Source organism: Microseira wollei NIES-4236 (assembly GCF_020521235.1).
Taxonomy (GTDB): Bacteria; Cyanobacteriota; Cyanobacteriia; order Cyanobacteriales; family Aerosakkonemataceae; genus Microseira; species Microseira wollei.
In genome coordinates this window covers 1-47129 of record NZ_BLAY01000073.1, presented here as the reverse complement: position 1 = coordinate 47129, position 47129 = coordinate 1, and the positions used below count along the sequence as shown (strand labels likewise).

At 46.4% G+C, this 47129-nt stretch carries 32 protein-coding genes and 3 pseudogenes; 18 read left to right on the top strand and 17 right to left on the bottom strand.

Annotation, left to right across the window (positions count from 1 at the left end; all coding sequences use genetic code 11):
• From MiSe_RS23205 to MiSe_RS23195, 3 genes are all read left to right on the top strand, one after another.
• On the top strand, window positions 1-205 hold a 205-nt coding region (locus MiSe_RS23205; protein WP_226585304.1), incomplete at its 5' end, for a hypothetical protein.
• Between the two features lie 35 nt (window positions 206-240).
• Complete coding sequence (locus tag MiSe_RS23200; RefSeq protein ID WP_226585303.1) at window positions 241-2031, top strand: S8 family peptidase; 1791 nt, start codon at window positions 241-243, stop codon at window positions 2029-2031.
• A 273-nt stretch (window positions 2032-2304) separates the two neighbouring features.
• Window positions 2305-2532 carry a hypothetical protein gene (locus tag MiSe_RS23195; protein ID WP_226585301.1) on the top strand — a complete coding sequence of 76 codons (228 nt, stop codon included), beginning with the start codon at window positions 2305-2307 and terminating at the stop codon, window positions 2530-2532.
• Window positions 2533-2662: 130 nt separating this feature from the next.
• Here the strand turns inward: MiSe_RS23195 and MiSe_RS23190 are convergent, their stop codons facing one another.
• The 3 genes from MiSe_RS23190 to MiSe_RS23180 form a co-directional block, all read right to left on the bottom strand.
• On the bottom strand, window positions 2663-2980 hold the full coding sequence (locus MiSe_RS23190; RefSeq protein WP_226585299.1) for a thioredoxin domain-containing protein: 318 nt from the start codon (window positions 2978-2980) through the stop codon (window positions 2663-2665).
• A gap of 273 nt (window positions 2981-3253) precedes the next feature.
• Complete coding sequence (locus MiSe_RS23185; RefSeq protein ID WP_226585296.1) at window positions 3254-3811, bottom strand: hypothetical protein; 558 nt, start codon at window positions 3809-3811, stop codon at window positions 3254-3256.
• Window positions 3812-3898: 87 nt separating this feature from the next.
• A complete protein-coding gene (locus MiSe_RS23180) occupies window positions 3899-8332 on the bottom strand; it encodes a PAS domain S-box protein (RefSeq protein WP_226585294.1) in 4434 nt (1477 codons plus the stop codon).
• 947 nt (window positions 8333-9279) lie between these two features.
• On the opposite strand from MiSe_RS23180, the gene MiSe_RS23175 reads away from it, so the two are divergent.
• The 4 genes from MiSe_RS23175 to MiSe_RS23160 all read left to right on the top strand — a co-directional run bounded on the left by MiSe_RS23175 (window position 9280) and on the right by MiSe_RS23160 (window position 18128).
• On the top strand, window positions 9280-11610 hold the full coding sequence (locus MiSe_RS23175; protein ID WP_226585292.1) for a response regulator: 2331 nt from the start codon (window positions 9280-9282) through the stop codon (window positions 11608-11610).
• A 322-nt stretch (window positions 11611-11932) separates the two neighbouring features.
• Window positions 11933-17404, top strand: coding sequence for a PAS domain S-box protein (locus tag MiSe_RS23170; protein WP_226585289.1), 5472 nt, complete (start codon window positions 11933-11935; stop codon window positions 17402-17404).
• A complete protein-coding gene (locus MiSe_RS23165; protein WP_226585287.1) occupies window positions 17401-17781 on the top strand; it encodes a response regulator in 381 nt (126 codons plus the stop codon). The genes MiSe_RS23170 and MiSe_RS23165 overlap by 4 nt, the downstream gene beginning before the upstream one ends.
• 122 nt (window positions 17782-17903) lie before the next feature.
• A complete protein-coding gene (locus tag MiSe_RS23160) occupies window positions 17904-18128 on the top strand; it encodes a hypothetical protein (RefSeq protein ID WP_226585285.1) in 225 nt (74 codons plus the stop codon).
• On the opposite strand, the gene MiSe_RS23155 is transcribed toward MiSe_RS23160, so the two are convergent.
• Window positions 18114-18314, bottom strand: coding sequence for a hypothetical protein (locus MiSe_RS23155; protein WP_226585283.1), 201 nt, complete (start codon window positions 18312-18314; stop codon window positions 18114-18116). The genes MiSe_RS23160 and MiSe_RS23155 overlap by 15 nt on opposite strands.
• Before the next feature lie 859 nt (window positions 18315-19173).
• Here MiSe_RS23155 and MiSe_RS23150 point away from each other — a divergent pair.
• Window positions 19174-19752, top strand: a complete 579-nt coding sequence (locus MiSe_RS23150; RefSeq protein ID WP_226585310.1) for a LabA-like NYN domain-containing protein — start codon at window positions 19174-19176, stop codon at window positions 19750-19752.
• A 387-nt stretch (window positions 19753-20139) separates the two neighbouring features.
• Window positions 20140-20538 carry a hypothetical protein gene (locus MiSe_RS23145; RefSeq protein WP_226585281.1) on the top strand — a complete coding sequence of 133 codons (399 nt, stop codon included), beginning with the start codon at window positions 20140-20142 and terminating at the stop codon, window positions 20536-20538.
• 234 nt (window positions 20539-20772) lie between these two features.
• Here MiSe_RS23145 and MiSe_RS23140 read toward each other — a convergent pair whose 3' ends face one another.
• The 8 genes and pseudogenes from MiSe_RS23140 to MiSe_RS23110 form a co-directional block, all read right to left on the bottom strand.
• Complete coding sequence (locus MiSe_RS23140; protein ID WP_226585279.1) at window positions 20773-22197, bottom strand: SagB family peptide dehydrogenase; 1425 nt, start codon at window positions 22195-22197, stop codon at window positions 20773-20775.
• A gap of 12 nt (window positions 22198-22209) precedes the next feature.
• A complete protein-coding gene (locus MiSe_RS23135; RefSeq protein WP_226585277.1) occupies window positions 22210-24426 on the bottom strand; it encodes a TOMM precursor leader peptide-binding protein in 2217 nt (738 codons plus the stop codon).
• A 419-nt stretch (window positions 24427-24845) separates the two neighbouring features.
• Window positions 24846-25139, bottom strand: coding sequence for a hypothetical protein (locus MiSe_RS23130; protein ID WP_226585275.1), 294 nt, complete (start codon window positions 25137-25139; stop codon window positions 24846-24848).
• Window positions 25140-25241: 102 nt separating this feature from the next.
• The gene (locus MiSe_RS23125) at window positions 25242-25568 is read right to left on the bottom strand and encodes a hypothetical protein (protein WP_226585273.1); all 327 of its coding nucleotides are present in this window, start codon (window positions 25566-25568) and stop codon (window positions 25242-25244) included.
• A 1142-nt stretch (window positions 25569-26710) separates the two neighbouring features.
• Window positions 26711-32092, bottom strand: coding sequence for an AAA family ATPase (locus tag MiSe_RS23120; RefSeq protein ID WP_226585271.1), 5382 nt, complete (start codon window positions 32090-32092; stop codon window positions 26711-26713).
• A gap of 172 nt (window positions 32093-32264) precedes the next feature.
• Entirely contained in the window at window positions 32265-32462 is a 198-nt protein-coding gene (locus MiSe_RS23115) for a hypothetical protein (RefSeq protein ID WP_226585269.1), read from the bottom strand.
• 498 nt (window positions 32463-32960) lie between these two features.
• A pseudogene (locus tag MiSe_RS53965) lies at window positions 32961-33720 on the bottom strand (IS200/IS605 family accessory protein TnpB-related protein); the annotation flags it as partial.
• A 417-nt stretch (window positions 33721-34137) separates the two neighbouring features.
• Window positions 34138-34380: a hypothetical protein gene (locus tag MiSe_RS23110; RefSeq protein WP_226585267.1), complete on the bottom strand. Its 243-nt coding sequence runs from the start codon at window positions 34378-34380 to the stop codon at window positions 34138-34140.
• 233 nt (window positions 34381-34613) lie between these two features.
• Between MiSe_RS23110 and MiSe_RS52880 the strand changes: the two genes are divergently transcribed.
• Entirely contained in the window at window positions 34614-36389 is a 1776-nt protein-coding gene (locus MiSe_RS52880) for an MASE1 domain-containing protein (RefSeq protein WP_373872849.1), read from the top strand.
• A gap of 35 nt (window positions 36390-36424) precedes the next feature.
• Here the strand turns inward: MiSe_RS52880 and MiSe_RS23095 are convergent, their stop codons facing one another.
• A complete protein-coding gene (locus MiSe_RS23095; protein WP_226585264.1) occupies window positions 36425-36571 on the bottom strand; it encodes a hypothetical protein in 147 nt (48 codons plus the stop codon).
• Window positions 36572-36711: 140 nt separating this feature from the next.
• On the opposite strand from MiSe_RS23095, the pseudogene MiSe_RS23090 reads away from it, so the two are divergent.
• The 6 genes and pseudogenes from MiSe_RS23090 (at window position 36712) to MiSe_RS23060 (ending at window position 42366) form a co-directional block, all read left to right on the top strand.
• Window positions 36712-37554: pseudogene (locus tag MiSe_RS23090) on the top strand (PP2C family protein-serine/threonine phosphatase).
• 67 nt (window positions 37555-37621) lie between these two features.
• Window positions 37622-38191 carry a slr1658 family protein gene (locus MiSe_RS23080; protein WP_507770163.1) on the top strand — a complete coding sequence of 190 codons (570 nt, stop codon included), beginning with the start codon at window positions 37622-37624 and terminating at the stop codon, window positions 38189-38191.
• A gap of 193 nt (window positions 38192-38384) precedes the next feature.
• Window positions 38385-38729: a slr1659 superfamily regulator gene (locus tag MiSe_RS23075; protein WP_226585255.1), complete on the top strand. Its 345-nt coding sequence runs from the start codon at window positions 38385-38387 to the stop codon at window positions 38727-38729.
• A gap of 210 nt (window positions 38730-38939) precedes the next feature.
• Window positions 38940-39857: a GGDEF domain-containing protein gene (locus tag MiSe_RS23070; RefSeq protein ID WP_226585253.1), complete on the top strand. Its 918-nt coding sequence runs from the start codon at window positions 38940-38942 to the stop codon at window positions 39855-39857.
• A gap of 335 nt (window positions 39858-40192) precedes the next feature.
• On the top strand, window positions 40193-40498 hold the full coding sequence (locus tag MiSe_RS23065; protein WP_226585308.1) for a hypothetical protein: 306 nt from the start codon (window positions 40193-40195) through the stop codon (window positions 40496-40498).
• Between the two features lie 140 nt (window positions 40499-40638).
• Window positions 40639-42366, top strand: a complete 1728-nt coding sequence (locus tag MiSe_RS23060; RefSeq protein ID WP_226585251.1) for a succinate dehydrogenase/fumarate reductase flavoprotein subunit — start codon at window positions 40639-40641, stop codon at window positions 42364-42366.
• Between the two features lie 96 nt (window positions 42367-42462).
• Here the strand turns inward: MiSe_RS23060 and MiSe_RS23055 are convergent.
• A pseudogene (locus tag MiSe_RS23055) lies at window positions 42463-43226 on the bottom strand (Uma2 family endonuclease).
• Window positions 43227-43819: 593 nt separating this feature from the next.
• Between MiSe_RS23055 and MiSe_RS23050 the strand changes: the two are divergent.
• The gene (locus tag MiSe_RS23050) at window positions 43820-44431 is read left to right on the top strand and encodes a PEP-CTERM sorting domain-containing protein (protein ID WP_226585249.1); all 612 of its coding nucleotides are present in this window, start codon (window positions 43820-43822) and stop codon (window positions 44429-44431) included.
• 360 nt (window positions 44432-44791) lie between these two features.
• Window positions 44792-45544, top strand: a complete 753-nt coding sequence (locus MiSe_RS23045) for a hypothetical protein (protein ID WP_226585247.1) — start codon at window positions 44792-44794, stop codon at window positions 45542-45544.
• On the opposite strand, the gene MiSe_RS23040 is transcribed toward MiSe_RS23045, so the two are convergent.
• The 3 genes from MiSe_RS23040 to MiSe_RS23030 are packed head-to-tail and all read right to left on the bottom strand — an operon-like array spanning window position 45524 to window position 46579.
• The gene (locus MiSe_RS23040; RefSeq protein WP_226585245.1) at window positions 45524-45700 is read right to left on the bottom strand and encodes a hypothetical protein; all 177 of its coding nucleotides are present in this window, start codon (window positions 45698-45700) and stop codon (window positions 45524-45526) included. The two genes, MiSe_RS23045 and MiSe_RS23040, sit on opposite strands and share 21 nt — an antisense overlap.
• Entirely contained in the window at window positions 45697-45834 is a 138-nt protein-coding gene (locus MiSe_RS23035; RefSeq protein WP_226585244.1) for a hypothetical protein, read from the bottom strand. Before MiSe_RS23035 ends, MiSe_RS23040 begins: the two co-directional genes overlap by 4 nt.
• A gap of 28 nt (window positions 45835-45862) precedes the next feature.
• Window positions 45863-46579, bottom strand: a complete 717-nt coding sequence (locus tag MiSe_RS23030) for a Uma2 family endonuclease (protein ID WP_226585306.1) — start codon at window positions 46577-46579, stop codon at window positions 45863-45865.
• Window positions 46580-47129 lie beyond the last annotated feature (550 nt).

The following is a 47129-nucleotide window of genomic DNA, read 5'->3' as shown; positions in this document are numbered from 1 at the left end:
GGGAAAATCTTCTCTTATGCCACAGATTTTGGCTGCTGTGCCCCTACAGGTTAATCAATGTTTGGTGGTCGGGGCACGGCGAGGGGAAAATCTTCTCTTATGCCACAGATTTTGGCTGCTGTGCCCCAACATATCCATAACCTATGCCGGGAATGTAACGAGCGCACAATATCTCAACGATGGGCAGGCGCTTGAGCTATTGTAGAGAGCATCACGCTTCGCTCTACTGAGTAGGTAGTTATGAGAAAGCTTTTCATAACGTGCTTGTTTTTAATCGGGCTAGGCTTTGCCCTGTTTAATTTTAAGGGTTTGGCAGCTAGCGGCACGTATAATTCGATTGTGCTGGATTTTCGCGAAGATATTCCACCAGCGCAGATAGCAGCAGATATTAAAGCGATCGCTTCCCAATATAAAGTCACGCCTCGCCTCAATAGCGCTTTCTCCCAACAGGATAATGTCTATGTGGTCGAGGGCGATCGCACTCTCCTACAAGCTTTGCAAAAATCCAACCTGGCAAAGCAAACTGAATATATCGAACCCAACTTTATCTATAAAGCTTACGAAGTTCCCAATGACCCCGACTACAGCAAACAGTGGAACTTGCGTAGCATCAACGTCGAAGCAGCTTGGAATGACAGCAAAGGCGGTGGCGCTACCGTTGCGGTAATAGATACCGGCGTCAGTCAAGTTCCCGACTTGCAGCAGACAACCTTTGTCAAAGGCTACGACTTCGTTAACGATAAAGCTGAAGCCAACGATGACAACGGTCACGGCACCCACGTTGCTGGTACAATTGCCCAATCTACCAATAACGGCTACGGCGTTGCGGGCGTCGCCTACGAAGCCAATATCATGCCCATTAAGGTATTGAGTGCTAGCGGTGGCGGTACGGTTTCCGATATTGCGGAAGCGATTAAATTCGCCGCCGATAACGGCGCCGATGTAATTAACATGAGCTTGGGCGGTGGCGGATCTAGCAACATTATGGAAGAAGCCGTTAACTACGCCTACCAAAAAGGCGTGACCATCGTCGCCGCAGCGGGAAATGAAAATAGCAGTTCGGTTTCCTTCCCCGCCCGTTATAACCACGTTATCGCCGTTTCCGCTTTGAATGCAGCAGGCGAGTTAGCCTTCTACTCAAACTATGGTGCTGGCGTCGATATCTCCGCCCCCGGTGGCGATACCAGGCAAGGCAACGTCGGCGGTATCCTGCAAAATACCATCGACCCGGAAACCGGCCTAGACGTGTTTGAAAGCTATCAAGGCACTAGCATGGCGTCCCCCCACGTCGCGGGCGTTGCAGCCCTGGTAAAAGCCAGCGGAGTGGAAAATCCGGACGAAATTGAAGCAGTCCTCAAACAGTCGGCGCGAGTTATCCAAGAAGACGAATTAAATTACTTTGGTGCCGGTCAATTAGATGCGGCGGCGGCGGTTAAACTCGCTACCAAAGGACAACTCAACTTCCGCGACTTCTTCCGCTGGTTGCGCGATAACGGTTATCTCAACCTGCGCTTCTGGTTTGATGGTGGCGTCGTCGCCCTGTTACCGAAGATTTTAATGGTGATTGGTTCTTATTTGTTGGCTTGGTTTTTGCGGAATTACTTGCCGTTTGTTTGGGGTTGGTCCCTGTCAAGCGGTTTAATTTTGGGCAGTTCCGGGTTATTTTTCCTGCGGGGACTGTACATTTACGACCTGCCACAATGGCCTTTACGGGTGATGGGCAGTTCGATTCCGGAATTGGGCGGTGCAATACAAGGTAGTACCGTACTGAATCCGATTTTTGCCAGCGTGCTAATCCCGCTAGGTTTGATAGCATTGCTGTTGGGACACCGCAGTTGGAAATGGTTTGCGATTGGGTCTTGTTTGGGCGTCGCCTCCTGTTTAGCAGTGAGTGCGGTGATGTCACCCGGTTTATTGTGGTTGGGAGATGGAGTTCTGGCTCGCACCTACCTAATTATCAACGCTTTACTCTGCTTCGGACTCGCTCGCCTATCTAGCAAAGGAGAAGATCGTACTAACGTAAGTTGCTAGTTAACTCAAGTTGCTAGTTATCTCTCTCACAGCGGCTAATGGCTAATGGCTAATGGCGAGATTGGTAAAAATCCTATATTAGCAATTAGCAAGCTTGCAAGCTGGCAACGCCCTTGTTTATAACTAGCAACTTGCGTTAGTTACCTTTTTAGGGCTTTTAATGGCTAATGGCTAATTGCTAATGGTAGAGCTGGAAAATATTCCCACGACCAATTAGCAATTAGCCATTAGCTATTTTTAAACCCATTACGAACTACCAACTGAGGTTACTACATGAGTATCACCGTTACCGGCACCATCGAACGTAAAGGCTTTGGCAAAGGCACTTGGGCGCTAGTCGCAGAAAACGGCGACCAGTACGAAATCTACGCTGGCGCCCCCAAAGAATTGCTCCAACAAGGCCAGAAAGTCACCGTTAAAGCTGAAATTCGCCAAGATATCATGACCATAGCCATGATCGGCCCCGTCCTGGAAGTGCAATCCTTTGATGCGAATGAGTAGGACATAGGTTCGTAGTAGGCGCTTTAGCGCTAAAGCGCTTACTACGAACAAATGTGCAATCCTTTGATGCGAATGAGTAGGTTTATAGTCAGCGCTTTAGCGCTAAAGCGCTTACTACGAACAAATAGTCTTAACTACTCGCTGCATTTAAAACAGCTTGCAGCTTGCTTCTAAACTCGCCTTTGGGATGACCGCCTTTCACCTCGCCCACAATCTGAAATTCTCCTTCAGGATTGTCGCAGATGAGGTAGGTAGGCCATCCCATTTCCGATTTATCGGGATACTGAGTTAATAGAATCTTGCGATACTTGCGATAAGTTGCCGTATCCTGCATTTTGACATCGATAAATTTTAAACCGAGTTCCTCTGAGACTTTCTGGTCGTAAAACGACATTTTATGACAAATGCCGCAGTCTTCAGAAGAAAACTTGATTACACTCCGCTCCATGATTCAATTCTCCTGGCTGTTTCTCAGAAACGCTTTCCTCCAGTCAAGTTAACCAGTACGTGCTTATTGGTCAACCAGGTTGCAACATAAATTTGATGTTCGTTTCTCACCTGCACCTCTGCTCACCTGCATGAGTGGGAAAAAAAAATCCCCCGTGCCAGTGAGCCGGGGGAGAATGTCTTATCAGGGTGCATCTACCACTCCACTCTTCATTAGGGGGCGATCGCCATCCGGAAAATCTGCTGTAAATTCGCCAAAAAAAATATGACCGTCCTATTCATCGGGTTCATCGGGTACGAGTGGCTGAATCGGCGAGGGTTTGCGGGGCATCTGTCGTTGCTGGGTTCCCCAAGCGGATATGTCTCGGCGGGGTAAGGTCGGAAGTTGTCGCTCTTGGTCGGTAGAGGACATTTGTGGCGAATTAGGGCGGGGTCTGGGTCTTGGGCGGCGAACTAGGCGGCGCGGTTTTGGATCGTGTAGCTGTTGTAAAATCATCCAAGATCCGGCTACACAGGTGAGGGCGATCGCACCAAACAACAAAACCGGCAACTTCCCCGAATTCTGGATGTTTACGGCTTCATTTTGGGATTTTGCCCGCGTTGATGCCGATTCTACTTCTACATCCGAGTAAATCAGCACCTTCCCAGCCGAAACCGCAACGCCTAACAACCCTGCCCACACCGCCACAAAAAGTAACAGCGCGTGTTTCTGAAGTAGATTTACTACCGGATTACCGCTAGGTGGGGGGGCTGGTTTTTTTGCTTGCCGATCGCGATTCATTGGCTTCAAGCGTGATAATAGTTGCGTCCGTTGGGGTTTCGCTCTAGACATTTTTTCAGGTTTGCACCAAATACTTAAACAATAGCTTGGCAGCTAGTGCAGTGAAGCCAGTCCGTACCAATTTTAGGAGACGACCTGCTAGTTTGTCAGTTTTTCTGCATCGTTAACAACTCGATGTACGGTAGCGGCTAATTCCTCGCTGGTGAACGGTTTGGGCAAAAACCCTTGGATACCGCATCTGGTGACATTGCCGAGGTCTTCGCTAGACAAAAGTCCGCTCATGACAATAATTTTCACCTGGGGGTTAATTGCTTGCAAGGTGCGGATGCAAGTGAGTCCATCCATCGAAGGCATCATCATATCGATCAACACGGCGCTAATTTCTTGCTGTTCGTGGGTGTAAAGCGCGATCGCATCGATTCCGTCGGTGGCGGTTAGCACCCGGTAATCGCAGGTTTCCAGGACGGTTTTAGCCACTTCGCAAATTGCCGCTTCGTCATCCACCACCAGAATTAATTCTCCTTTACCCCGCGGCAGTTTAAAACTCGACGCCGCTAACTCGGTTGCTTTTGTGCCGCCATAAGCTTGCAAAAACACCTGAAATTCGCTACCAGACCCCACCTTGCTGCTGACTGCGATCCAACCCCCGTGGTTTTTGACAATCCCCAGGGCAGTAGAAAGACCCAATCCCGTACCGGAACCGACTTCTTTGGTAGTAAAAAACGGGTCAAAAATCCGATCGATAATTTCCGACCCAATGCCAACTCCCGTATCTGCAACCTTTATGACGACGTAATCGCCAGCTTTCGCTTCAATATTCCTTCTCGCTTCGCTTTCCTCAACGATGCGGTTTTCTGCGACGATGGTTAAAGTGCCGCCATCGGGCATGGCATCGCGAGCGTTAATGCACAAGTTCATCAACACTTGATGCATTTGGGTGTTATCTGCTAAAACCGTCCACAGCGGTTCATTAGCAATCTGGGTGTAAATTTGAATCGACTTGGGGAACGTGCGTTCGATCACCTGCTCAATTTCCCGCAGCACGTCTTTGATTTGCACCAGATAGCGCTTACCTTCCATTCCCCTAGCAAAGGTGAGGACTTGCTTGATTAGCGCCGCGCCCCGTTTAGCGTTGGTTTCGATTAGCTTTAGTCGTTGCTGGGTTTTTTGATCGGAAAACTGCATCGCCAGCAGTTGCGCTGACATCAGGATCGGCGTCAATATATTGTTGAGGTCGTGAGCCATGCCCCCCGCCAAGGTGCCGATGCTCTCCAAGCGCTGAGCGCGGAATAACTGTTGCTCGAGTTGTTTTTTATCGGTAATGTCGCTATTGACCGTGAGGATCCATTTGGGTTGGTTTTGTTCGTCCCGCACCAGCGTCCAGCAGCTGGCGACGATAATTTCCCTGCCGTCTTTGGTGACTTGATGCAATTCACCTTTCCAACAACCGCTTTTGATCGCTGTTGGCAACGCTTCTGCACATTGAGGCGAAGCTTGTTTATACAACAGTTGGGAGGCTTTCTGTCCCAGAGCTTCTTGTGCCCGAAAGCCGTACAAACGCTCTGCACCTTTATTCCAATATAAAATTTGGTTGTCTAAATCGCGAACGAGAATCGCCTCAGTTGCCACATCGAGTAAAGCTGCTTGGGCGCGGATTTGCTCTTCGGCAAGCTTGCGCTCGCTTATATCAATAATCACCCCTACCATGCGTACTGCTTGCCCCCAAGCATCGTACATCCCCCGACCTCGGTCTACAACCCAGTGGATACTGCCATCGGGATAAATTACCCGGTATTCGGCGTCGTAGTCGGTATGGTTTTGCAGGGCATCGGTAAGCGCTTGCTCAACTTGGTCGATGTCTTCAGGGTGGACGCATTCGCGCCAAATCTGATAGCTTGCTTCTGTTTCCTGTGGGTTCAAACCCAATAAAGTGAAGTGGTTCTCGTTCCAGATCAGCTCGCCGGTGCTAAGGTTCCAATCCCAACTGCCGATGCGAGTAAATTCTAAGGCGAGTCTGACTTGTTGTTCGCTTTTCCGCAAAGCTTTTAACAGATGGCTTTGGGTAATCGCAATTCCTACCTGGTTCCCCAGTTGTTGCAATAGTTCGATTTCAAACTCCGACCACTGTCGCGCATGGGCGCATTGATGTGCAATCAACAAACCCCACAGTCGGGGAGATGGGAGAGAGGGGGGAGAGGGGGCAGAGGGGCAGAGGGGCAGGGGAGCAGAGGGGCAGGGGGGCAGAGGGGAATTTGAATCTTTCTCGAGATTTACCAATTTCCCCATTTCCCCATCTCCCCTGCTCCCCTGCTCCCCTGCTCCCCTGCTCCCGAAGTCCTCTGCCTCATTCCCCGGAATCAGAATCGGTACGACCAAGTTAGCTTTGACGGCAAAATGCCGCAGCAATTCGGCATGACAAGGCAGAATACCCTCTTTTTCGATATCGGCGATCGCGCAGACTCGTCCGGAGCGGTATTGCTCGTGGTATCCTCCAAAGCAAGGATCGAGGATGTCGTGTCCGATAATTACAGGCCAACCTGGGACGACTGCTTCTTCGATCACCTTTCCCGATCCGTCGGATTTTAGGCCAAAGATGACGACGCGATCGCAAGCGAGTATTCTTTGCACTTCGGTGACGGTAGTTTGTAAAATTTCCTCGAGTTGCAGAGACTGGCGAATCTTCAGCGTCACTTCGGCAAATAACTGACTCCGCAAATTCTGCCGCAGCAATTGCGCCTCGACTCGCTTGCGTTCTGTAATCTCCATACTCACCCCGACGATGCCGCAAGGGTTGCCAGTTGCATCGCGGATCAGAGTATCTGCTACATAGGCGGGGAAAGTGCTGCCATCAGTACGGCGCACGGTAAATTCTCCTTCCCAACTGCCGGTTTTTTGAATGCCAGCCATAATTTGTGCGGCTAGTTCTGCTTCCGGTGACGCTACTACTTCTAAAATCGATTCTCCTATCACCTCCGGAGTCAGTTGGTACAACTGCTGTGCGAACTGGTTAAAGTAGATAATTTTGCCTTCTAAATCGGTAGCAATCACCGCATTGCGTACCTGGTCGAGCAGCGAAGCTTGAAACGCAATTTGATCTTGATCTTGTTTGCGATCGCTAATATCCCGAATCACACCTAGAAACCCAATCCCATCACCATTATTATCTTTAACAACGCTAACCGATACCTCAACGTAGATTTCTTCCCCATTTTTTTTAATATGAATTCCCTCTCCCCGCCACGCACCCTTTGTTGCCAAAGCTTCGCTTACCGCTTGCTCATCTTCTGGTTTAACCCAACGATATTGATGGGATTCTTCTATTGGCTTCCCGATTATTTCATCTGCCTTGACTCCATACAATCGCTCTGCGGCTTGATTCCAATAAATAACGCGCTCCTCGTTATCAATTGCGATCGCTGCATCGCTGATTTGAGATAAAACATGCGCCTGAAATTGAATTTGCGCTTCTGCTTGTCTGCGTTGAGCTATTTCCCGTTGCAGTTGTTCGTTAGCTGCTTTTAACTCGGCAGTTCGTTCCTCAACTCGTTTTTCTAACTCCTCGTGAGCTTGAAACAGGACGGCTTCAATGCGCTGCCGTTTAGCAATCTCTTCTTGCAATTCTTCGTTGACTTGTCTTAATTGGGTTGTCTGCTCTTCTATTTTTACCTGCAAAGTTTCGATAATGCCAGTCATCTCCTGGGGTTCAAGCACTTGCAGCAAGCTAGTTTGAGTCACAATTCCCAACAACTCCCCTTGCTCGCTGGCAACAACCAATCGCCGCACGTGCCGCTTTTCCATCTCCTGATGCGCCACCCAGAGGGAATCTTCTTTGCTCAAACAAAATAGCGGCGCACTCATCACCTTTTGTGCCATAGTTTCGGCTAAATTTAACTCCAGAGTCAGAAATTGCACGATATCTCGCTCGGTGACGATTCCTATTGGTAATTGGTCAAGTGTATTTTCTGCTGCTTCAGTAATAACTACACAACTGACGCCACGGGAAGCCATGAGTTGGGCTAAACTTAGCACCGATGCAGTGGCGGGTGCAGCAATAACTCCAGTCGTCATCACTTCTTGGACTCGTCGCACTTTGAGCAGATTGACAGGTTGCAGAACTTGACGAATCGTGTTATGTGTGACTATTCCTACCAGTTGTCCCTGGGCATCCAAAATGGGTAAATGGCGAATTTGATGCTGACGCAACAGCGACAGTGCCGTGAAAATGCTTTCATAACCAGATTTTGTCAGGGTTACGACTTTTGGCGTCATTACAGAGGCTATTTTTAGCCTGGATAATTTCCTTCCAGCAGCAGTGATTTTTACTACATCTCGCTCCGTAAATATGCCCAGTAAGCGGTTCGGCGACACCACCACAATGCAACTGGTTTGTTGCTGAATCGGTTGGTGCGATTTTGAGGATGATTTTGCTTTCGATAGCAGACAATTGCTCCCGCGAGCCTGACTCATCAAGGCGATCGCATCGAGTACCATAGTATCGGGCGCAACGGTTAAGGCAGGAGCGATCGCGCTCTCCAGAGGTGGCAAGTCAATCGACTGGGAAAATTGTCGCATATTAAAAAGTTCGAGCCTGGTTCTAAATAAAAATTGATCCCAATGCTGAGATTAACGGTTTTGTTAAAGATAGCCCATATTCTATGCCAGACCAAATGCGCCTGCAAAGTCTCCTATACACTCGTAGTTGCATTGTTGGACACTCCCCGCACCAATAGGCGCGGGGATTCTTAAGACCTTTGGGTCTTAATATCCCGATCCCTAAGGTTCCCAGACTCACCACAAAAGCTACTAGAGCGTAGTGATTTCTCCTGACATTAGCCATTAGCCGCTATGCATGAGATAACGAGTAGGGGCGGGTTTAACGAGATCGGGACTGACGCAAGACGAGAAAAGAAACAAAGGTGAGACCGTCGATCTCTGATTCCCTTTCCCAACGATTTTTCGGAGAAACCGGAAAGCAAGCGCGTAAGTCCTAGAGATATCTCGTGGTTCCACTGATTGATTGCTAAAACCCGCCCCTATTTGAGTTGAGCGGGACTGACGCAGGATGAACCTAGAAACCCGGTTTCTTTGCGTAAGTCCTGTTAATTTAACTTTGATTGTGCTGCAATATACAAGATTTGTGAAATTATTTGCAGCCGGGGAGATGCCCACTTGACAAAACCAGGACTTACGTGCGACGAGGTCATCACCTTTGTTTCGACCTTGATCTTTGGTGCCCAAACCAAGGATTTTTCGTAGAAACTTTGGTGTTTGCGTAAGTCCTAAAAACAAAACAAATTCCGCTTTTCCCCCTCCTACGAGGAGGGAGTAGGGGGGGTGGTAAGGGAGGAAGCCTGCCTCCAGAAGCAATGAAGGCGATATTTTCAAGCCTTGTCTATTGACAGAAAAGAAACCCACTCTCTAAGTAAGTCGGGCTTGAAATCAACCGGGTAATTTAAAAAATTTAAAATTGATCTTGTCTAGATTTTCGTTAATTTAGCCAAACAGACAATAATTGGTATATGAAAATATTGCTGATCGAAGACGATCGATTAATTGCAGAACAGCTGGCTAAAAACCTGACTGAACAGCATTATATCGTTGAAGTTGCTAAGGATGGTCAAGCGGGGTGGGATTTAGTTGAATTTTCTAGCTATGATGCGATCTTGCTCGATGTGATGCTGCCGAAGTTAGATGGAATTAGCTTTTGTCGGCGGTTGCGAAGTCAAGGCAATCTCACTCCCGTAATTTTACTCACCGCGCAAGATGCCAGCACGAATAAAGTCATGGGTTTGGATGCAGGCGCGGATGATTATATCGTAAAACCGTTTGATTTTCAGGAATTATTAGCCCGCATCCGAGCATTGCTGCGTCGGGGGGGTTCAAGCTTACCGCCGCTGTTGGAGTGGAACAAACTACGCCTCAACCCGAGTACCTGCGAAGTATCTTGGGACGCTCGCTCGCTGCATTTGACCCCCAAAGAATACGGACTGCTGGAAGTATTTCTCCGCAATCCACAGCGGATTTTTAGCTGCGGCGCGTTGATCGAGCAACTGTGGTCGTTTGAAGAACCCCCCAGCGATGATACAGTCAGATCCCATCTCAAAGGGTTACGAATGAAACTCAGGGCAGCAGGGGTTCCAGAAGATCCGATCGAGACAGTTTATGGTATCGGTTATCGACTCAAGTCTGTGGATACTGCCAGCGGGGTTGCCACTGTTGATGGAAAGAAATCCACTAGCCAAAATGCCAACGCCAACGTTGCAGCGCAGACAGCAGCGGGAGTTGGTAAAATTTGGCAGCAAGTTAAAGATACCATCGCCGATCGCGTTACAACAATCGCCCAAGCAACAACGCTGCTGCAAAACGACCAGTTGACCGAGGAGGCGCGCAGTCTTGCGGAGCAAGAAGCGCACAAACTGGCAGGATCTTTGGGCATGTTTGGATCGGATGAAGGTTCTCGTTTGGCTAAAGAAATCGAAGCTAACTTTAAAGCTGACTTGCATTTGGCAGCAGAGCAAAAGCAATACCTGACTCAACTCGTTCAAGCACTGGATCGGGAACTGCAACGACTCAATAGGGAACAATTGCCCGCATTACCATCAGCAAATGAATCCGCAGACCCATATCCTTTATTGTTAGTTGTTGACTTGGATCGGTCGCTGACGGAACAATTGGCGATCGAAGCGACGAGTTGGGGCATACGAGTGCATTCCACTGATGGCTATACCCCTGTGGAACTGAGAGAATATATTTTAAGCTCGCCCCCCGATCTGGTGCTGCTCGACCTGACTAATCGGGACTTGCACGAGGCAAGTCAGGGGTTATTGACTCAACTCAATGCACTTACTCCCCCAGTACCAACGATCGCGATCGCCGAGCGGGATAATTTAATCGACCGAGTTAAAATCGCCCGCTTAGGGGTACGGCGGATTTTGCACGAACCTTTATCCCCTGTCCAGGTGCTAGAATGTGCCACACAACTGCTGCAATACGCCCGTACCGATGAAGCGAGGGTGATGGCGGTAGACGACGATCGGAATATTTTAACCGCGCTGCAAACTTTACTCAAACCTTGGGGCATTAAGGTATATACCTTAGATAACCCGCTGCGGTTTTTGGATGTTCTCAAAACAACTGCGCCAGAGTTGCTAATTTTGGATATAGAAATGCCCCAAATTAGCGGCATTGAACTGTGCAAGGTTGTCCGCAACGACCCCAACTGGAGCGGACTATCAATTTTGTTCCTTACCGCTCACACCGATGGCGACATCAGGCGGCAGGTATTTGCAGCTGGTGCAGACGACTACGTTAGCAAACCGATTGTAGCGGCGGAACTGGTGACGCGCATCCTGAATCGGATCGAGCGATCGCGTCTATTGCGGAGTTTATCAGAAACCGATCCCCTGACTGGCCTCCCCAACCGACGCAAGTCCACCGCCAGTCTGCTGCGCTGGCAACAAGAGTGCCAAGTCACAGATCAACCTTTGTGTTTCGCAATTATTAAACCCAACAACCTGAAGCAAATTAACCACCAATTCGGACATGCCACCGGGGATCGAGTCTTATCTCAATTGGCAGAAATCCTGCGGCGATCATTCCACAGCCAAGATGTCATCGGTCGTTGGGGTGGAACCGAATTTGTCATCGGCATGTCTGGAATCGCAAAAAGCGATGCCAAACGGCGGCTTTCTGAACTTTTGAAGCATCTGCGCCAAAGAGAATTTACTACTGTTGATGGCACGCCCTTGCGGGTATCCTTCAGTTGCGGAATTGTCCAGTATCCTAAAGATGGTGCCGATCTACTTTCTTTATATCAAGCCGCCAGCCAACAGTTAAAAATTAAAAATTAAACTGGTAATTGCTAATTGCTAATTGCTAATTGCTTATGGGGGTTGGCTAATAATTCTCTGCCCAAGTGCAAAATTACAAATTTACTAAATTTAATTTCAGAGCAAAGATGTTGAAAAAAGTCAAGCATTTGTTGATACCAAATCCGGATTTATTAGCCTTTAGCCCGCGAAGGCGGGCTTTGCTTGTGTAGCCTCACCCTTGAGGGTGAGAAAGTTAAAAAAGGCGGTAATAGATGATACAAAGTTGCACAAGAAATGGACAACTTTCCCTCCGCCTTGTCCTCCTTGTCTCGGTATATACTATATTTGAAGGTAAGTTTATATGACATACAATTCATTTATCCCTCACGGGCATTGCTATCTTTGGAAACCGGGGCTGGTGTGGCTGCATGTGGTTTCTGACTCGCTGATTGCCCTGGCTTATTATGGGATTGCGATAGGGTTAATCTATCTAGTCCAAAAGCGAAAAGACTTACCATTTGATTGGATATTTTTGCTGTTTGGAATTTTGATCGTCGCTTGTGGAACCACCCACCTGATGGAGGTTTGGACGCTTTGGCATCCCATCTATTGGGTATCGGGAACGCTCAAAGCTTTGACGGCGGGAGTTTCTCTCTGTGCGGCGGTGATTCTAATTTCATTAGTGCCGCAAATTTTAGCTTTGCCGAGTCCAACCGAGTTAGAAGCAGCTAACCAACAATTGCAACGGGAAATCGCCGAACGCGAGCAGGTAGAAGCCGCACTGCACGCCTCCCAAAGTCGTTTGGCTGGGATTCTGGATATTGCGGATGATGCGATTATCTCGGTTGATGAAACCCAAAGCATTACCTTGTTTAATCAGGGAGCAGAAAAAATCTTTGGTTACAGTACCGAAGAAATTTTAGGACAATCCTTGGATTTACTTTTGCCTTCTCGCTTTGGGGAAATGCATCGCCAACACATCAGTCAATTCGCCAACTCGCCCGATGTAGCGCGGGGAATGGGACAACATCGGGAAATTGTTGGTCGTCGCAAAGATGGGAGGGAATTTCCAGCTGAAGCTTCGATCTCGAAGCTGGAATTAGAAGGGGAAACAATATTTACTGTAATTTTGCGCGATATTAGCGATCGCATCGCCGCACAACGCGATCGGATTCAAGTACAGCAAGCGCTGCAATACAGCGAACAACGACTGCGGCTAACCCTAGAAGCAACTTGCATTGGCATTTGGGACTGGAACTTATTGACCAACCGCGTCACCTGGAACGATAATCACGCCAGACTGTTTGGTTTGGTTCCCGGCACCTTCGCTGTCAATTATCAAGCATTTCACTCCCGCGTCCACCCGGAAGATATCGAACGGGTAGAAACCGCTGTAGCTATGGCTTTAGCAACAAAAACCGACTACGTCGCAGAATACCGGATTATTTGGCCTGATGGTAGCATCCACTGGGTGGAAGGCAAAGGGCGGGGTTTTTACGACCCAGCGGGCAGGGCAATTCGGATGATGGGAACGGTGATGGATATAAGCGATCGCAAAGCGCAAGAAGCCGCCCTCCGCAGCGCCAACGACGAATTAGAACACCGAGTTATTCAACGCACCCACGAGCTATTTGAAGCCAATATAGCCTTGCGAACCGAAATTGCAGAACGGGAATGGGCCCAACGGGGGGTAACCGTCCAATATGCCACAACGCGGGTACTGGCAGAAGCCGCTACCCTGACGGAAATGTACTCCAGAATTTTGCCCGCGATTTGTAATAGTTTGGGGTGGGTAGCGGCAGAATTTTGGATCGCTACCCAGGGTAATGAACGATCGCACCAATTCCCAATTCCCAATTCCCAATTACCAATTACCCCTTCCCTACAATGCGTAGAAATTTGGCAAGCACCTGGGATGACTTCGCCAGAATTTAAAGCGATCGCCCAAACAATAAACTTTGCGCCTGGAATTGGTTTACCGGGGCGCGTTTGGGCAACAAACGAACCAATTTGGATTGCAGATGTAGTTGAAGATGATTTCTTCCTGCGCTCTGAAATAGCCGCCGAAATTGGATTGCACGCAGCATTTTGCTTTCCGATTCGGATGGGTGGCGAAATCCTCGGTGTTATTACCTGCTTTAGCCGTCAAATTCAACCACCAGACGTAGATTTGCTCGATTTGATCACGAGTATTGGCAACCAAATTGGGCAATTCATCCAACGCAAACAGGCAGAACAAACACTACAAGAAATCGCCACATTGCAGAACGCGATTTTAAATAGCGCCAACTACACGATTATTTCTACCACAGTAGACGGGACGATTCGCACTTTTAACGCAGCAGCAGAACGAATGCTGGGCTATACCGCAGCAGAAGTAATTGGCAAGACAACTCCTGATATCATCCATGATGGGGATGAAGTCGTACAACGGGCACAAGAACTTTCACAGGAGTTGGGCGTTACAATTGAACCGGGAATGGAGACGTTTGTAGCCAAGGCGCGGCGCGGGGAAATAGATGAGCGCGAATGGACTTATATTCGCAAAGATGGTTCCCGCTTCCCGGTTTTGCTATCAGTTACTGCTTTGTACGATGGCGGAAATAACATTACCGGATTTCTCGGCATTGGCAGCGATATTACCGAAGGCAAGCAAGCACAAGAAGCGCTGCAAAGGTACGCCGCAGAAATCGAAGACATTTATAACCATGCCCCTTGCGGGTATCATTCCCTCGATGCAGATGGTAATATTGTCCGCATCAACGATACCGAACTGAATATGTTGGGCTACGCGCGGGAAGAGATAATTGGAAAGCATGTGACCGAATTGCTTGCACCCGACAGTTTGGCAATCTTCCAAGAAAACTTCCCGCGTTTCAAACAGAACGGATCGCTGCATAATCTGGAATTTAATTATATTCGCAAAGATGGCACAATTTTACCCGTGAGTTTAAATGCAACGGCGATCAAAGATGAAGCGGGAAACTATCTGATGAGTCGGTCTACGATTTTTGATATTAGCGCTCGCAAGCAAGCAGAAGAAGCACTGCGACAAAGCGAAGCCCACTACCGCGCCGTTGTTGAAGATCAGACCGAACTGATCTGTCGTTTTCTGCCAAATGGGGTATTGACCTTCGTAAATCAGGCCTACTGTCGCTATTTCGATCGGCAATTGCAAGACATTCTGCACAATCCCTTCATGCCGCTGATTCCAGAGGAGGACCGGGCATTAGTTGCAGAGAACATTGCCTCCCTATCTGCGGATAAACCATATATCAGCCACGAACATCGGGTCATCCTCCCCACGGGAGAAATTCGCTGGCATCAATGGATAAACCGAGCCATCTTCAACGACCAGGGACAAATCGTTGAGTATCAGGCTGTAGGTCAAGATATCACAGATCGCAAGCAAGCAGAAGCAGCACTGCGCCAGAGCGAGGAACGCTTGCAACTCGCGCTAGAAGCCTCTGGGGACGGACTCTGGGACTGGCACATTACCACTGAAGAGGTTTATGTAAGTCCCCGATGGCTTTTAATGCTCGGCTATGACATAGGTGAATATGTCGCAAATGTCAATAACTGGGAAAGTCTGATTCATCCAGACGATCGCCCCTGGGTAATGGACGTGCTGAACAATCATTTACAAGACAGTTCGGTTCCTTATGCCTTCGATTATCGAATGCGAACCAAATCGGGGGAATGGAAATGGATAGGGAATTATGGTAAAGTCGTGGCTCGCGACGAACAAGGGAACCCCCTGAGAATGACGGGGACGCATAAAGATATTAGCGATCGCAAAGCTTCGGAAGCAGAAATCCGCAATCTGAATAGAGCATTAGAAATAGCCGTTGTAGGCATTTCCCAAATAGATTTGCCAGGAAATTTCATTCAAGTCAACCCAGCTTATGCCAGTATGTTGGGTTACCAACCTCAAGAGATAATCGGGATGGATTGGCAACAAACCGTACACCCCGACGACCGAGAAAAAACCCTAGCCGCCTACCAACAAATGCTGGCAAATGACAAGGCAGAAGTAGAAGTAAGGGCGGTGCGAAAAGACGGGTCGGTTTTCGAGCAGAAAATCGTCATGGTCAAAGCTTACGACCAAGAGCAATTCATCGGGCATTATGGCTTTATGAAAGATATCAGCGCTCGCCGAGAAATCGAGCGACTCAAAGATGAATTTGTCTCAATTGTCAGCCACGAATTGCGTACCCCTCTAACTTCAATTTCCGGTGCGTTGGATCTCCTCGCGAGTGGGTTATTGCAAGCTCAACCCGAAGAAGCGCAGCGCATGTTAACAATTGCTGCCAATAATACCGAGCGGTTGGTGCGTTTAATTAACGACATTTTGGATATCGAACGCATCGAATCTGGTAAAGTAGGCATGACTAAGCAAATATGTCAAGCAGAAAATTTAATGCTTCAGTCAGTAGAAGTCGTGGAAGAAATGGCGCGCAATGCAGGCGTTACCATCAGCGTCTCTGCCCTCAAAGCAAGTTTTTGGGCAGATCCCGATCGGATTATCCAGGTTTTCACCAATTTGCTGTCTAATGCAATTAAATTTTCCGCCCCAGGTGCAACAGTTTGGTTGAGTGGGGAAATTCAGGCAGCTGGGGGAGAAGGGGGAGCAGGGGAGCAGGTGAGATGGGGAGCAGGGGAGCAGGGGAGATGGGGAGCAGGGGAGATGGGGAGCAGGGGAGCAGGGGAGAATATAGATTCAAATTCCCCTCTGCCCACCTGCACACCTGCCCTCCCGCCGTCGTGCCCCTCTTCCCCCTCTTCCTCCTATAGCTACGTATTATTTAAAGTCACCGACACTGGACGGGGCATTCCAGCAGATAAACTCGAATCGATTTTTGCACCTTTTCAGCAAGTCGATGCATCCGACTCGCGCGCCAAAGGAGGAACGGGTTTAGGGTTAGCCATCTGTCGCAGCATCTTGCAGCTGCATGAAGGGCAAATTTGGGCTGAAAGTACTTTAGGAGAAGGCAGCAGCTTTTACTTTACCCTGCCAGTTTTGTACCAAGCAGAAGGCGAGTTGAACGCCATCGCCGAATCCCAGATACCACTGGTATTAGTGTGCGATGACGACGCCGATATCCGGTTTGTGGTACAAACTACCCTGGAACAGCAAGGTTACCGGGCGATTGCAGTCGGATCGGGGCAAGAGGCGATCGCACAAGCGATCGCCAACCATCCCGATGTAATTATCCTCAACTTGATGATGCCTGGAATGGATGGGTGGGAAACCCTAGCGCAATTGAAACAGCATGAAGAAACCCAAAATATCCCGGCGATCGTACTCAGCGGATTATTACCCGACAATCGAGAAGTTCCCTATCCAGGGGTGAACGACTGGATAGTTAAACCTCCCGATCGACAAACATTGTGCCAAGCGCTGGAGAAAGCTTTAGCCAAACAGAATCAGAGGATGAAAGTGCTGGTGGTAGAAGATGATTTGGATTTGGCACAAGTACTGATTGCCATGTTTGAGCGCTATGGGATTGAAACATTTTATGCGCGAACTGGACGGGAAGCGATTCAATTAAGCCAGCGCCTCCTCCCCGATTTATTAATCCTCGATTTGGGACTGCCGGAAGGCGATGGTTTTGCCGTGGTAGACTGGCTCAGGCATCACAACCGTCTGTGTCACGTGCCGTTGGTGGTGTATACTTCACGAGATTTGAGTCAAAGCGATCGCGATCGCTTAAAGTTGGGTCAGACACTGTTCCTCACCAAAGCACGCATTACACCGCACGAGTTTGAACGCCGAGTCATCAACTTGCTAAACCGCATCGTTCGAGTTCAGGAAGGAGACAGCAATTCGTGAGCGCCAAACGCATTCTAATTGTCGATGATGAATACGATATCCGGGCAGTGGCGGAACTGGCGCTCAAAACCGTCGCCGGGTGGCAAGTCTTAACCGCCGCTTCGGGTAGGGAAGGGTTAGATCAAGCGATCGCGCAACAACCCGATGCCATCCTCCTCGATGTGATGATGCCCGAAATGGATGGGATCGCCACTTGGCAAGCGTTGCAAGCGAATCCTGCCACCGAGTCTATCCCCGTCATTTTAATGACCGCTAAGGCACAAGCTGCGGATCAACGCCGCTTTGCCTCACTCGGCGTCGCGGGTATTATTACCAAACCCTTCAAGGCAATGCAGTTATCCGCTCAAGTTGTCGCAGTCCTCGGCTGGCAGCCGTGAGCCAGTTCTTTTATATTTTTTAACATTTAGCGAGTATCATCTGCACAAGTTCTGCATTTTTTAGCTTTAACCTAATTAGTCAAGTAGAGTTCAGTTAATGACTGGGGTTAAAGGAGTTGGTTATGCACTCAATTTATCATTTAGTCCACGAAACTCTAAAAGCTGGCTATTTATCGATGGACACTGAAGCTCAAATCCGCAAACTTTTTGATACCCGTTTAAATTCCTACGACATAGAAGCGCTGATGCTATTACAGCAAGCGATAGAAAATGGTCGCGTTAAGCGTCAAGTCCACGAGATTTACCAGGCAGCTCAAGCCAAATCTAGCAAATTACAAATCGCTTAAGCTGGGAGTTTGTGAGTACAAATCTGCTTGATTCGGTTGGCGTCGTTGTTCTGTCGAGGCGGTGAGAGTGTAATTAACTAGGAGGAATCTAATTTTTTCGTTAAGAGACAGGGGGAAAAGGCAGAGGGTTTGCCCCGCCGATAATATCGTGTTCGGTCGATTACCCGTAATTGGGGGTAGGGGCACGGCATCTACAATATCTTAAAAAACCCAATTATATTAAACATGCCGTGCCCCCAACCGACAGGATACCAAAAGACATGATCTAAAAAATCCAGAGAATTCAAACAAAAATACCTTTTTTTCTGGCACAGAGCGTCTCGTTGGCTATTCGTGCCCCAGGCATCAAAATTTCCGCCTTTTTTGGTCAGGACTTACCCACGACGAACCTATCACCTTTGTTTCTGCGTAAATCTCTAGCTCCAAAGCGACGATTTTTCATAAAAACCCGGTTTCTTTGCGTAAGTCCTGTTGGTGAATCGCACAAATTAATCCCAAAAAGGCTTTCGATTTGCACCGAAAGCGGGACTCCAACAGAGCGAGGGAGCTGATCTCTGCCCCAGTTGGAGTCTCTTTCCTTATTATATCATGTCCAATAGCAACGGTTGTGTAACTGCTAATAGCTAATCGCTAATGGCTGCTCTGGAGGCAATTGACAAGCTTGCAATTAGCAATTAGCAATTAGCCATCCATACACTACCGCTACCTAAGGACATGATATTAGAAACAATTCAATATGGAGAAACTGGCGTCAAACCATTACAGCTACAAGGTTACAGGAAATTGTGATTGTTTCTTAACTTAAAAGCGATCGCTTTGGGAAAACACTTGGTATGATAGGGGTTTAGTCCATTTATAGTCATCTGTGCCGCCATGGCTGGTACAGATCTATAAAATCCTGATTTTACTAATAAACTTGCAAAATTTAAATCCAGAGGTATCAATGACTCTTGCTAAAGAAAACGGTCACGATCGCGCAGTAAGGCCACAAGCGCTTTACCAAGGGCAAAAACTTGCCAAACCGAGTGTCAAAGGAAGTGAAGAGATGGAAATGACAGAGGGGTGTGGGGAAGGTTCGATATGCGATCGCTTAAATCGCGGTCGAGTAGCTATTTTTATAGATGGGGCAAACTTATTTTATGCAGCTTTGCAACTTGGCATAGAAATAGACTATACAAAACTACTGGTACGCTTAACTGCTGGTTCTAAGTTGTTACGCGCTTTCTTCTACACCGGAGTAGATCGCACCAATGAAAAACAACAAGGTTTTCTGCTGTGGATGCGTCGCAACGGTTACCGCGTCGTCACCAAAGAACTCGTCCAACTCCCCGATGGCTCCAAAAAAGCCAATCTGGATGTAGAAATTGCCGTTGATATGATGACTTTAGCCGGATCTTACGATACAGCGGTTTTAGTCAGCGGAGATGGCGACCTCGCCTACGCCGTCAACGCCGTTAGCTACAAGGGAGTGCGAGTCGAAGTCGTCAGTTTGCGGTCAATGACCAACGACCATTTAATCAATGTCGCTGATTGCTACATTGACCTCGATAGCATAAAAGAATCGATTCAAAAACCCGGTACTCCTAGTTATATTTATCGACCACTGTCTAATTCTCCCCTGTAGTAACGCAAGTTGCTAATTGCTAATTGCTAATTGCTAATTGCTAATATAGAAATTTTCCCGCTCGCTCGATTAGCCATTAGCCATTAGCCGCTCCCAGAGAGATAACTAGCAATGATTTAGTACTAATTCAACCCAGTTCACCCAGCTATTAACCAAGGAGCGTATGCAGGTTACGCTCCTATTTCTTTTGGTGTATAACTCGATTAATAATTGAACCTCTTGGTAGATATAGAAAAATTTTAATTTTGCTACACGTATAAGTAAGGCTCTATCACCGCTTGCTCGAACTACAGCAACCTTCGATCGCCCAATTTAAGGCGTTGTTGAAGGAAATATCGGCGCGTTCGATGGCGAGGCTGCAAAATCGTTGTTAGCAAGGTAAAACATATGTATGTCGCTCAACTGCCAAAACAATATACAAGTTTAAGAGAAATTGATTTAAACCAAACGACTCAAAGCGAAGCTCAACCGAGCGATACCCAACTCAATCTGCCTATAATATACGATGTAGTTCTGACCTTTAGTTCCGTTAGCTTTATCGCGATTGTAGCAGCAGCTTGTTTGATGGTGTCAAAAATTAGAGTAGATCTACCAAAACCTTTGGGTTTTAAAATAAAACCTTCAAATCAAGTTCCCTGTAAGAACTGTCTATACTTTTCGGGTAACTTTTATCTGAAATGTGCGGTACATCCTGGTACAGTCCTCACCAAAGAAGCGAGCAATTGCGCTGATTACTCGCCTGTGGATGAGAAACCTGCCGAATCAAACTCTGGCGATAGTAGGTGATATCGTGTCCGGTTGAACGCTGATAATTAGGGCTGACGCCCAGACGCTAAGGACGCTAAGGAAGGGTCGAAGTTTTTATTACAAGTAATTAACCGGACATGATATCATTGGTGGCTTCAAATCGGCGCTTAATCGTAAGTCATTACCCGGACATGATATGATTTGGCGGACATCATATGACAGTTGGGTGAGTCCTGATTGCAAGAGTTGTGGAGCAGCGCCAGGACAGCGTTTTTAAGACTGCTTGCTACATAGAGCGAATTCGCCAACAGAGGACTCAGCATAGTAGTCACATCCTACGGCAGCGGCAAATAAGTCGGCGTTGCCACAACCAATACCGCAAGCGGCTAAGTCGAGGCTAGTTGCCACCAGATACATAGTCTGAAATACAGCACCCACATTTTTCAGAATGCTAGCATAGGCGATGGATTCGTAATACCAGGTAATTCTGGGAAATCGAGCCGCTAAAATAATTAGAATTTGAGGAGTTTGCCTCTCAGGATTATTTTGCGCGGCTTCCTCTAGTAAAGCTTCCACTTGAGAAGTTCTAGGAGAAACTAAAAAAAGTTGATGTTTTTGAGGATTGTAATGATACAAACCAGAGGGAATATTATCGCAACAATTAATTGCTGTATAAACTTCTAATTCGTAGCAAGCTCCGGCACTGGGATATGGTCGATTACTCAGTTCTTCTGTTTCTGTTTTGAGGATGTTTCTAACTCTGAGGGAACGGTAAAGAAATTCTCCCAGTTGGCGATCGCTTATTGGTTGGTTGCCATAATGGCGAATTGATTTTCTCTCTTCTAAAACGCGAGTAAAAGGTAAATCATTTTTTTTGAGCGCTTCAATATCCGGTCGATATAGGGAAATAATACTGTCTGTCACCTGGCTTTTAATAGCAGGAAGTTGGGTAATTTTGTCCAAAAAGCGATAGGTTCTCCCCACAGGTTGGCGATGTCTTCCGGTTCTCACCTTACTGTGGAACAGTAAATCGTGAAATTCCCATTGCACAAGAGCATCCTGTTTATCTTCGGCAATTTCCCCCTCGATTTTAACTTCTGAAAGCATCTTGGCAGCATCAAGCAAATTGAGGAATTGTTGCACGGCATTTGCTGAAATGCCAGATATTTTTTGGCATAGCTGAGAGTAAGAGCATGGTTGGTTAAGTTCGGCTAAAATAGCGCCTCCCCGCCAATCAGGTATTACCAACTGCACCTTAGATAGGGGTGATTCCAGCACTATTTGACTGTTCTGGCGATGTAAATAAGCAAACCGCGACAAAACATAAGACCGTTCGGCAGAAACCTCCCCAATTGCCAATGCGGGTGCAGGTGCAAGGGGAACCACTTTCGCTATCGGCGTTCCATCTGCATAGATAGTTTGACAGATCAGGCCAAGGCGTTCAAATTGTGCGAGATAATAATAAAATTCAGCTAGATTGGACAACCCATCAGTTTCTTGAACTAGAGAACTCAATTGTTCTCGCGTATCTCCATCTTTGCACAGTACTTGCCAAGCCTTCAATGTTCCCTGGGAACAATTGGGCAAAGAAATCGTGTTTTTGGAGTGGGTAGTTGTTTGATAGTGAAGTACCCATTCCTGATTTTGCTGTTCTAGGGATATGCCAGGTAAAAAAGAAAGTATAGAAGTTTCAGACATTTGATTGATATATTAAAAAATTGACTGGTGATTTAGATTTTCTTCTGGTAGTGGTTCTGAGAGCCATCCTAACTGCACGGGTACGTTGTAAAGTCGTCCAGGAGCCAATCTCCGCCAATAATGGCGCATTCCAGGAACAATCACTTTTACTACATTTAAATTGATATCGGGACGAGTTTGATCCAGCACTAGCATAGACATTCCTTTTTTTTCGCTCATTTTTTGGCAAGTTAAAACGTCATCGCGTAAATCTTCATGCCAAAACTGGGGATAGTCAGAGGAAATTTTTTCAGGTAGGGTAGGATCGGGAAGCAAATAGGGACAATCTTCAATAGTAGTTTGATCCAATTCATTATGGTTTGCCTCCCGTGCTGTTAAAACTGGAGGAAGTGATTGATTAACTTCAGTTAAGGCTCTCGTAATTGCTATTTTGGCATCGAAATGCGCGCCAAAGCCAAACAATAGCTGGCTGACTTTTCGCTCGAAAGTGCTAGAAATAGCGACAAAAGTGGGAATGCCAAAATCGCTGGTGACATCAAGAACCCAAATCAGGCGTTCAATTGTGCGGTAATATTCCTGTAATCCCAGAATATATGGGTCATCAAAACTGGCTAAATTTACACCGGGTCTTTGCAAGCGATTGTACCACCACAAACAAACGCTATCCCGCTCTACTAATTCCAGAAAGCCTTGCAGAATAGCTTCTTCTATATTATTTCCGGCTGCGGCACCGTTGGAGTCTGCCCAGCAATCGGGACTTTGAGAGCGAGGATATCCGTAATAGCAATAAGCTGTAGGCAGATACTTAAAGGTTTGATCTGTTAAAGACCAAATGGGAGTCCAGTCAATTAGCCGTGAGGTATCGAAGGGTTCTGGTATTTTTTGATGCGGGGGACAATGAGCATTCCAAACATGTCGATTTTGATATTGTTTTGAGCTAAAATTTAGGCAGGTATGGGGATGAATAGCTGTGTCGCCTAAGTCTTGATAAGTAGCGCGAATGCGGATTTCATCGCCTTGAAATGTGCCAGAATAGCGTTCTATTGCTTCGCACAAACCGCTGGCTTTTGCTTGGTCTGCGGTTTTACCTTTACCGCCGCTGCGACCCCTGACTGTTTGGCGCAGAAAATAAAGGTCGTCGAACATTAGACCGAAGTTGTGTCCAGCTATATATGTGTGATTCCAGCGGTGGGTGGGGGGAGAAAGGCGATTGAGTGTTCGCACTACTCCGGTAATCGGACTGATATGATGTCCGTATTCTGCCAAGGTTTCTTCTGGGGTAACGCTGCGATAGCCGCCATCTTCGACAAAAACTTTGGGACGACTTTGTAAATTGATCGCGATGGGAGAGCGAGTAGGAGCGTATAATTCAGGTTGACCGCAACTGCAACATTGCGGACGCCGAACTAACTGATGAGAAAGCATTTCCAGCGACCTGAGATTCAGTGTCACTACCTGAGTTTCTAGCTGTTGACTTTCTGGTTGTGCAATCCATTTCGCTACTTCTGTAGCAGCTAAACCAAATGCAGTTTGGAGAGTAGAAGGTAACGCGGCTTTGGCAGTAGGAAAAAAAGATGGTTTTCCTTTTCTTTGATGGATAAACGCATCAACAGGACGATTTGCCCTTAAGCGTTGCGCTAAACATTCCCAACAACCTGTTTTTCCGGGGTGGAAAATCGGCCCAATCCATACCACCGTTCCCACAGGTTTAACTAACATCCAAGGCTGCTGTAATTCGAGTGCTTTCTGATTAAAACTAGCCAATTCATCGCGCAGGTAATCATCTGTTAACACAACCTGATATTTTCCCTGCTGATTTACCCGCAGATTCAGCGATTCTAAACTCGATACAAATAATTCAGTGGGAATATTACCAAAGGTTGTTACCGTTACTTCACCAGTTGATTGCAAATAAGATACTGACCGAGCATCTATGGGCAAGCTTTCCCAAAAAGTGGCTGCTTCAGGAGATATACTGTTATCGTTTTCAACAATATATCCCTTCTGTTCTAATCGCATCAAAGCATAGTAAACTTCCGGTGCTGATGCCGCATCTGCCAGCAAATGCACCAACTCTTCTACGGTGCGAGAACCATCCAGCAAAAAAGCTAATTTTTGATAGATTTTGCCGGTTAAAAAGATGGGTTCTTGCTCCCAGAGCAAAAAGACGCCTTCTGGTTCTACTACTTCTATATGGAAGCAATGTTTAAATCTTGGTTGACGAATCATATCATGTCCGGTTGCATCGGCATCGCGCGGGGGGCGGGTTTATTAATACAATTCGCAACAATCAAAGGTTTCTAGTAAAACCCGCCCCTACAATACTATTAACTTTGCAAGTCCGATGCTATCGGACTTGATATCATGACCTGTTGCGGATGGGTAAATCAGTAATAGATGTTCCATCCTGAATGTTTAGCTTTCGCCACCAAGGAGCGGGATAGCATAGAAACAGTTTGAAGGCTGGATCTTCTCTCACCTTACTTTTTTGCTATTTTTCCTCAAGAAACCTGGTTTGTTAGCTGTTTTGCTAACTATTAGCAGCAAGCGGGGATTCTATTATCAGGAACTGCCGAGAGATTACCGCTAGTCAAAGCTGAAAGTTGCTCTTCTGAAATATCCGCAGGCTTAAGAGGTAGGGGAATTCTTTAAACTACATCATCTGATAAACCAGGTGTCGAGCCAATACTCCAGTTGTGATTAAGTTGATCTATTTGTACCCGGACACCAGCAGGAACCTTAATTCCTTCAACTTCCAGCGTTCCTCTGGGATCGGCTAGCAATCTTTCCTTAAATTCAGCATCTAACCATGCTTTCGCAATTAACATAGAAACACGTTCGCCGATTTCTTGCCACCCTTCTGGTAGCAAGCTGGCTTGTGCTTGCGCTGTTGAGAGTTCAGTATTTCCCTGTTTTGCTTGGTAGACCATGCTATCACCCATTTACTGACGCTTTATTGTTTTTGTTTTACAGGATATCATTTAATCCAAACCTGTCAAGTCACTTGCATTCATCAATTTTGCTCTCTACATACAAGGCGATGTTTAGCAACAGGCATTGACGCATCTAATATCTTGTTGGGAAAAGTCCCCTCTCGCCCAATCTGATAGCTGTTCCTCGGAAATATCTGCCGGTTTTGGCGGTAAGGGAATAGTCCAAACTACATTACCTGCTCGCGAACCAATACTCCAGTCAATAGTAGATCGATCTATAGTCACCTGTAGACCTTCAGGAATTTCTATCCCTTCCCCTTCCAGTATTGCTCTAGGGTCAGCTATTAATCTTCCCTGAAACTCCGAGTCTAGCCATGCTCTGGCAATGATTTGAGAAACGCGATCGCCGACTTGCCGCCATCCTGCTTGCAGTACCATGTTGCCCTGTTTACGGTGTTTGATGAAATACTGCGCTAGATTGTACAGGAATGAGCAATAAATCACAATAGAGTTTATAGCGGATTGCAGGCGCTGATGGTACGCCATCGTTTGTGTAGCGGCACCCTTAAGGGTGCCGCTACACAAACGAAGCCATAAGGCTGTACCTCACTCGAAAAGATTGCAGCTGTAGGTTGGGTTTCCTCCCTCAACCCAACTTTTTAGCTGGTAGAGTTGGGTTGCGCTATTGCTCAACCCAACCTACGAATTATTAGTAGCTACGAACGATTGATGTTTGTAGTAGGCACTTGAGTGCCAATCTAGAAGCGAAGACAGCGCTGACTACGAACCAACCAATGTGCCAGATGCGTAATATGATGTCCGGTCGATTACCCATAATTAGCAGCCGGGACACGGCATTATTAACGTTATCTGTTTATCCGAGATATCTCTGATGCCGTGTCCCTACGCAACGACTCCGTGAGGTTTTTTTATTATGGGCAATTCAACGGACATCATATATAGCGGATTGCTTGCTGAGTGAGGTACACCTTCGTTTGTGTAGCGGCACCCTTAAGGGTGCCGCTACACAAACGAAGCGATTTCGCTGTACCTCACGCGACTGCAAGCCGCTGTAATATCACGTCCGGTAGTATCGGACTCGTACAGTTAATAGTTTCGTAGGGGCGGGTTTTACCAGTAATCTTTGATCTGTGGCTCATTGTATTGATAAACCCGCCATGAGCGTGCGATGCCTTAGCCGAGCGGACATCATATAAGTCCTGAGCCAAATGGCTTCGTTTGTCAAGCGCGCAGCATTACAGCGGCTTGCAGCCGCGTGAGGGAAAGCCAAATGGCTTCGTTTGTATAGCGGCACCCTTAAGGGTGCCGCTATACAAACGAAGGTGTACCTCATACGACTGCAAACCGCTATAATGCTGCCCGCACACCGCTGTGGGTGTACCTCATCGGGCTGCAAACCGCTATAAGTAGGGGAAAGCTATCTAACTCAAGTTGCTAGTTATCTCTCGATGAGCGGCTAATGGCTAATGGCTAATGGCGAGATTGGTAAAAATCCTATATTAGCAATTAGCAATTAGCAATTAGCAACGCCAAAGTTTATAACTAGCAACTTGCGTTATCTATTTTTGTTTCAGCACCACCAAAGTAATATCATCAAAAACTTTCTGACAGCCAATATGCCGCCGCACATCTTCAATCACTGTTTCTCTAATTTTTTCTGCTGAGAAACAACAGTTGCCCCTGACCACTTCACATAACCGCTCAATCCCGTATTGCTGGCTATTGATGTCGAATGCTTCGGTAATGCCATCGGTGTATAACAGCACCACATCGCCTGAGTTTAACTGCACTTGTTCAGTAGCAATGAAGTCATAAATCTCCTCATCTAAGCCAATGGGGAAGCCAAGATTCATTGTATCTATCCGTTCAACTCCACCCCCAGCACGCACCACAATGACCTCCTCATGTTGACCGCTTAAACTCAGCGTGCCGCGAGCATAATCGAGTAGGGAAAGCGTCAGGGTCTTATGGGGGTTGATACGTTGGAGGTTGTGATAAATTGTCCGATTAAGAATATCTAAAAATTGCACCGGATTGGTTTGATTGCTTTCTTCCAGGGTTCTGACAGCGGTTTGGGCCATTAACATTACTACGCCACTTTCCAAACCATGTCCAGTGACATCACCGATGCTAATTTTGACTCGACCATTTTGTGAGAACACATCGTAGTAATCGCCGCCGACTTCATCAGCAGGTTCCATAAAGCCCACAATTTCTAACCCTTCAATTGAATCTAATTCCTCTTGTTTGGGTAAAATCATCTGTTGCAGTTTGCGCGTTACCTCTAACTCAGCGCTAAGGCGGAGATTTTCCGCTTTTAGTTTTTCGTTGAGGGCGCTAATTTCCTGGTTCGCACTTGCGAGTTGGGCGGTACGTTCTTTTACTTTGTCTTCTAGGGTTTGATACAGTCGAGAATTTTCAATCGAGATAGCAGCTTGAGCGGATAATATTTTTAATAGTTCTAATCTGTCGGTCGTAAATGCCCTCGTGGTCAGATTGTTTTCCAAGTAAAGGATACCCAGGAATTGACCTTGATTAATAATTGGGGTACACAATACGGATTTAGGTTGGGTACCGATGATATAGGGGTCAGCAGAAAACATATTTTCGGCACTGGCATCGTCGAGTACCAGAGCTTCCGATGTGCGGTAGACATAGTTGATCAAACTGACAGGAATCTCTTGGCTCTGTTCAAGTGGAATTGATTGCAGTACTGTTGCTGCTTTTGTACCGCTGACTCCCGCTGCTTCGATCGCCAAGTTGCCTGCCTGCGATAAGATCAAAAAGGCTTTTTCTGCTCCAGCATTCTCTATGGCAACTTGGATCAAAGTCGAGAGTAACTTATCGAGTTGCACTTCCCCGGAGAGTGCTTGAGAGGCTTTAATCGCCGTCGCCAAGTCCAGAATGTTTGAATTAGCTGAACCTGAACTACTCGATGTGACGGTTCTCGGGATCGTTTGAACAATTGTCTCCCTTGTCGTTGCGGTGGTTTTTTGGAACAGAATGGGAGCAAGTAACTGGGGATAGCGTTTTTCTAAATCTTCAACTTTTGCCTTGGCTCCCCAGCGAGCATAGGCATAGTAGGCATCAGTTAAATAGACTTGGGCAATTTTTTCTTTTCCCCAAGAGAGGTAGAATTTGGCTGTCAGCTCATTGCTAAGTGCTTCTTCATTAAGGTACTCGTTTTCTTTGGCTTTCGTTATCCCCCGGTCATAATAGTTCATTGCCTCCATATTGTCGCCCAAAACCCGATGTCGCTCTGCCTCGACTAAATAAAATTTGTGCAGGTAATTCATCGGAGCAAATTTTGCCCATTTCTGCATTTTTTTTTGGTTAGCTTGCACTTTGGCGAGCAGTTGTTTTTGCTGTGGCTTCGAGGTGTCTGGATATACCGCCAGCCGAGATAGAGAATCGTAGAAATAAAATAGAGGAACAAATGGCGAACCGGCGACGGCTTCTAAATTATTTTGGGCTTTTTCTGCGTTTTCAATTGCTTGTACATAATCGGCAAACAAATAGGAGAGGATAAGTTTATTGAAATATAAATTGTAAGTAGCAGTTTGGTCATTGGCGGAAAGATGAATTGGCAACATTGTCCGTTCGTCATACACTTCGCCGCTTAAAACATAAGGTTTTTCCGGGTTGCCAATTAAATTTAAAACTGCTTGATGATAAATTTTATTGTAATTCAGGGCAGTTTCTTGTTTAAGTTTAGTTATACCATCTTTGTAATTTGCCATTTCTTTGGCAACTTCGTCTAGTTGCTTACCAATGGCATATAAACGAAAGCAGTATTGGTGAGCAGAAAAGGCAGCAAATTCTAAATCTCCAGTTTCCAGTCCATTAGAGTAAGCATCTAATAAAGGCTGCACTCCTTCTTTGGCATGATCTTTCCAATTAAAGATAAAGTTATAAACATGAAATAAGGTTTGGGCTTTGAATTCTTTTGCATTTAAACGTTCTAACAAACTTAAAGCTAGCTGTCCAAATTGATAGCCAGTTTCAATGTCTCCGACAATGCCACAAAGAATTAGTCCGTAAGTGGCATAAACAACAACAGAACCAGAAGTATTACCATATTGAACAGAGAGTTTAAGTAGTTTAAATATAATCAACGGATACAATTGAGGAGTGGTGAAATAAACAGCAGATTGAACGCTTAATAAAACCTGCATTGCTGCCAACTTAAATGGCTCACTCATCAGCGGCAAGTTAGTTAAGTCGGCTGGCTTTTTCTTACCTAAAGCTAACTTTGTTCCCAGCATTCCCAGTAAAATGTTCAAATTACCTGGCTTGTCTGGAAAGCTGACTCCTAATAGTTTCAACACCGATAAAGCTGTTTCTACCGCTTGTAACAGTTGGTTTTGTACTGTATAAGCTTGAATTTTGATTTCATAGATTTTTACTTTGTCCAAAAGCGATTTTGCTCGCTGTATCACTACCTCAGCTAATTGCTCCATCTGGGCAAAATCAGTGCTGAGATAAGCTGCTTCTGCGGCTTTTTCATATAATGCTAGCGTTAGATTATATTGATGATTCCAGCAATCAGGATCTAAAAGTTCCCTTCCCACATTTAAATATTTAACAGCAGCATTATAAGCAGCAGATGCCAATGCTTTAGTTCCAGCAATCAAATTCAATTGAGCCAGTTCTTCTCGATCTGTTTGATGCGTAAGAAGGCTCATACCAATATTCAACTGGTTAACAATTTCAAAAATATTTTCTTCTCTTGTTTCTGTAGGCGTATTTTGCAAAAGTAACTGTCCAATTTTTAGGTGCGTGGACTGTTTTTGGTCTTCGGGAATGAGGAAATAAGCGGCTTGCTGCACTCGGTCATGAAGAAATTTGTAATAAACTGTTATTTCTTCTGGCTCATTGGCAATCAGCGTTTGGTTACTGAATGATGACTCATCCTGAAATAATTTATAAATTTCACTTTGCGGTAATATTAAACCTTCTTGCAATCCAGACCACAAATCAGCCGCCGTTTCTACTTGAGATTTTTCATAAACTATTGCTAGTGTATCCAAGTTAAATTGATTGCCAATACAAGCTGCCAGTTTTAATACTTCCTGAGTCTTTACTGGTAATTTTTGCAATTGACCAGCCATAAATTCAACTACGTCGTTTCTGGCTGCTAAAGGCTTGACGCGGGCAATATCGCACTGCCAATACCGCGCACTAAAATCAAAATAAATTATGCCATCTTGATACAGCGATTTCAGGAATTGATTGGCAAAAAATGGGTTGCCATTGGTTTTATGATGTACTAATTCTGTTAAAGGCAATGCTATTTCTGGAGGACAATTTAAAGTATCGGCAACCAAGCGATTTAAGTCATGCACATTTAAGGGCGATAGGGTAATTTGATTTATTATGGCTTGATTTTTGCGAATTTCATCTAATGCCAAAATCAGAGGATGACTCCCATCAACTTCATTGTCACGATAGGCTCCTAGCAGCAATAAAGATCCGAGGTTTCCCTCTGTCATTAATACCTGAATTAATTTTAATGAGGCAGAATCTGCCCATTGTAAGTCATCTAAGAAAATAACCAGAGGATGTTCTTTGGTAGCAAAAACTTGAATGAATTTTTCAAATAATATATTGAAACGGTTTTGGGCAGCCGTGGGAGGAAGTTCTGGAACTTCTGGCTGGTTGCCAATAATTCGTTCTAGTTCGGGAATAACATCAATAATTACCTGTCCGTTTTCTCCTAATGCTGACAATACTTTGGTTTTCCATACACGTAGAGATGCGGCACTTTCTGTTAGTAACTGCCGCATTAAATTCTGGAATGCTTGTACTAAGGCAGCAAAAGGAATATTGCGCTTAAACTGGTCGAATTTACCGGAAATAAAATAACCCCGTTGCCGCACAATCGGTTTGTGGACTTCATTGACTACCGCTGTCTTGCCAATCCCCGAAAAGCCAGCCACTAACATCATTTCAGTCGTGCCTGCGCTGACGCGGTCAAATGCAGCTAACAGGGTAGCAACTTCCCTTTCTCTCCCATAAAGTTTTTCCGGAATAATAAAGCGATCGGTGATGTCTCTACTTGCTAGTGGAAACTGCGTAATCCTGTTATTTTCTTGCCATTGTTGTAAACAAGTTTCCAAATCGTATCGCAGTCCAAAAGCACTTTGATAGCGTTCCTCAGCGGTTTTTGCCATCAATTTCATTACGATGTCGGAAACCACTTGGGGAATTGCTGGTACAAGCTCGTTTGGGGGAATTGGTTGGCGGGCAATGTGACAGTGGACTAACTCCATCGCATCGGTAGATACAAAGGGAAGTTGACCTGTCAGTAATTCGTAAAAGGTAACACCCAAAGAGTAAAAGTCGGTGCGATAGTCGATACCCCGATTCATCCGTCCGGTTTGTTCCGGGGACATATAAGCTAGCGTTCCTTCCAAAACGTTAGGGTTAGCAATCTCCTGGTTTTCTCTAGGTAAGAGGGAGGAAATACTAAAGTCAATTAGACTGACCTGCTTAGTTTCGGGGTTAATTAAAATATTCTGGGGCTTGATATCTTTGTGAATAACTCGGTATGAATATAGTCCTTCTAGGGTTTGGACAATTTGAATCGCGATGTGGAAAAAGTCTTTGAGGGAATCAGAACATCTCCCCATGCCTTCCCCATTCCCCCATTGGTTCATTGCTTCCAAGAGGGAAATACAGCCATTGTCTTCCATAACCAGAGCAAAACCATTTCCGTAGTTTTCCAGACTTAAAGGTTTAACCACTCCTGGTAAATCAAGATTTTTAGCAATGGTATATTGATTGCGAAACTGCACCAGTTCATTAAAGGTCGGATACTCAGACTTAAGTAGTTTGAGCACCACAGGTTTTTGGTTTGTTTCAGAAACAGCGCGATAAACCAGGGTTCTGATACCAGAGTGGATCTCAGTAGTGATAGAATAACCGGGAATTTTAATCATAGTTAGGAAAGGGCTACAATAGGAGTTGTATCATAAATGGATCGTTGGTGACAATTTAAGCCTGTATGGGGTAAAGGTAGCTTCGCTGCAACGAAGTGCCACTCTTGTGGAGTCCTGCACCCAGCCCCCACCGAGCAATCGCTCTCCCACATGAAATTCAAACCCCCAAATATTAGCTGGATTCCGTTTCTCCACTTCGTTGATGACAAAGTGCGACGTTTGCACCCGCCCCCATCTTGCCGCCGCTGATGGGACCAATAGACTTCTGCAACAACTCTTGTGGGGTGGGCATCCTGCCTGCCATAGAGGGTAGTTTTTGGAGAGGTGTAATGCCAAAGTTTCCACTTTGCCGGTAGACTTCGCCAGCCATGACTATTTTCCTTTCTGAAAGGTGAGGTCTTATATCAGTTTTAGCCTATTCCTTTAAATTGTTACCTATAATAATTATGGACAGCATTGCCAAAAGCTGAACTAGGCGGCAACGATGGTGACAGCAAGACTATTTAACGCAAGTTGCTAGTTATAAACTTTGCCGTTGCTAATTGCTAATTGCTAATTGCTAATCTTGGATTTTTACCAATCTCGCCATTAGCCTCGTGACCAGGGCAGAGCCTAGTAACGCCATTAGCCGCTGCCAGAGAGATAACTAGCAACTTGAGTTATTTATCCAAAACCTGGATGGGTGTGGCAATACCCGCAACCAAATGAGGACACCCGCTATGCTGGGTCTCTGATGCTGTCAGTGGTGGAACTGGTTCACTATCTAGTGTTTGCGACTCAGCTTGGTGTCGCGTATGCATTTTACCACTTTTCTGACTCCTACTCTGGGCGTTGCGCTTCGCTATTCCTGGTTATGATCTCCTGTATTTCAAGTGCTTGCTGGAGCAATACCAGTCCTGATGCATGAATTTGACACTCTCATGAAAGACAGCCGATGAGATTCTGCGGACAGAGAAGACTTAGGTTTTTGCCAAAGTCTAACTCTCGCTACGGTTGTCAAAGACCGTCTACCCAGTAAGCCTAAGTCTAAGCGAAGAAAAGCTGGCTACTTTTTTTAAAATGTTTGCGGCACCATTAAGATCCGCATTAACAATTGATTTATCAGCCCCACGATACAAACCCCGCAAAATTCGCTTACCGATGCTTTCCAACCCAAAGGTTTTTCGCCATATTTGGGCAGGGATTCACCATCTTGATAGCTACTTTTAGAGGTATAGGATTCTTCAGTTTATACAAACCGAATACCGTGCATAACGCCAAGCTGTTTCAATCGGTATTTCAATTTTACCAATGGCATCTGAACGAACTTTTGGTTGTTAACCTTGCCTAAATTGGCATCAGTTTTAAACCCTTGGTTCCAACCAATAACCAAAGTTCCAATCCCGCACTTCAAACAATGTTGAACAATCAACTTCGCCGCCTTGTTAACCCCCGAAGCGCATCTGATGATTGCGCTTGCGGGTAACTCGGTCTAACCAACTATCCCAATATGCTTCCGGCTTCCCCTCTTTCCGAGTTGATACCTTTTTGTTCCACAATTGATTCATCGCCTTCATGGCGCGAGCATCAATCAGCAGAGAATTGCCCAGCGTATCAACCCAGGCAGCTAAATTATCGGCGGTTGAAACGGCTGTTTTTTTTCTCGAAAAGTCGAGGGGCCTTTTTGGCGAAGTACAAAGCTAAGACGTTGACGGTGCAACCCGCAGCGCCAGCTCTATACTGTGAAACTCCCTATCGCCAATGATAACTAACTTATACTTTAGAGTAGATCTACCAAAACCTTTCGGTTTTAAAATAAAACCTTCAAATCAAGTTCCCTGTAAGAACTGTCGATACTTTTCGGGTAACTTTTATCTCAAATGTGCGGTACATCCTGGTACAGTCCTCACCAAAGAAGCGAGCAATTGCGCTGATTACTCGCCTGTGGATGAGAAACCAGCGGCATCAAACTTAGGACTTACGCGCAAGTTCCCGGTTTTTACGCAAAATCCCCAGTTGGGAAGTTAAAGAGCCACGAAAAAACCGGGTTTCTGCCCCCGCGTGCGTCAGTCCTGAAACTCTGGCGATAGTAGGTGAGTATAAATAAACTTGACGCGGAGATACCCGACTTTTTGGAAAAGTCGGGTATCTGGCTTTTTGCCGACCCGTCGCCCATATTTGTGCGGTATAAAAACACACAAAGTAAAGTCTAAAACCGGGTGGCGAGGCGCGAGAATAACAGGACTGACGCAGGACCAACCCATCACCAAAGTAACTTGGCAGCGAACGCGAGTGCGGAAGGGAGGCATATCTCTAGTTACTTGCTCGAGGATTTTTCCCAGAAACTTTGGTGATTTGCGTAAGTCCTGAATAAGTCAAAAGCATCCGGAAGAGAGCAAAATATAATGTAAATAACTCAATAATCACTTTAAAAGAATAACCTGCGGGTGTGTCTGGGGTAGAGCTTAGGGATCTGTATAGCTTAACTACAAAAAATGCCCTTATTTTTTAGGCGAAATTAACCCTAGCAAAGTATCAAATTATGAGAAAAACAAACCTCCTGTTAGGTAATTTGGCGCTCGCTACGCTGTACTATCTTGGAGCTAGGCTGGGATTTTTATTGAGTATCTCCGAGGGAAATGCCTCGTCGGTATGGCCTCCATCCGGTATAACCTTAGCGGCTGTGTTATTAGGTGGATATCGGTTGTGGCCTGGTATTTTGCTAGGAGCGCTTGCGGCAAATATCCTCAATCTGGCAAGCGGACACCCGTTGTTGATTGCCCTTGCTGTAGCATGTGGTGTTGCAACTGGGGGAACATTGGAGGCGGTGACAGGAGCTTGGCTCAATCAACGCTGGTGCGGTAAAGGCAATCTATTCGATCGAGGTCACAATATCATCAAATTCGTAGCCGCAGCAGCGCTCAGTTGCACGACTAGCCCGACTTTGGGCGTCCTCAGTCTGTGTTTGGGCGGTTACGTTCCCTGGAGTGCGTTTGGATATAGTTGGTTCACTTGGTGGATAGGGGATCTCACGGGGGTACTGGTACTAACGCCGCTGATCTTCACTTGGTTTCATCCAATTTTAAATTTTATATCGAGAATTTTCAGTTGCGGCTGGCGTGGGAGATTCAAAAGTTCAAAATGGGCAGAGTTCGGACTCTGGCTGCTGCTGGTGGGGATAATTACAAATATTGCGTTTGGGTTTAGATATCCGATAGAGTACCTGATGATTCCCTTGCTCGTGTGGGCGGCGTTGCGATTTGGGAAACGGGGAGCCACCTTAGCCATCTTTTTGGTTGCGGCGATCGCAATTGTCGGTTCGGTCTACGGAGTCAGTTCATTTATTCGCAGTACGCTGTACGAATCCCTGTTACTTTTGCAAACCTTCGTCGGTTCGGTAACGGTAACAACCCTGATATTATCTGCCATCATCAACGAACGGGAAAGCGCTAAAGCCGAACTGGAGAAAGCCAATCAAGAACTAGAATACCGAGTCGAGAAACGCACCGCCCAATTAAAAGAAGCCAACGGGGAAATCACCCGCCTCAACCAACGCCTGCAAGCCGAAAACCTCCGCATGGCTGACGAACTAGCCGTGACGCGCAAACTGCAACAGATGATTTTACCCAAACAATCCGAATTAGAATCGATCGACCAATTAGAAATAGCCGGTTTTATGGAACCCGCAGCGGAAGTTGGCGGCGACTATTACGACGTTCTCAAACAAAATGGTCGCATCAAAATCGGCATCGGCGACGTAACGGGACACGGCTTAGAAAGCGGCGTACTAATGATTATGGTACAAACAGCGGTGCGAACGTTACAAGCTAGTAACGAAACCGATCCGGTAAAGTTTTTGCAAGTAATAAATCAGATCGTTTACGACAACGTGCAGCGAATGAATTCAGATAAAAACCTGAGTTTAGCTTTGCTCGACTATCAAGGGGGTTTGCTGCGCTTAAGCGGACAACACGAACAAACAATCGTAGTCCGCGCCGGGGGACTGGTGGAACGCATCGATACGATAGACTTAGGCTTTCCCATCGGTCTGGAAGAAGATATAGGCGATTTTGTCTCCTCCGCCGACGTCGAGTTGCATCCCGGAGATGTGGTAGTGCTGTATACTGATGGGATTACAGAAGCCGAGAATACTCTCGGCGTGCAATACGGACTAGAACGGCTGTGCCAGGTAGTTAGCCGCAACTGGGAAAAATCTGCCGGTGAAATTAGGCAAGCTGTAGTTGACGACCTACGGCGGCATATCGGCCAACAAAAAATTTACGATGATATCACTTTGGTAGTTTTCAAGCAAAAATAGGGAATCATATCCAATCCGGTGCTAATTGCTAATTGCTAATTGCTAATTGCCCCTACAGGTCGTAATTCCTTAGCAACGGTCAACGATATCATAGAAGCGATGTCTTGGGTTCTCAACGCCATTTTAATTAACCCCTCAATGCTGATGGTCTGATTCCAGAAGATGCTAAAAAAGCCATTCATATCATGTCCCTTCGCAACGGTTGTGTAATTGCTAATAGCTAATCGCTAATGGCTGATCTGGAGGCAATTGAAAATTAGCAATTAGCAATTAGCAATTAGCCAGTTCACAAGAGAGAGAGAATTTAGCTGAATTAAATCTCATGGCAATCTTAGAACAAAAAGTCCAAGAGCGTACCGCTCAACTGGCGCCAGCCAATGCCGAAATTCTAGTGTTGAACAAACGCCTAAAAGCTGAAAATATCCGTTTAAGCGCTGAGCTAGAAGTGGCTCGTAAACTGCAACAAATGATTTTACCAAAAGATGCAACACTCGCTCAAATTCCCGAATTAGAAATTGCAGGCCCCTCCCAACCCGCAGCCGCAGTAGGGGGAGACTACTACGATATCCTGCAACAAAGCGATCCGATCAAAATTGGCATGGGGAACGTGACGGGACAAGGCAGAGAAAGCGGCGTGTTAGCAATCGTGGTGCAAACCGCCGTGGGGACGCTGCTGGCTACCAACGAAACCGATACGGTGAAATTCCTCAAGGTTCTCAACCGCAAGATTTACGACAACTTGCAGCAGATGAATTGCGATAAAAATCTCACCTTCGCCTTACTAGACTATCAAGGAGGAATGCTGCGCTTAAGCGGACACGAACAGCTAATTGTAATCCACTCTGGCGGCTCGGTAGAACTGATTGATACTATATATTTGGGCTTTCCCCTCGGCATAGTTTCAGACATTGCCGATTTTGTCGCCTACGCAGATATACAGTTAAACTCAGGAGATGTCGTGGTGTTGTACACCGATAGAATTACATAAGCAGAAGATATTAATGGGGTGCAATACGGATTAGATAGACTATGTGAAGTAACTCGCCGCAACTGGCATCGATCCGCCGCCCTTATCGGGCAAGCAGCGATGGCAGACTTGCGGCACCATATCGGCGACCAAACCGTCTATGATGATATCACCTTGCTGGTGTTCAAGCAAAAATAGGTAATGGCTAATGGTTAATCTAACCAATCAACAATTTCCCATCTCAAATCCCCCTGACAAAATAGCTATGGCTCAAATCTTTGGAGACTTCATTGCAGATATCCCAACCAGCGAGGAATACTTAATTATAGGGTTTTCACCCAGTTCCATCCCCCTGAAGCAGCGCTGGAGAAATAATGGTTTATCGGCTGATTTTATCGCCGACTATTTTACCACTTTCTTTCCCGGTGACCCAGCTCCTGACAAAGGAATTACCATGAAAGCCGAGGTCAAGAGCGCCGTCAGCTTTATCGCCAATGAATTACTAGAAAATGCCATGAAGTTTAGCGACGAAACCTCCCATTACCCCGTCACGATTCAACTGAATTTGAAGAGTAACAATATGGTGTTCTGGGTGACTAACAGCATCAGTTATCAACAAATAGAGAAGTTGCAGACATTCATCCAGGACTTAACGCTCAACGATCCTGGCGATTTGTTTATTCGTAGACTAGAAGAGCCTAGCGACGGCGAATCCGGGTTAGGCTTACTGACAATGGTCAATGATTATCAGGCTAAACTAGGCTGGAAGTTCGAGACTGTCCAAACAGATCCTTTAACGATCGCCGTGACTACAATGGTGCAGTTAAAAATTTAACACACCCACCGGCGGCTGGGATGGGTGGATTTGAACCAACACCCTCTTCTACATAACAGATTAACTTTCAGGCGTGGGTTTGACCTTTCCCAAGCACATCCGTTGTGCGTGGGTGTAAGCTACCTAACAGAGCAGTTTCCTCAGAGTAGGAAAAACTTCCAACGGCCAATTAAAAATTTAAGGTTTGAGGCTCATGGAGATTAGAACCGAACATTACAGCATCTACTACGACAAACTAACTGAAACAGCGATCTTTAACGGCTCTCTGCGGCTGAGTGGCATCGAAGAATACTATCCGATTGTGCAGCTGCTCAACGACCTAGCCGAGCAACAGCCGTCAACAATTACTCTCAATTTGCGTCAGCTTGATTTTCTCAACAGTTCGGGAATAAACGTTCTGTCAAAGTTTGTAATTAAGGTGCGTGAAAAAGGAAATATTCAGATGGTAGTTCTTGGCTCTAACGAAGTCCCCTGGCAGGGAAAATCGTTAAAGAATTTGCAGCGGCTAATGCCTTCATTGAACCTAGTTTTGGAATAGGGACTTCAGTTGGCTGTATGGTAAGCATAGAAAAACCAGGACTTACGCAAGCGCGTTGCCAGAAACCCGGTTTCGACCTCGTTCGCGCAGCGTGCCGGAGGCATATCTCTGGTTTCAAAACCCACGATAATTCCTTGAAACCGGGAACTTGCGCGTAAGTCCTAAAAACCTGACGATCGTATATTTGTAATTGGCGCAAATCTCAAACCAATGCCAGAAGAACCATCCATAGAAGAGCTGCTAGAGGAGATAGAAAACTTGCGCCTGGAAGTGGACACCTTAAAGCGAGAAAAGGCCGATCTGGAAATCTTGCTAGATACTACCACTGCCCATGCTGATAGTATCGTAGAAATGTTGCACGCAATGTCTCTGCAACTGCACGAGTCGAACAAAAAACTACAAGCCGAAATTGCCGAACGCCAGCGAACTGAAACTGCACTCAGATCGTCTCAATCAGAACTCGAGTCTTTGTTAGCAATTGTCAGTCGGGACAAAGCCGATCTGGAAATTATGCTGGAAACAACAATTCAACATGGCGATTTGATTGAAGAACTGTTGCATAACCAGTGTATCCGCGATCCTCTCACGGGTTTGTTTAACCGCCGCTTTGTAGGTAACTTTCTAGAAAGGGAACTCAATCGTTCGTTGCGCGAGCAACAAGCTTTGGGTGTCATCATGTTCGACATTGACCACTTTAAGCGCTTTAACGACACTTTTGGTCACGACGCTGGGGATGTGGTTTTGGCAGAAGTCGGGCGATTTTTGCAACACAGTATCTCTAATTCTGATATTGCCTGTCGCTACGGGGGCGAAGAGTTTATGCTCATTTTGCCAGAAACCGATTGGGAAAATACCGAACAGCGAGCCGAACAACTGCGCGATGGCATCAAGCACCTGAAATTACAATATATGCATCAGCCGCTGGGTGGCATTACCGTCTCTCTGGGGGTGGCTTGTTTTCCCGAACACGGTACTTCTGGCGCGGAACTGATCCAAGTCGCGGATTTGGCGCTATACCGTGCTAAGGCTTTGGGACGCGATCGCGTCGTAACTGCCAAGTGTTTGAAGGACTTGCAGCAACTCATCCCTTCTTTGCCGCTGGAACTAGAACAAAAATTCCCCTTTTAGTTGACAAAAAATATCAGTTTTTTAGCGACGGTGAATCAGCCTAGTGTTGGGAATGCCAACTCTGCATTCTAAGGCAAAAACCATTCCCAATCGGGTATTTTTAGATTTTCTTCCCCAGCTAAGCTTCACCGTTACCGATTAACCATCAGCAAAACCTCTACCCAGCGATAGAGAGCGAACGCTCATTCACCCCAAGAACGATTTGCTCTCCCTCAAAATCCAGCAAATTGTAAAGCTTTATTGCAACGCTTTAAAAAAATATTGAAAAATCAGCCAAACCCCGTTCAAACCATTACCCTAGAAATTTATAGGTTCTGTTGAGAGATAGGGATATGATGGATAAATTACAAAGATACCGCTTGGTCTGCACCCTCACCTTTGGTGATATCTACGGTCAAATCATCATTTGGTTAATTGTTATTTTCGCCAGCCTTGCCTCGGCACTTGCTTTGTGGAGTACCACCCGTCAGATCTACGCCATCATGACAGTAGGGTTGATTGTGGTAATATCCCTGCCTTTCTTGCTGTTTGCTTTCGTCACCACCCTGCTCAATCACATTGAGTTTGCCCCGCTGGAATCCAATCAAACCACTCGCACAGGGCCGATTCACATGCCTAACCAAGAAGCGAGGGCAACTTGAGGGAATGCAAGGATTTTAGATTTTAGATTTTAGATTGATGTTGAAGATCTAAAATTCGCCCTGAAGAATTTCCCTGCCCTTGGGTAGGGACTTTTTTTTGAGCCACCATAGATTGGCAACTATTTCTACAGAAGGAATATATGCTGGAACACGACGTGATTATTGTTGGCGGTGGATTGGCTGGGTGTCGCGCGGCGGTGGAAATTGCCCGCACCGACTATAGGCTAAACGTAGCCGTCGTAGCTAAAACCCACCCGATTCGTTCCCACTCGGTCGCCGCTCAAGGGGGGATGGCGGCGACGCTGAAAAATGTCGATACGGAAGATACCTGGGAAGCTCATGCCTTTGATACTGTCAAAGGTTCCGACTATTTGGCAGACCAAGATGCGGTAGAAATCCTGACTCGCGAAGCACCCGGTGTCGTCATCGATTTAGAACACATGGGCGTGTTGTTCTCCCGCCTACAGGATGGCAGAATTGCCCAGCGTGCCTTTGGCGGACATTCCCAGCGACGCACTTGTTACGCTGCGGATAAAACGGGTCACGCCATTTTGCACGAATTGGTGAATAACCTGCGGCGATACGGCGTTCGCATCTACGACGAATGGTATGTGATGCGCTTGATATTGGAAGAAGGACAGGCGAAGGGTGTGGTGATGTACCGCATCGAGGATGCGCAGATTGAAATCGTGCGCGCCAAGGCGGTAATGTTTGCTACCGGCGGTTATGGACGAGTTTACAATACCACCTCGAATGATTATGCTTCGACGGGCGATGGTCTGGCGATGTCAGCGTTAGCGGGCGTGCCGTTGGAAGATATGGAGTTTGTGCAGTTTCACCCCACGGGGTTGTATCCGGTGGGGGTGCTGATTTCCGAGGCGGTGCGAGGGGAAGGGGCGTATCTGATTAATAGTGAAGGATCTCGCTTCATGTCTACTTATGCCCCCAGTCGCATGGAACTGGCTCCCCGCGATATTACATCGAGAGCGATCGCTAGGGAACTTCGCGCCGGACGCGGTATAAATCCCGACGGCAGTGCAGGCGGCCCCTTTGTCTACCTCGACTTGCGCCACATGGGCAAGGAAAAAATCATGACCCGCATTCCCTTCTGCTGGGATGAAGCTCACCGCCTGCTGGGCATCGATGCGGTAAACGAACCCATCCCCGTGCGCCCCACGGTTCACTATTCGATGGGGGGCATTCCCACCAATACAGATGGGCAAGTGCGAAGCAGTCCAGAAGGTTTAGTCGATGCCTTCTTCGCCGCCGGGGAATCTGCCTGCGTCTCCGTTCACGGCGCTAATAGATTGGGAAGTAATTCTCTCCTGGAATGCGTTGTGTATGGAAAACGCACTGGCGCGTCTATAGCACAATTCGTCCAAAATCGCAAGCTTCCAGATATTGACGAGCAACGCTACCTGAAGGAAGCGCAACAACAAATACAATCTCTGTTTGACCAAGCGGGACAGCAGCGCATCAATCAACTGCGGCAAGCGTTCCAAGACTGCATGACCCAGCACTGCGGCGTGTTTCGCACCGAGGCGAGTTTGCGGGAAGGGTTGAATCAGTTGCAACAGTTACAGGAGCAATATCAGCAGATTTATTTGGATGACAAAGGTAAACTTTGGAATACCGAAATTATCGAAGCGTTGGAACTGCAAAATTTGATGGTTGTAGGTCAGTTGATTATCGCATCTGCTCTCAATCGTACCGAAAGTCGGGGGGCGCATTGTCGGGAAGATTATCCCGAACGGGATGATGGCAATTTCCTCAAGCACACGATGGCGTATTATTCGCCTGCGGGGATTGATTTGCAATATCTACCCGTGGCGATTACGATGTTTGAACCGCAGGAGAGGAAGTATTAACTCAAATTGCTAATTGCTAATTGCTAATTGCTAATTGCTAATTGATCGTGGTTCCGGATCTCCCATTAGCTATTAGCCATTAGCCATTAGCAAATATTACAATTGTTCCGGGTCGATGCCGCGATCGCGCAATTTCTCGCTCAAAGCTTGATAGCGTTGTTGTTCTTGTTCTAGTTGAGCGTTCGCTCAGCGTGCGGTCGGCATATCCCATTGTCTGCACGTTGACGTTCCTCTTCGGCACGCTGACGTTCCGGTTCTCTGAGTTGATCGAGTTCAACAGAAGTGAGAAACTTTTGTCTATCTGGGCGATAAATTTCTAGGGTGTCTTCTTTGAGTTCAAATCGAATCCCTAACCTTGGACTCGTCCAACCATTCATCTGTTCAATGGGTTCTAACCAATCTCCAGAACGGGTAAAACCTGTTAATTCTATATCGTCTGGGTCATAAATGTCATATTCTTCCACCCCATAGCGTAGATAAAAGATGGCCTTTTTGGTCATCTCTGCTTCGCGATTTCCTGGGGAGAGAATTTCAAAGACAACTTGGGGGATAACATTCTCTTCTTGCCATTGTTTCTAGGAACCGCGTTCGCGAAGCGTCGACCCAGGAGAATCGCCTTTCGGTCTGCCAAAGACAACCATTGCATCGGGTGCAGTGCGGATTTTATTATTTCCTTCTACGGGATACCACAGCAAATCGCCTGCGACAAAGACATTATCGACGTTGGCAAACAAGATTTCTAGATTTTCTTTAATCGTGACAATCGGGCGAAATTGTTTTGTATTGTCTGCAATTGGTTGTCCGTCGCTATCGGGGTAGATGATTTCTTTTGCAGTTTGCGGGGGGAGTTGTTGTACCATTGCCGTTTGTGGGTCGGATGGGCTGATTTTTATGGTAGCTTTTGGGGATTGGGTTGGTTTGGCAACTAGAGATCTACGTAGAAACACGGTTTCCAGGAGCGTCGTGCGTAAGTCCTCAATAGTGCTCTGTCTTAGTCAATGAGCGCACTTGAGAGGGTAAAAGCCTACTGCTGGAATCCAGATAGAGCAAAGGCTTAAACAGGATTTTGCTCTTTTTCATTCAAATCTCGGCTCAATCCCAATATCTCTTTATCGAAAATTTATATAGTTTCACCACAACCTTTTACGCATTATGACGGATGACAGCCCCGCAACATCAGTGTTTTGGCTGAAATTTGACTCCTGATAGCGATATTTCTATCTATTTTTATATGTAATTTTTCGATGAAGATTGGCTCAAACTGTGGACGGCACTGATGGGAGTATGTAAATCTGTTTTCAGTAATAACTCTTAGATGAGCGCGAAATTACGGAACTGAGTAATTTCTATAGATATTGATGGGGTAGCTTCTACTAATACGAAAATTATCGCGAATCGCTCTTTTAGAGTAATTATCACTGTCAAACTTAACTTGTTTGGGAAATTCAAAATAATGGCTACCTCAACCTTGATGAAAAAATTATCAATGGCTACAGCTGGAGCCGCATTGATGGTTCTGAGCAGTGTTAGTACGGCACGGGCGGCCTTGTTCACAATGTTCTATGATGTTCAACAGACCAATGGCAAGTACCTCTACGACTTCGATCTGACGCAGACTGACACTGTAAGCCCTGACACAACCCTGAACTGGATCGTCTTTTTCGACAAGCCTTGGTTACCGCCATATACATCACAGCCAAACTCAGACATTATCAATGCTCAGCTGGTGGGATCTGCTCCTGCGCCTTTCACTGATCTGACATCTTCTGGCGGCGGTCACAATGGACCAACTTTCCTCGATACGAGTCTTTGTTTTCCTAATAATTGCGATCTTAATTCCACAGGCTGGAAGCCCACGGGGATTGGCGATAAGCTGAGCTGGAAAATCCTTGCTGACAACCTAGTTACCGATATTAAATGGACTAACCTTCACGGATCAGGCGACTCCCAAAACAACGTTATGCATGATGCCGTGCAAAAAACTGCCGTACCAGAGCCTTTTTCTATCTTTGGTTTAATAGCGATCGGTGCCTTGGGTGTCGGTTCTTTACGGAAGCGCCAATAGAAACAAGCCGCTTAGCATAACACCCTAAGTTTATGACTGCTGTGTCTTCCATCGGGAGGCACGGCTGTTTTTTAGTTTGAGTGTCTTTGAAGCTTTCAACAAACTCAAACCAGGCTCAACAAATATTTCCAACCCGTTTTAACGGGTTTTAGCATAATAACTGATATTTATTTCAAAGCTTTTTAATTAAGTGCTATTCCACCCTACTGTCACTGCGGTTGCAGTAATTAATGTAAAAATTTGTAGCTTTTTTAGTCATTTTTCAAATAAAAAGCCACAACTGGATAGGGGTGCTATTTGTTTTAATTTGGCGCAAGAGCGCCAATTCACCAGGTGATAAACTCGCAAAGGAAAGAAGAAATGGCAACTTTTAATCTTGGGGCGTTGAGTAGCACCCCCATTTCTCGCAACGAACAGGTAAGTAGTAGCGATCGCACCGATATATTCCAGTTCAGCTTAGGTAGCAAGAGAAACTTCAATCTCGCTCTTACGGGCCTCCCAACAGGGGTTCAGGCGGCTGTATCGGTGTATAAAGATACCAATAATAACTCGATCTTGGATGCAGGCGACCAAATTGTTGCTAGCACCTTTCAAGATGGCACAACGAACGCAGATAGCGCAATTAATCGGCAAGCCTTCACAGCAGGAACCTACTTTGCTAAAGTTACTTATGGCAGCGGCGACCCAATCGATTACAAGCTGTTTTTATCTGCCACTCCATCTGGTCCGGGTACAATCTCACCCAGTAACTTGCTACCCAAAGAAGTCGAAATTGGTGACCTTCTAGGTTTAACAGGCGTAGGTAGCAGAACCTTCGATGACTTAATCGGCAATGTGGACACCGCTGATGTCTACCACTTCCGGGTAGATTACGATGCCACGTTCAGGGCAGCTCTCACCGGACTAAGTGCGGATGCCGATATCCGACTGATTAAAGATTTTAACAGCAATGGGATTGTCGATCCAGGCGAGACGATCGCTCGTTCCATGAATGGTTACACCGCACCGGAATCTATCACCGCCAGCTTGGATGCCGGAGACTACTTTTTCCAAGTCTATCAATACAGCGGCGACACCACCTATCGCCTCAATCTATCGGCGTCGTTGATTTGACGAGCAAATTAAGTCCAGCGCGAGTATAAAAGACTCTTCGGCGAGTCGGAAAGACTCTTCGGCGAGTATAAAATACTCTTCGGCGAGTCGGAAAGACTCTTCGGCGAGTCGGAAAGACTCATCGCTGAGTCGGAAAGACTCTTCGGCGAGTATCAAAGACTCATCGCTGAGTAGGAAAGACTCATCGCTGAGTCGGAAAGACTCATCGCTGAGTAGGAAAGACTCATCGCTGAGTCGGAAAGACTCATCGATGAGTAGGAAAGATTCTTCGGCGAGTCTGGGAGACTCATCGGCGTCCCATGTATCGGGTGCGAGATATTACAATTGTTCGGGGTCGATGCCGCGATCGCGCAATCTTTCGATCAATGCTTGATAGCGTTGTTGTTCTTGTTCTAGTTGAGCGATCGCATTGTCTGCACGCTGACGTTCCTCTTCGGCACGCTGACGTTCTTGTTCTCGCAGTTGATCCAGTTCAACAGAGGTAAGAAACTTTTGTCCATCTGGGCGATAAATTTCTAGGGTGTCTTCTTTGAGTTCAAATCGAATCCCTAACCTTGGACTCGTCCAACCATTCATCTCATCAACTGGTTCTAAAAAATTCCCAGAACGAATCAAGCCAGTTAATTCTATATCGTCTGGGTCATAAATGTAATATTCTTCCACTCCATAGGCTTGATAAAATATCGCCTTTTGGGTCATCTTTCTGGCGCGATTGCCGGGAGAGAGGATTTCAAACACTACTTGTGGGGGAATATTATCTTCTTCCCATTGTTTGTAGGAACCGCGATCGCCTTTGGGTCTGCCAAAGACTACCATTGCATCGGGTGCTTGACAGATTTTATTATTTCCAAGGACGGGATACCACAGCAAATCGCCTGCGACAAAGACATTATCGACGTTGGCAAACAAGATTTCTAGATTCTCTTTAATCGTGACAATCCAGCGAAATTGTTTTGTATTGTCTGACATTGGTTGTCCGTCGCTATCGGGGTAGATGATTTCTTTTGCAGTTTGGGCGGGGAGTTGTTGTACCATTGCCTTTTGTGGCTTTGAGGGGATGATTTTAATGGTAGCTTTTGGGGATGGGGCGGCAGGCGATCCGTGGTAGGGGCATGGCATCAACAATATGGTTCGATTAGCCACAGGATCTAGGATGCCGTGCCCCAAAAGCGCCAGGGGATGGGGCGGCAGGCGATCCGTGGTAGGGGCATGGCATCAACAATATGGTTCGATTAGCCACAGGATCTAGGATGCCGTGCCCCAAAAGCGCCAGGGGATGGGGCGGCAGGCGATCGATGGTAGGGGCACGGCATCAACAATATGGTTCGATTAGCCACAGGATCTAAGATGCCGTGCCCCAAAAGCGCCAGGGGATGGGGCGGCAGGCGATCGCTGGTAGGGGCACGGCATCAACAATATGGTTCGATTAGCCACAGGATCTAAGATGCCGTGCCCCAAAAGCGCCAGGGGATGGGGCGGCAGGCGATCGCTGGTAGGGGCACGGCATCAACAATATGGTTCGATTAGCCACAGGATCTAAGATGCCGTGCCCCAAAAGCGCCAGGGGATGGGGCGGCAGGCGATC

Bases quoted from the DNA above. Each gene is read 5' to 3' on its own strand.
- MiSe_RS23200 (WP_226585303.1), top strand. From the start codon at position 241: ATGAGAAAGCTTTTCATAACGTGCTTGTTTTTAATCGGGCTAGGCTTT.
- MiSe_RS23195 (WP_226585301.1), top strand. From the start codon at position 2,305: ATGAGTATCACCGTTACCGGCACCATCGAACGTAAAGGCTTTGGCAAA.
- MiSe_RS23190 (WP_226585299.1), bottom strand. From the start codon at position 2,980: ATGGAGCGGAGTGTAATCAAGTTTTCTTCTGAAGACTGCGGCATTTGT.
- MiSe_RS23185 (WP_226585296.1), bottom strand. From the start codon at position 3,811: ATGTCTAGAGCGAAACCCCAACGGACGCAACTATTATCACGCTTGAAG.
- MiSe_RS23180 (WP_226585294.1), bottom strand. From the start codon at position 8,332: ATGCGACAATTTTCCCAGTCGATTGACTTGCCACCTCTGGAGAGCGCG.
- MiSe_RS23175 (WP_226585292.1), top strand. From the start codon at position 9,280: ATGAAAATATTGCTGATCGAAGACGATCGATTAATTGCAGAACAGCTG.
- MiSe_RS23170 (WP_226585289.1), top strand. From the start codon at position 11,933: ATGACATACAATTCATTTATCCCTCACGGGCATTGCTATCTTTGGAAA.
- MiSe_RS23160 (WP_226585285.1), top strand. From the start codon at position 17,904: ATGCACTCAATTTATCATTTAGTCCACGAAACTCTAAAAGCTGGCTAT.
- MiSe_RS23150 (WP_226585310.1), top strand. From the start codon at position 19,174: ATGGAAATGACAGAGGGGTGTGGGGAAGGTTCGATATGCGATCGCTTA.
- MiSe_RS23145 (WP_226585281.1), top strand. From the start codon at position 20,140: ATGTATGTCGCTCAACTGCCAAAACAATATACAAGTTTAAGAGAAATT.
- MiSe_RS23140 (WP_226585279.1), bottom strand. From the start codon at position 22,197: ATGTCTGAAACTTCTATACTTTCTTTTTTACCTGGCATATCCCTAGAA.
- MiSe_RS23135 (WP_226585277.1), bottom strand. From the start codon at position 24,426: ATGATTCGTCAACCAAGATTTAAACATTGCTTCCATATAGAAGTAGTA.
- MiSe_RS23130 (WP_226585275.1), bottom strand. From the start codon at position 25,139: ATGGGTGATAGCATGGTCTACCAAGCAAAACAGGGAAATACTGAACTC.
- MiSe_RS23125 (WP_226585273.1), bottom strand. From the start codon at position 25,568: ATGGTACTGCAAGCAGGATGGCGGCAAGTCGGCGATCGCGTTTCTCAA.
- MiSe_RS23120 (WP_226585271.1), bottom strand. From the start codon at position 32,092: ATGATTAAAATTCCCGGTTATTCTATCACTACTGAGATCCACTCTGGT.
- MiSe_RS23115 (WP_226585269.1), bottom strand. From the start codon at position 32,462: ATGGCTGGCGAAGTCTACCGGCAAAGTGGAAACTTTGGCATTACACCT.
- MiSe_RS23110 (WP_226585267.1), bottom strand. From the start codon at position 34,380: ATGCCTCCCTTCCGCACTCGCGTTCGCTGCCAAGTTACTTTGGTGATG.
- MiSe_RS52880 (WP_373872849.1), top strand. From the start codon at position 34,614: ATGAGAAAAACAAACCTCCTGTTAGGTAATTTGGCGCTCGCTACGCTG.
- MiSe_RS23095 (WP_226585264.1), bottom strand. From the start codon at position 36,571: ATGAATGGCTTTTTTAGCATCTTCTGGAATCAGACCATCAGCATTGAG.
- MiSe_RS23080 (WP_507770163.1), top strand. From the start codon at position 37,622: ATGGCTCAAATCTTTGGAGACTTCATTGCAGATATCCCAACCAGCGAG.
- MiSe_RS23075 (WP_226585255.1), top strand. From the start codon at position 38,385: ATGGAGATTAGAACCGAACATTACAGCATCTACTACGACAAACTAACT.
- MiSe_RS23070 (WP_226585253.1), top strand. From the start codon at position 38,940: ATGCCAGAAGAACCATCCATAGAAGAGCTGCTAGAGGAGATAGAAAAC.
- MiSe_RS23065 (WP_226585308.1), top strand. From the start codon at position 40,193: ATGGATAAATTACAAAGATACCGCTTGGTCTGCACCCTCACCTTTGGT.
- MiSe_RS23060 (WP_226585251.1), top strand. From the start codon at position 40,639: ATGCTGGAACACGACGTGATTATTGTTGGCGGTGGATTGGCTGGGTGT.
- MiSe_RS23050 (WP_226585249.1), top strand. From the start codon at position 43,820: ATGGCTACCTCAACCTTGATGAAAAAATTATCAATGGCTACAGCTGGA.
- MiSe_RS23045 (WP_226585247.1), top strand. From the start codon at position 44,792: ATGGCAACTTTTAATCTTGGGGCGTTGAGTAGCACCCCCATTTCTCGC.
- MiSe_RS23035 (WP_226585244.1), bottom strand. From the start codon at position 45,834: ATGAGTCTCCCAGACTCGCCGAAGAATCTTTCCTACTCATCGATGAGT.
- MiSe_RS23030 (WP_226585306.1), bottom strand. From the start codon at position 46,579: ATGGTACAACAACTCCCCGCCCAAACTGCAAAAGAAATCATCTACCCC.